This is a genomic window from Flavobacterium gelidilacus DSM 15343, assembly GCF_000422685.1.
Taxonomy (GTDB): Bacteria; Bacteroidota; Bacteroidia; order Flavobacteriales; family Flavobacteriaceae; genus Flavobacterium; species Flavobacterium gelidilacus.
The window spans coordinates 115,344-173,014 of sequence record NZ_AUGN01000009.1 but is presented as its reverse complement, the minus strand read 5'-3'; the positions used below and the strand labels follow the sequence as shown (position 1 = coordinate 173,014).

At 28.9% G+C, this 57,671-nt stretch carries 61 protein-coding genes and 1 tRNA gene (1 of these 62 only partly in view); 28 read left to right on the top strand and 34 right to left on the bottom strand.

The genetic code is table 11. The features are described 5' to 3' along the window. From G507_RS0105610 to G507_RS0105585, 6 genes are all read right to left on the bottom strand, one after another. Nucleotides 1-1,338, bottom strand: partial view of a BamA/TamA family outer membrane protein gene (locus G507_RS0105610; protein WP_026716574.1) — the 5' portion only. The gene continues 498 nt to the left of window position 1, outside the view; only the first 1,338 of its 1,836 coding nucleotides appear in the window; it begins with the start codon at nucleotides 1,336-1,338; its stop codon lies beyond the left edge, outside the window. 43 nt (nucleotides 1,339-1,381) lie between these two features. After that, nucleotides 1,382-1,918, bottom strand: coding sequence for a mechanosensitive ion channel family protein (locus tag G507_RS0105605; protein WP_026716573.1), 537 nt, complete (start codon nucleotides 1,916-1,918; stop codon nucleotides 1,382-1,384). Next, complete coding sequence (locus G507_RS0105600; protein WP_026716572.1) at nucleotides 1,911-2,492, bottom strand: Maf family nucleotide pyrophosphatase; 582 nt, start codon at nucleotides 2,490-2,492, stop codon at nucleotides 1,911-1,913. The genes G507_RS0105605 and G507_RS0105600 overlap by 8 nt, the downstream gene beginning before the upstream one ends. Then, nucleotides 2,485-3,417 carry a geranylgeranylglycerol-phosphate geranylgeranyltransferase gene (locus G507_RS0105595; protein WP_026716571.1) on the bottom strand — a complete coding sequence of 311 codons (933 nt, stop codon included), beginning with the start codon at nucleotides 3,415-3,417 and terminating at the stop codon, nucleotides 2,485-2,487. Before G507_RS0105595 ends, G507_RS0105600 begins: the two co-directional genes overlap by 8 nt. A gap of 209 nt (nucleotides 3,418-3,626) precedes the next feature. Then, nucleotides 3,627-4,154, bottom strand: coding sequence for a KdsC family phosphatase (locus G507_RS0105590; protein WP_026716570.1), 528 nt, complete (start codon nucleotides 4,152-4,154; stop codon nucleotides 3,627-3,629). Then, entirely contained in the window at nucleotides 4,138-4,896 is a 759-nt protein-coding gene (locus G507_RS0105585) for a Rossmann-like and DUF2520 domain-containing protein (RefSeq protein WP_026716569.1), read from the bottom strand. The genes G507_RS0105590 and G507_RS0105585 overlap by 17 nt, the downstream gene beginning before the upstream one ends. A gap of 122 nt (nucleotides 4,897-5,018) precedes the next feature. On the opposite strand from G507_RS0105585, the gene G507_RS0105580 reads away from it, so the two are divergent. Together G507_RS0105580 and G507_RS0105575 are read left to right on the top strand one after the other, a co-directional pair. Then, nucleotides 5,019-7,247: a DUF7619 domain-containing protein gene (locus G507_RS0105580; protein ID WP_026716568.1), complete on the top strand. Its 2,229-nt coding sequence runs from the start codon at nucleotides 5,019-5,021 to the stop codon at nucleotides 7,245-7,247. 87 nt (nucleotides 7,248-7,334) lie between these two features. Beyond that, nucleotides 7,335-7,850: an NUDIX hydrolase gene (locus G507_RS0105575; RefSeq protein WP_026716567.1), complete on the top strand. Its 516-nt coding sequence runs from the start codon at nucleotides 7,335-7,337 to the stop codon at nucleotides 7,848-7,850. Between the two features lie 35 nt (nucleotides 7,851-7,885). On the opposite strand, the gene lpxD is transcribed toward G507_RS0105575, so the two are convergent. Both lpxD and G507_RS0105565 read right to left on the bottom strand, forming a co-directional pair. Beyond that, entirely contained in the window at nucleotides 7,886-8,875 is a 990-nt protein-coding gene (gene lpxD, locus G507_RS0105570; protein WP_026716566.1) for a UDP-3-O-(3-hydroxymyristoyl)glucosamine N-acyltransferase, read from the bottom strand. A 280-nt stretch (nucleotides 8,876-9,155) separates the two neighbouring features. After that, nucleotides 9,156-9,229 (bottom strand) — tRNA-Arg (locus tag G507_RS0105565). A gap of 112 nt (nucleotides 9,230-9,341) precedes the next feature. Between G507_RS0105565 and G507_RS0105560 the strand changes: the two genes are divergently transcribed. Beyond that, the gene (locus G507_RS0105560) at nucleotides 9,342-9,854 is read left to right on the top strand and encodes an adenine phosphoribosyltransferase (protein WP_026716565.1); all 513 of its coding nucleotides are present in this window, start codon (nucleotides 9,342-9,344) and stop codon (nucleotides 9,852-9,854) included. Nucleotides 9,855-10,076: 222 nt separating this feature from the next. On the opposite strand, the gene G507_RS0105555 is transcribed toward G507_RS0105560, so the two are convergent. The 4 genes from G507_RS0105555 to G507_RS0105540 all read right to left on the bottom strand — a co-directional run bounded on the left by G507_RS0105555 (nucleotide 10,077) and on the right by G507_RS0105540 (nucleotide 14,222). Then, a complete protein-coding gene (locus tag G507_RS0105555; RefSeq protein WP_026716564.1) occupies nucleotides 10,077-10,214 on the bottom strand; it encodes a hypothetical protein in 138 nt (45 codons plus the stop codon). Nucleotides 10,215-10,306: 92 nt separating this feature from the next. Continuing rightward, nucleotides 10,307-12,553, bottom strand: a complete 2,247-nt coding sequence (locus G507_RS17285; RefSeq protein WP_051191500.1) for a M56 family metallopeptidase — start codon at nucleotides 12,551-12,553, stop codon at nucleotides 10,307-10,309. A gap of 4 nt (nucleotides 12,554-12,557) precedes the next feature. Then, nucleotides 12,558-12,914, bottom strand: coding sequence for a BlaI/MecI/CopY family transcriptional regulator (locus tag G507_RS0105545; protein ID WP_026716563.1), 357 nt, complete (start codon nucleotides 12,912-12,914; stop codon nucleotides 12,558-12,560). A gap of 69 nt (nucleotides 12,915-12,983) precedes the next feature. Next, nucleotides 12,984-14,222: an MDR family MFS transporter gene (locus tag G507_RS0105540; protein WP_026716562.1), complete on the bottom strand. Its 1,239-nt coding sequence runs from the start codon at nucleotides 14,220-14,222 to the stop codon at nucleotides 12,984-12,986. Between the two features lie 80 nt (nucleotides 14,223-14,302). On the opposite strand from G507_RS0105540, the gene G507_RS0105535 reads away from it, so the two are divergent. The 3 genes from G507_RS0105535 (at nucleotide 14,303) to G507_RS0105525 (ending at nucleotide 16,363) form a co-directional block, all read left to right on the top strand. After that, nucleotides 14,303-14,899, top strand: coding sequence for a DUF1684 domain-containing protein (locus G507_RS0105535; RefSeq protein WP_026716561.1), 597 nt, complete (start codon nucleotides 14,303-14,305; stop codon nucleotides 14,897-14,899). Next, nucleotides 14,899-15,549 carry a TatD family hydrolase gene (locus tag G507_RS0105530; RefSeq protein ID WP_026716560.1) on the top strand — a complete coding sequence of 217 codons (651 nt, stop codon included), beginning with the start codon at nucleotides 14,899-14,901 and terminating at the stop codon, nucleotides 15,547-15,549. The genes G507_RS0105535 and G507_RS0105530 overlap by 1 nt, the downstream gene beginning before the upstream one ends. A 97-nt stretch (nucleotides 15,550-15,646) precedes the next feature. Next, nucleotides 15,647-16,363 carry a tRNA threonylcarbamoyladenosine dehydratase gene (locus G507_RS0105525; protein WP_026716559.1) on the top strand — a complete coding sequence of 239 codons (717 nt, stop codon included), beginning with the start codon at nucleotides 15,647-15,649 and terminating at the stop codon, nucleotides 16,361-16,363. A 6-nt stretch (nucleotides 16,364-16,369) separates the two neighbouring features. Here the strand turns inward: G507_RS0105525 and G507_RS0105520 are convergent, their stop codons facing one another. Continuing rightward, complete coding sequence (locus tag G507_RS0105520; protein ID WP_026716558.1) at nucleotides 16,370-16,864, bottom strand: hypothetical protein; 495 nt, start codon at nucleotides 16,862-16,864, stop codon at nucleotides 16,370-16,372. Between the two features lie 18 nt (nucleotides 16,865-16,882). Then, complete coding sequence (locus G507_RS0105515) at nucleotides 16,883-17,965, bottom strand: SRPBCC family protein (protein ID WP_157496497.1); 1,083 nt, start codon at nucleotides 17,963-17,965, stop codon at nucleotides 16,883-16,885. 315 nt (nucleotides 17,966-18,280) lie between these two features. Here G507_RS0105515 and G507_RS0105510 point away from each other — a divergent pair, with 315 nt between their 5' ends. Continuing rightward, complete coding sequence (locus tag G507_RS0105510) at nucleotides 18,281-18,664, top strand: pyrophosphohydrolase domain-containing protein (RefSeq protein WP_026716556.1); 384 nt, start codon at nucleotides 18,281-18,283, stop codon at nucleotides 18,662-18,664. A 112-nt stretch (nucleotides 18,665-18,776) separates the two neighbouring features. Here G507_RS0105510 and G507_RS0105505 read toward each other — a convergent pair whose 3' ends face one another. Beyond that, nucleotides 18,777-19,844, bottom strand: coding sequence for a branched-chain amino acid aminotransferase (locus G507_RS0105505; RefSeq protein ID WP_026716555.1), 1,068 nt, complete (start codon nucleotides 19,842-19,844; stop codon nucleotides 18,777-18,779). A 167-nt stretch (nucleotides 19,845-20,011) separates the two neighbouring features. Here G507_RS0105505 and G507_RS0105500 point away from each other — a divergent pair, with 167 nt between their 5' ends. From G507_RS0105500 to G507_RS0105485, 4 genes are all read left to right on the top strand, one after another. Continuing rightward, the gene (locus G507_RS0105500) at nucleotides 20,012-20,509 is read left to right on the top strand and encodes a DUF4920 domain-containing protein (RefSeq protein WP_026716554.1); all 498 of its coding nucleotides are present in this window, start codon (nucleotides 20,012-20,014) and stop codon (nucleotides 20,507-20,509) included. Next, nucleotides 20,509-20,958: a hypothetical protein gene (locus tag G507_RS0105495; protein WP_026716553.1), complete on the top strand. Its 450-nt coding sequence runs from the start codon at nucleotides 20,509-20,511 to the stop codon at nucleotides 20,956-20,958. The genes G507_RS0105500 and G507_RS0105495 overlap by 1 nt, the downstream gene beginning before the upstream one ends. Before the next feature lie 27 nt (nucleotides 20,959-20,985). Beyond that, nucleotides 20,986-21,648 (top strand): tRNA (5-methylaminomethyl-2-thiouridine)(34)-methyltransferase MnmC2, encoded by a 663-nt coding sequence (gene mnmC2, locus G507_RS0105490; RefSeq protein ID WP_026716552.1) that lies wholly within the window; start codon nucleotides 20,986-20,988, stop codon nucleotides 21,646-21,648. A gap of 157 nt (nucleotides 21,649-21,805) precedes the next feature. Further along, nucleotides 21,806-22,000, top strand: coding sequence for a hypothetical protein (locus G507_RS0105485; protein ID WP_026716551.1), 195 nt, complete (start codon nucleotides 21,806-21,808; stop codon nucleotides 21,998-22,000). A gap of 42 nt (nucleotides 22,001-22,042) precedes the next feature. Here the strand turns inward: G507_RS0105485 and G507_RS0105480 are convergent, their stop codons facing one another. Then, complete coding sequence (locus tag G507_RS0105480) at nucleotides 22,043-22,984, bottom strand: hydrogen peroxide-inducible genes activator (protein ID WP_026716550.1); 942 nt, start codon at nucleotides 22,982-22,984, stop codon at nucleotides 22,043-22,045. Between the two features lie 102 nt (nucleotides 22,985-23,086). On the opposite strand from G507_RS0105480, the gene G507_RS0105475 reads away from it, so the two are divergent. The 4 genes from G507_RS0105475 (at nucleotide 23,087) to can (ending at nucleotide 26,241) form a co-directional block, all read left to right on the top strand. Beyond that, on the top strand, nucleotides 23,087-23,566 hold the full coding sequence (locus G507_RS0105475) for a Dps family protein (protein ID WP_026716549.1): 480 nt from the start codon (nucleotides 23,087-23,089) through the stop codon (nucleotides 23,564-23,566). 101 nt (nucleotides 23,567-23,667) lie between these two features. Next, on the top strand, nucleotides 23,668-23,955 hold the full coding sequence (locus G507_RS0105470; RefSeq protein ID WP_026716548.1) for a hypothetical protein: 288 nt from the start codon (nucleotides 23,668-23,670) through the stop codon (nucleotides 23,953-23,955). A gap of 60 nt (nucleotides 23,956-24,015) precedes the next feature. Then, nucleotides 24,016-25,593: a SulP family inorganic anion transporter gene (locus tag G507_RS0105465; protein WP_026716547.1), complete on the top strand. Its 1,578-nt coding sequence runs from the start codon at nucleotides 24,016-24,018 to the stop codon at nucleotides 25,591-25,593. 12 nt (nucleotides 25,594-25,605) lie between these two features. Next, nucleotides 25,606-26,241 (top strand): carbonate dehydratase, encoded by a 636-nt coding sequence (gene can, locus G507_RS0105460; RefSeq protein ID WP_026716546.1) that lies wholly within the window; start codon nucleotides 25,606-25,608, stop codon nucleotides 26,239-26,241. Nucleotides 26,242-26,244: 3 nt separating this feature from the next. Here the strand turns inward: can and G507_RS0105455 are convergent, their stop codons facing one another. Further along, nucleotides 26,245-27,423, bottom strand: coding sequence for an LETM1-related biofilm-associated protein (locus tag G507_RS0105455; protein ID WP_026716545.1), 1,179 nt, complete (start codon nucleotides 27,421-27,423; stop codon nucleotides 26,245-26,247). 259 nt (nucleotides 27,424-27,682) lie between these two features. Here G507_RS0105455 and yaaA point away from each other — a divergent pair, with 259 nt between their 5' ends. Further along, a complete protein-coding gene (yaaA, locus tag G507_RS0105450) occupies nucleotides 27,683-28,441 on the top strand; it encodes a peroxide stress protein YaaA (protein ID WP_026716544.1) in 759 nt (252 codons plus the stop codon). A gap of 72 nt (nucleotides 28,442-28,513) precedes the next feature. On the opposite strand, the gene G507_RS0105445 is transcribed toward yaaA, so the two are convergent. The 16 genes from G507_RS0105445 to G507_RS0105370 all read right to left on the bottom strand — a co-directional run bounded on the left by G507_RS0105445 (nucleotide 28,514) and on the right by G507_RS0105370 (nucleotide 44,283). Next, nucleotides 28,514-28,987: an HAD domain-containing protein gene (locus G507_RS0105445; RefSeq protein ID WP_026716543.1), complete on the bottom strand. Its 474-nt coding sequence runs from the start codon at nucleotides 28,985-28,987 to the stop codon at nucleotides 28,514-28,516. Nucleotides 28,988-29,005: 18 nt separating this feature from the next. Continuing rightward, nucleotides 29,006-29,389: a hypothetical protein gene (locus tag G507_RS0105440; RefSeq protein ID WP_026716542.1), complete on the bottom strand. Its 384-nt coding sequence runs from the start codon at nucleotides 29,387-29,389 to the stop codon at nucleotides 29,006-29,008. Between the two features lie 94 nt (nucleotides 29,390-29,483). Beyond that, nucleotides 29,484-30,431 (bottom strand): tRNA dihydrouridine synthase, encoded by a 948-nt coding sequence (locus tag G507_RS0105435; protein WP_026716541.1) that lies wholly within the window; start codon nucleotides 30,429-30,431, stop codon nucleotides 29,484-29,486. Nucleotides 30,432-30,495: 64 nt separating this feature from the next. Further along, a complete protein-coding gene (locus G507_RS0105430) occupies nucleotides 30,496-31,125 on the bottom strand; it encodes a hypothetical protein (RefSeq protein WP_026716540.1) in 630 nt (209 codons plus the stop codon). Between the two features lie 49 nt (nucleotides 31,126-31,174). Then, complete coding sequence (locus tag G507_RS0105425) at nucleotides 31,175-31,699, bottom strand: CIA30 family protein (protein WP_245575596.1); 525 nt, start codon at nucleotides 31,697-31,699, stop codon at nucleotides 31,175-31,177. Nucleotides 31,700-31,794: 95 nt separating this feature from the next. After that, nucleotides 31,795-33,558 carry an APC family permease gene (locus G507_RS0105420; protein ID WP_026716538.1) on the bottom strand — a complete coding sequence of 588 codons (1,764 nt, stop codon included), beginning with the start codon at nucleotides 33,556-33,558 and terminating at the stop codon, nucleotides 31,795-31,797. A 132-nt stretch (nucleotides 33,559-33,690) separates the two neighbouring features. Continuing rightward, nucleotides 33,691-35,913: a redoxin family protein gene (locus tag G507_RS0105415; protein ID WP_026716537.1), complete on the bottom strand. Its 2,223-nt coding sequence runs from the start codon at nucleotides 35,911-35,913 to the stop codon at nucleotides 33,691-33,693. 1 nt (nucleotide 35,914) lies between these two features. Further along, complete coding sequence (locus G507_RS0105410) at nucleotides 35,915-36,820, bottom strand: ABC transporter ATP-binding protein (protein ID WP_026716536.1); 906 nt, start codon at nucleotides 36,818-36,820, stop codon at nucleotides 35,915-35,917. An 88-nt stretch (nucleotides 36,821-36,908) separates the two neighbouring features. After that, nucleotides 36,909-37,676 (bottom strand): tryptophan synthase subunit alpha, encoded by a 768-nt coding sequence (gene trpA, locus G507_RS0105405; protein ID WP_026716535.1) that lies wholly within the window; start codon nucleotides 37,674-37,676, stop codon nucleotides 36,909-36,911. A gap of 63 nt (nucleotides 37,677-37,739) precedes the next feature. Continuing rightward, on the bottom strand, nucleotides 37,740-38,927 hold the full coding sequence (gene trpB / locus G507_RS0105400) for a tryptophan synthase subunit beta (RefSeq protein WP_026716534.1): 1,188 nt from the start codon (nucleotides 38,925-38,927) through the stop codon (nucleotides 37,740-37,742). Continuing rightward, nucleotides 38,917-39,552, bottom strand: coding sequence for a phosphoribosylanthranilate isomerase (locus G507_RS0105395; RefSeq protein ID WP_026716533.1), 636 nt, complete (start codon nucleotides 39,550-39,552; stop codon nucleotides 38,917-38,919). The genes trpB and G507_RS0105395 overlap by 11 nt, the downstream gene beginning before the upstream one ends. Then, a complete protein-coding gene (gene trpC, locus G507_RS0105390; RefSeq protein WP_026716532.1) occupies nucleotides 39,549-40,337 on the bottom strand; it encodes an indole-3-glycerol phosphate synthase TrpC in 789 nt (262 codons plus the stop codon). Before trpC ends, G507_RS0105395 begins: the two co-directional genes overlap by 4 nt. 1 nt (nucleotide 40,338) lies before the next feature. Continuing rightward, the gene (gene trpD, locus G507_RS0105385; protein WP_026716531.1) at nucleotides 40,339-41,331 is read right to left on the bottom strand and encodes an anthranilate phosphoribosyltransferase; all 993 of its coding nucleotides are present in this window, start codon (nucleotides 41,329-41,331) and stop codon (nucleotides 40,339-40,341) included. A 77-nt stretch (nucleotides 41,332-41,408) separates the two neighbouring features. Then, nucleotides 41,409-41,975, bottom strand: coding sequence for an anthranilate synthase component II (locus G507_RS0105380; RefSeq protein ID WP_026716530.1), 567 nt, complete (start codon nucleotides 41,973-41,975; stop codon nucleotides 41,409-41,411). 80 nt (nucleotides 41,976-42,055) lie between these two features. Continuing rightward, on the bottom strand, nucleotides 42,056-43,456 hold the full coding sequence (locus tag G507_RS0105375) for an anthranilate synthase component I family protein (RefSeq protein WP_026716529.1): 1,401 nt from the start codon (nucleotides 43,454-43,456) through the stop codon (nucleotides 42,056-42,058). A 254-nt stretch (nucleotides 43,457-43,710) separates the two neighbouring features. Further along, nucleotides 43,711-44,283, bottom strand: a complete 573-nt coding sequence (locus tag G507_RS0105370) for a pentapeptide repeat-containing protein (RefSeq protein WP_026716528.1) — start codon at nucleotides 44,281-44,283, stop codon at nucleotides 43,711-43,713. 116 nt (nucleotides 44,284-44,399) lie between these two features. On the opposite strand from G507_RS0105370, the gene G507_RS0105365 reads away from it, so the two are divergent. The 7 genes from G507_RS0105365 to priA all read left to right on the top strand — a co-directional run bounded on the left by G507_RS0105365 (nucleotide 44,400) and on the right by priA (nucleotide 52,589). Further along, on the top strand, nucleotides 44,400-44,933 hold the full coding sequence (locus G507_RS0105365) for a TlpA disulfide reductase family protein (RefSeq protein ID WP_026716527.1): 534 nt from the start codon (nucleotides 44,400-44,402) through the stop codon (nucleotides 44,931-44,933). A 12-nt stretch (nucleotides 44,934-44,945) separates the two neighbouring features. Then, nucleotides 44,946-45,557 carry a thioredoxin family protein gene (locus tag G507_RS0105360; RefSeq protein ID WP_026716526.1) on the top strand — a complete coding sequence of 204 codons (612 nt, stop codon included), beginning with the start codon at nucleotides 44,946-44,948 and terminating at the stop codon, nucleotides 45,555-45,557. A gap of 100 nt (nucleotides 45,558-45,657) precedes the next feature. Beyond that, complete coding sequence (nadC, locus tag G507_RS0105355) at nucleotides 45,658-46,515, top strand: carboxylating nicotinate-nucleotide diphosphorylase (protein WP_026716525.1); 858 nt, start codon at nucleotides 45,658-45,660, stop codon at nucleotides 46,513-46,515. A gap of 4 nt (nucleotides 46,516-46,519) precedes the next feature. Then, the gene (locus G507_RS0105350) at nucleotides 46,520-47,449 is read left to right on the top strand and encodes a YihY/virulence factor BrkB family protein (protein WP_026716524.1); all 930 of its coding nucleotides are present in this window, start codon (nucleotides 46,520-46,522) and stop codon (nucleotides 47,447-47,449) included. 21 nt (nucleotides 47,450-47,470) lie between these two features. Next, a complete protein-coding gene (locus G507_RS0105345; protein WP_026716523.1) occupies nucleotides 47,471-48,031 on the top strand; it encodes a chalcone isomerase family protein in 561 nt (186 codons plus the stop codon). A 231-nt stretch (nucleotides 48,032-48,262) separates the two neighbouring features. Beyond that, complete coding sequence (locus G507_RS0105340; protein ID WP_026716522.1) at nucleotides 48,263-49,993, top strand: T9SS type A sorting domain-containing protein; 1,731 nt, start codon at nucleotides 48,263-48,265, stop codon at nucleotides 49,991-49,993. Nucleotides 49,994-50,138: 145 nt separating this feature from the next. After that, complete coding sequence (gene priA, locus G507_RS0105335) at nucleotides 50,139-52,589, top strand: replication restart helicase PriA (RefSeq protein ID WP_026716521.1); 2,451 nt, start codon at nucleotides 50,139-50,141, stop codon at nucleotides 52,587-52,589. Here priA and G507_RS0105330 read toward each other — a convergent pair. Next, nucleotides 52,586-53,284 (bottom strand): LytR/AlgR family response regulator transcription factor, encoded by a 699-nt coding sequence (locus tag G507_RS0105330; RefSeq protein ID WP_026716520.1) that lies wholly within the window; start codon nucleotides 53,282-53,284, stop codon nucleotides 52,586-52,588. The two genes, priA and G507_RS0105330, sit on opposite strands and share 4 nt — an antisense overlap. 176 nt (nucleotides 53,285-53,460) lie before the next feature. Between G507_RS0105330 and rpsF the strand changes: the two genes are divergently transcribed. From rpsF to ligA, 5 genes are all read left to right on the top strand, one after another. Continuing rightward, complete coding sequence (rpsF, locus tag G507_RS0105325; protein ID WP_026716519.1) at nucleotides 53,461-53,802, top strand: 30S ribosomal protein S6; 342 nt, start codon at nucleotides 53,461-53,463, stop codon at nucleotides 53,800-53,802. A 2-nt stretch (nucleotides 53,803-53,804) separates the two neighbouring features. Next, complete coding sequence (gene rpsR / locus G507_RS0105320) at nucleotides 53,805-54,101, top strand: 30S ribosomal protein S18 (RefSeq protein WP_026716518.1); 297 nt, start codon at nucleotides 53,805-53,807, stop codon at nucleotides 54,099-54,101. A 67-nt stretch (nucleotides 54,102-54,168) separates the two neighbouring features. After that, entirely contained in the window at nucleotides 54,169-54,612 is a 444-nt protein-coding gene (gene rplI, locus G507_RS0105315) for a 50S ribosomal protein L9 (protein WP_026716517.1), read from the top strand. Between the two features lie 78 nt (nucleotides 54,613-54,690). Next, nucleotides 54,691-55,164 carry a DUF6495 family protein gene (locus G507_RS0105310; protein ID WP_026716516.1) on the top strand — a complete coding sequence of 158 codons (474 nt, stop codon included), beginning with the start codon at nucleotides 54,691-54,693 and terminating at the stop codon, nucleotides 55,162-55,164. Between the two features lie 4 nt (nucleotides 55,165-55,168). Next, entirely contained in the window at nucleotides 55,169-57,169 is a 2,001-nt protein-coding gene (gene ligA, locus G507_RS0105305) for an NAD-dependent DNA ligase LigA (protein WP_026716515.1), read from the top strand. The last annotated feature ends 502 nt before the right edge of the window (nucleotides 57,170-57,671 follow it).

The window sequence follows — 57,671 nt, the reverse complement described above, 5'->3', positions numbered from 1 at the left end:
TTTTAGGGAAAGTGTAGTTTGTTCTGATGATCTTTTAGAGAAAGTGCCATATTCAATATTTGAGCTCAAATAACCCCAATTATAAAATTTTCCCAAGCTAAATCTTCCTCCATAATAGTAGCGATAGGCATCATTTTTACGTTGATAACCACCTGTTATTCCATAAACAATTCCTGTTGGTATATCTTCAATTACGCCATAATTAAAAACATATTTTTCTTGTTTAAATTGTCTAGATGCAATTCCGATACCTACCAAATATAATTGTTCGTTAGAATAGTAATTTTTATTATCGTATAAAGAAGAAGCTTTTTCTAAATAATTTGTTCTGTAAAAACGTGCTGATGTTATTAAATTTGTAGTTCTATCTCTTTCAGAATTTCCATTGAAAATTTGAAAAGATCTTCCTATCCAATAATCTTGACTATTATATTTAAAATTTTGTTTTTCACTCATAAAAGTAGTGTCAATTGGAATTTCAGTTCTAAATTGTTGACCAATTTTAATTCCACCAGCCCAATTGATATAAGCTGAGAGAAAAGGTCTTTCGATATTCACACTTTTGGTGTAATTTCTATTAAGATCTATATCATAATTTAATGTTGAACTTATATAGCTGTTTTTAAAATTTGGAACTATATAATCTACACTGTATGCGTTGTCATTACTAGTTAAACTTTTTTGGTATGAATTTTTTAATTGATGTCCAAATCCAAGAAAGTTATATTCGTTTAATTCAAAAGTAGATTTATTTGTCGAAGAAGAAAAATTAGGAACAGTACTCCAAGCATCTAAAACCTTAATATGAATATCAATAGAATCTGATTTTTCAGAAATTAAGTTGGCATCAATTTCAACTCTTCTAACATATTTCTGACTTCTTATAATACGTTTAGAGTCTTTTAGTAGTAAAGTGTCTAAAGGTTTATTTTTCTTAAAAAGCAATAAATTTTTAATCGTCCAATTACTAGTTTTATCATGGATAGAGTTTCCTGCTCGTTCTAAATAATTTTTTGGTTTTCTGGCGCTATCTGTTACAGAAAAGCCAAAAGGATCCATCACTTCGATAGTTATATTCCTCACAATTTTACCTTCAAAATTTGCGTAATTTTTTTCAAATTTCTTGACAATTAATGTAGAATCAATAGTTGTTTTTTTTGTGGGTTCAAATACAAGTTTGTGTAAAAATTTTGTAAAACGACCCTTTTCGGAATAGTTTTCAATGTCTTTGTACATTTTTACAGTATCTTTCTCTTTAGGAATTATTTGAGAATTTCCAGAAGCACAAAAGAGAAATACAAATAGAAATAACAATAAAACTCTATTATTATTATTCATTTTTCAAGGTTTTTTTAAAACTGAAAACAGAATTAATTTATTATTAATCTGTAAACTCTTTTACTTCAGAATGATTATCTAAAACTGAGATTCCTTTTTGCATTAGGATGTTATTTGGATAAGTAACAGTTTCCCCTTCTTGTGTTTTTAAAAGAATATAAAATGCTTTAATATCAATGATTTCTCCAGAAATCGGAAAATCTTTATCTAAAATTTTAATATGATCTCCAATTTTAAATGGAAAAGCAAAAAATATAATAATTCCTGCTGTAATATTACTTAATAGCGACCATTGTGCAAATGCAGCAACACCAACGACAGTAAAAATAGAAGAAATAAATAGAAAAAGTTGGTCTTTTTTTACACCCCAAATCACTACAATTGTAATAATAGCCAATAAGCCAATTAGAAAATTTACATATTTAATAACCAAATTTGTTCTGTGTTCTAAGGTTTCGTGAGATTTTGCATATTTTCTTATTCCTTTAGCAAAAAAATAGCGAAGTATAACAACAATAACTAAAACTATTAGTGTTGAAATTTCTTGATGTAAATATTCATTTTGAAATTGATTAAACATATTCTTTTAGTTTAGCATAAAGTTTATCAACGGGTAATCCGACTACGTTTGGATAAGAACCTTCGATTTTTGAAATTCCAATTAAACCAATCCATTCTTGAATTCCGTAGGCACCAGCTTTGTCAAAAGGTTTGTAATTTGTGATGTAATAATCGATTTCCTCTTTGCTCAAATTTACAAAAGTCACTTTAGTAATACTGTGAAAGACTTCTGATTTTAACGAAGTTTTAATACAAACTGATGTAATTACTTCATGTGTTTTTCCAGCCATTGAATTGATCATTTCAAACGCATCATCATAATCTTTTGGTTTACCTAAAGCTTTTTCTTCGTGCCAAACAATAGTGTCACTTGTAATTAAGATTTCGTTTTCAGCTAATTCATTTTCAAAGGCATTTGCTTTTAATTCAGCTAAAAAATCAGTGATTTCATGATGAATTAAGTAATCAGGATAAATTTCTTCGACTTCTTTTAATTGAATTGAGAAATCTAGGCCTAATTCTTTGCAATATTGCTGTCTTCTTGGTGAACCAGAAGCTAAAATTATTTTTTTATTTGGTAGAAAATTATCCAATGTTTGAAATGTGATTTAAGTTATAAGTAATTACGACAATCGATAAAATTCCAGTAATCATAATCACCTTTAAAACAGTGCTTACATGATTGAAATCCTTTTGCGTTTTTGCTTGCCAAATTTTTATAATAAAATACAACATTGGCGCAACTATGAAAGCCAAAGTGTAATATATGACATATTCTAAAGTAACAAAGTTGGCATTTAAATAATAGAGTAGTGCTATTAATGGAATAAAGCTTAATCCAAATACTACTTTCTGCGTTTTTTCTTTTCCTAAATAAATGGGTAAAGTATTCATTCCAGTTTTTAAATCACCTTCATAATCTTCTATATCTTTTACAACTTCTCTAATGAAAGTCAATAAAAAAGCAAAAATGGCATAATCGATAATAATTTGAAATAAAATTCCTAAAAACGGACGGTTTTCATTTGTAATTACTGGATATAAGTCAAAAACTCCAACCAATAAAATACTAAAAGCTACTAGAAAAGAAACCAAGAAATTTCCAGCTAACAAACTTTGTTTAAATTGCGTTGCATAAAGATAAAGAATAAAAGCAACTACAATAAAAATAGCGGCAAAACTTTCTTTAAAAATAATATTAGCTATAAAAAAGCCAATTAAAACGCCAACTATATTCAAAGCAATATAATAATTGTAAGCTCTTGTTTCAGAAATATGTTTACCTACAATTACTTTTTCAGGTTTTGAAATAGAATCTGTTTCTTGATCGACAATATTGTTGATGATGTAACCAGCAGCTGCAATACAAAGCGTTGCAATCATAAGAAGTATAAATTCAACATCGTTTAAAGCAAGCAGTAAACCTTCTTGTTGTTTCAGAAATCCAAAATGGAAAACCGCTTGAACAAGGGCTATAATTAGTAGGTTTTGGTAACGTATTAGTTTTAGGAACTTCATGTTTTGTTTGTTATTGGGAAGCACTTCGACAGGCTCAGTGTGACATTGGGTAATTAATTGTATTTAGAAATAATTTGCGAATTTGTGGTTAATTATTTGAAACACATAGAATCATAGAATTTTATTGTATGAAAAGTCGCTTTGCTCTGTATAGTTAACATAGTTGCTTTGCGAACTTTGCGCAAAACTTTGCGTCTTTGCGGTTAAATTTAATCAAACTTAGCATCAAAATGCTCCATCCATTTGCCTTGTACTTTCATGACTTGTTCGATTACGTCTCTTACGCAACCTTTTCCACCATTGATATGCGAAATGTATTTGCTTATGTTTTTTATTTCTGGAACAGCGTTTTGTGGACAGGTTGGTAATCCTACTAATTTCATGACATGAAAATCAGGAATATCATCACCCATGTACAAAACTTGCTCTGGATTGATGTTGTATAATTCGGTAAATTCTTTGAAAGTTTCTACTTTATTTGGAACCCCTAAATGAATATCCGTGATTCCTAAATTTCTTAATCTGATGCGAACACCTTCGTTGCTTCCACCAGAAATGATGCAAACCGTGTAGCCATTTTCAACAGCAGCTTTCATAGCATAACCATCGCGAATGTTCATTTCTCTTAACATTTCACCAGTTTGGGTTACATGAATTGTTCCATCAGTTAAAACGCCATCTACATCTAAAATAAATGTAGTGATGTCGTTCATTATTTCTTTATAGCTTTTTGACATTTTGTATAGATAAGGTTAGTTGTCTGTATAATTCTTTATAAGTTGGATTTGTTAAAGCTTCCAAATGTTTTTCGATTGTCGGTTCATCATTTCTAATGGCTGGACCAGTTTGTGCATCAACTGGAGCAAGCGTTTTTATCTTATTCGCTGTTTCTTCAATTAAAGGCTGCAAGATAGCAAAAGGAACGTTATTTTCTATGCAAAGTGCATCACCAATTTGATATAAATGATTCACGAAATTAGAAACAAAAACGGCTGAAATATGCAAACTTTTTCGTTGTTCACCAGTAATATTATAAACTGAATTCGATAAACTTTTAGCTAAATTTCCTACTGAATTATAATCTTCAATGTTTTCGGTTTCTAAACAAAACGGAACTTCTTGCATGTTTATTTCCTTGTTTTTTGAAAAGGTTTGCAAAGGATAAAAAACACCACGTTTATTTTTAGGATTTATTACGTTAAAATCCATTGTTCCAGAAGTATGAACAACTAATTTATTGGTAAACGGAATTTGATTAGAAACTTCTTCAATAGCTTTATCACTAACCGAAATTACATAAACATCAGCTTCTTTTAAAGTTGTAAATGAAGTTGTTATTTTGTTAGAATCCATTACATTTTCAAGCGATTTTTTAGAACGAGCATAAACTTGAACTAAATCAATAGCAGTATTGGCTTCCATAGCTTTTATAAGATGCGAAGCAACATTTCCTGAACCTAAAATAACGACTTTAATCATTTGGCTAAATTACTATTTTTTTGAAGAAATTAATAGTTAAGAATAAACTTATGTTTTATACTAAAAAAAAGGCGATTATTTACAAAAAAAGTTTACTTTTGAATATCTATAATTTATTAAATATGAAGAAATTATACTTTTTAGTTGTGTTTGTAGTGAGTTTTGCTGCGCAAGCACAGATTGTTAATATTCCTGATGCTAATTTTAAAGCAGCATTGTTAAGTGCTAGTTACATGGTAAACCCTCCAATTGCTTCATCTCAAATTCCAAATAGTAATTTTCAAGTTTCAAGTTATAATCCTATTGATATAAACAATAATGGTGAAATAGAACAAAGTGAAGCCTTATTAATTAAATACTTAAATGTTTCAGGTTATAATATTACAGATTTGACAGGTATTGAATATTTTGTAAATTTAATTGTGTTAAGTTGCTCTTATAATCAATTAACTAGTTTAGATGTTTCCCAAAATATTAATTTAATAAAACTACAGTGTACCAATAGCCCATTATCAACTCTAAATATTTCTCAAAATTTGGCATTATCTACATTATGGATTAGATACAATCAATTAACCAGTTTAGATGTTTCACAGAATATTAATTTAGAAGTTTTACTATGTACAAATAATCTATTAACTAGTTTAGATGTTAGTCAAAATCCTAATTTAATTCAATTGCAACTTTTTTTCAATCAGATAAGTAACTTAGATGTTTCTCAAAATCCTAATTTAGAAGGTCTATTAATTTATAATAATAGCTTATCAACTTTAGATTTATCCCAAAACTCATTTTTAAATTATTTAAACTGTAATTATAATCAAATAAACACACTTTATATTAAAAATAATAATGCTTATTGGCAGTATTTAAGCTTTTATAGTAATCCAAATCTGCAATATATTTGTGCTGATGATGAAGATATTAATTTAATTCAACAATCTATAATTTCTTATGGTTATAATAACTGCCATGTAAATACTTATTGTTCTTTTAATCCAAATGGAACTTTTTATACAATTGAAGGTAACTCTAAATTAGATTTTGATAATAATGGATGTGATTTAAATGATATTATTTATCCAAATTTAAATTTGTCAATTACTGATGGAACAAATTTTGGTACAATTTTTTCAAATATGTCAGGTAATTATTCAATTCCTATTGAAGATGGAAATCACACAATTACCCCTAATCTCGAAAACCCAACCTATTTCAATATAAGTCCAGCTAGTTTTGTAGCCAATTTTCCAACTCAAACAAGTCCATCAATTCAAGGTTTTTGTGTTACCGCTAATGGAGTTCATCATGATGTTGAGGTGACTTTTATTCCAACAAATCCTGCTCGTCCTGGTTTTGATGCTAATTATACTATTATTTATAAAAATAAAGGAACAGAAGTTGAGAACGGAACGATTGCATTAGATTTTAATGATGCAGTTTTGGATTTGGTTTCTGCAAATCCAACAACCAATAACCAACAACCATCAACTTTAACTTGGAATTATACTAATCTTCAACCTTTTGAAACCAGAACAATTGATGTGGTTTTTAATGTAAATAGTCCAACAGAAACTCCAGCAGTAAATAATGGTGATATTTTAAGTTATTCGGCAAGTATAACTCCCTTAACAACTGATGAATTTGTTTCAGATAATGTTTCCAATATAAGACAAATAGTTGTTGGTTCTTATGATCCAAACGACAAAACTTGTATTGAAGGCACAACAGTTGGTCCAGATATGATTGGTCAATATGTGCATTATGTAATTCGTTTTGAAAACACAGGAACGTATGCAGCAGAAAATGTTGTAGTAAAAGATATGATTGATTTAACTAAATTTGATGTTGCTACTTTAATTCCTTTGCATTCAAGTCATGATTTTGTTACAAGAATTAATGCTGACAAAGTAGAATTCATCTTTGAAGGAATCAATTTACCTTTTGATGACGCAACTAATGATGGTTATGTAGCTTTCAAAATTAAAACGAAATCTAATTTAGTTGTTGGTAATACATTTAGCAATAATGCAAATATCTATTTTGATTATAATTTTCCGATTACTACAAACACATTTACAACAACAATTGCAGCTTTAAAAGTCACAGATTTTGATTTTGGAACACATTTTACATTATATCCAAATCCTGTAAAAGATGTTTTGAATATTCAATCAAAAGATAGAACACCAATTAATTCAATTGAAATTTATAATACATTAGGACAGATTGTTTTAGCTGTACCAAATACAATTTCAACAGTTGATGTTTCAACTTTACAATCAGGAAATTATTTTATAAAAGTCAATACTGATTTGGGAGTTTCTAATACTAAGTTTATAAAAGAATAGACATAAGATAATAGATGAAAGACCGCTTCGCTGCAAGATGAAAGATAATCGAAAGTCTAATAATCAAACAATCTAATAATCCAAAACATGCGTAAATCCTTCATAAAGTATTGTCCCAATTGCAAATCAGAAGATTTTTCTTTTGAAAATGATTTTAAGTTTCATTGTAATTCGTGCGATTTTGTTTTGTATCATAACATTGCAGCTGCTGTAGCGGTAATTATAAAGCATGAGGACAAAATACTCTTCACAGTAAGAAACGTTGATCCAGACAAAGGAAAATGGGATTTACCTGGTGGTTTTATCGATCCAAATGAAAATGCAGAAGAAGCAGCTTGTCGCGAATTAAAAGAAGAATTAGGAATTGATTTACTTCCTAAAGATTTAAAATACATCACGACATCACCAAATAACTATTTGTATAGAAATGTACCTTATCGAACTATGGATATTTTTTATGAATATGAAGTAAATTCCAATCAAATTAGCATCACAGCTGAAGATGAAATTAACGAGTTGATTTGGGTAACAAAAGAAAAAATCCAATTAGATAAAATTGGATTTGTTTCTATTCGAAAAGTTATTGTAGAGAATTACAAGTAATAAAATAACTCATAATTTACATTCATAATTAATAATTAACTCGTTGCCATGCGTTTTAAAATTGCCCATTGTTTCAACGCAGTTCTAGCTTCAACAGCAGGATAACCTAACATGGTTACTTTTGCAGGAACATCACCTGTTACACCAGAGCCAGCACCAATTATGGCACCATCACCAACTGTAATATGATCTTTTAGCGAAGCACTTCCTCCAACTATTACACCATTTCCTAAAGTCACGGAACCAGCTAAACCGCTATTTCCAGCCATAATACAGAATTTACCCATTTTTGAGTTGTGTCCAATTTGTACCAAATTATCAATTTTACAACCATCACCAATTACTGTTGAACTAAATTTTCCTCTATCCACACATGAATTAGCTCCAATTTCAACATAATTTCCGATTACAACATTTCCAATTTGAGGAATTTTTGCTAAACCTCTTTCCGGACAAGGTCTAAAGCCAAATCCATCAGCACCAATAGTTGCATTTGGATGAAAAATACAATGACTTCCTATTTGAGATCGCTCTCTAATAACTGTTCCAGACCAAATTGTAGTATTATTTCCGATAGTACAATCATCTAAAATTGTCACATTTGGGTATAAAATTACATTTTCACCAATTACAGTATTTGGACCAACATAACAGTTCGCACCAATTTTTGTTCCTTTACCAATTGTAGCCGAAGCATCAATAGTAGCGGTTGGATGAATTTCTTGATGAAATTGTGGTGGAGCAGGAGCAAATAATTCCAAAACCTGCGACATTGCTAAATCAGCATTCTTAACTTTAATAAACGCTTTGTTTTCTCCAGGTTCAATAGAAATGTCTTCATTAACAACCGCTACAGAAGCGTTAGAAGTTAGCCATAGTTTTTCATATTTTTTATGACCAATGAAAGTAATTTCGTTTTCTTTGGCAACATCAATTTGTTCTGGTGCTGTAAGCGTTAAATTTGAATTTCCAACGATTGTTCCTTTAAGTACATCATTAATTTCTGCTAAGGAGATATTTTTCATTAAAATTTGAATTGGTTAGTTAGTTTTTCAAAAGTAATGAAATAATTATAGAATAATTGGATTTTGATTTTTTACGAATGGATTTTGCTGCGCAATTTCCAGAAAAGCTCCGGTTTGAAAAAAAGAAATAGCTTAAAAATAATTTATAAGATTGACAATTAGTTTTTACGAATAGATTTTGCTTCGCAATATCCATCAAAGCTCCGCTTTGAAAGTAGTATATAAAAGAAAAATCGCTCAAGTGAACTTGGCGATTTTTCTTTTATATACTACTTATTCGTGACCTCGACTGGATTCAAACCAGTAACCTTCTCAGCCGTAATGAGATGCGCTATTCAGTTGCGCCACGAGGCCATTTTGCAAGTTTGATTAAATACATAAATGTGTTTTTTCAACTTGTTTGCGGGTGCAAATATAGATATAAATGACTAAATTGCAAGTTGAAATGATAAAAAAAAACACATAAATGAATATTGAAAGCTATATACGTGACATTCAGGATTTTCCAAAGCCTGGAATTGGATTTAAAGACATCACACCATTATTACTAAATACTGAAGCTACTCAAGCTTGTTTAGATTTGTTAGTCAGTTCGTTAGCAGGGAAAAAGATTGATAAAGTAGTTGGAGTGGAAAGTCGTGGTTTCTTTTTTGGAATGCTTTTAGCGCAAAGATTAGGTGTTGGATTTATTCCAGTTCGTAAGCCAAAAAAATTGCCTTTTGATACAATTTCGGCTTCTTATGAGTTAGAATATGGTTCAGATATTTTAGAAATGCACACTGATGCAATCACGAAAGGAGAAAATGTTTTAATTCACGATGATGTTTTAGCAACTGGTGGAACGGCAAAAGCGGTTTGTGAATTGGTAGAACAATTAGGTGGAAATATTGTGCAATGTAATTTCTTAATGGAAATAGCTTTCTTAAATGGAAGAGAAAAAATATCCGATTATGAAATTTTTGCTGCTTTAACTTATTAGATAATTAAGGTTTTGAAGTTTTAAAATTGTTTCACAAAGTTTATTTTATTCTCTATGTTTTCTATGAAAAGCGAAGCATCTTTTACAGTAAAATAATTTATGTTTCTATGTGTTAAAAAAAAATTAACGCAAAGATTTAAAGTTTTTCGCAAAGATTAAAAAAAAGTAAATTAACAACGTAAATTATCCGAAAATCCAATAGCTGAAAATCCGAACATCCTACTAAAGGCTTTTTATCGTAATAAAATAACGATAAGCCAATAATGCTTTTTGCCATTTTTTAGCTTTGGTAATATCTAAACCACTTTTTGTAAGGCTTGGTAATAGTAGCTTATTGAGTTTAGCTAGTAATTTGTACATTTTAATTTTTTGGCAAATATAGCTAAAATAAAACCACAAATAAATCCTTTTTTGTTAAGTATTTGTGGTTTAGTAATTAAGGTTTTTTAAATTTATTTTTTTGTTTTCTCCTCGATTTCCTTCTTTCTTATTTCTAATTGTTTTTTCTTTTCTTCGATTAGTTTGCGTCGTTCTTCTATAAGTTCTTCTCTTTTTTTGCGATGTTCTTCTAACTCTTCTTTACTTAATTTTGAATTTTGTTGCGCTTTTAATTCTATTTCTTTTTTGATTTTCTCTTGCAACTCGCTTTCAATATCATTCCAGTTTCCTCCTGAAATAGTTTTCCTGTTTTCTTTTTGTATTTCTAATTTTGCCTTTTCAATTTCTATGGTTTTATTTATTTTATTCACATTAATAGATTGAATTTCATTTTTGTCCAATTTATCTAATTCTTCTTTTGTGACTTCTTCTCCGTTTATGTAAATTTTTGTTTCATCTTCAATTCCTTTAGAATTTTTAGTATAAATTCTGATTTCATTTTTTTTGTTAGATTTATTCACATCCATGGAAGCAATTTCTTTTGGATCTAACTTATCCATTTCTTTTTTTGAAACTTTCTTATCATCTACGTAAATGATGGTTTTGTCTTCATTTTTAAAAGTAGATTTTCCTTCAAAAACTAAAACACCATCTTTTGCTTTTTGACCATATTTTTTAATTCCTTCTTCTTTGCCTAATTCACTAATTGCTCCATCAACTTCAACTGTTGTTCCTTTTGGTATTTCACTTTGTAAGTATTCTTTTCCGTTGATGATGTATAGCTTATTTCTTTCTGAGTTTGGTTTTCCTGTACCAGTATTTATTTTTATTACTCCATTTTTACCTTTTTCACCATAATTATAATTGGATATTAATGGAGAATTCGATAAAATTTCAATTATTTCACTAATTTGCTCTCCTTTAATATTTTTAGCATCTTTAATTGAAATTTCTTTATCATTAAACAAATAAAGTGCTTTTTCATTATTGCTAATAATTTCATTTTTCATCTGAAATCTCATTTCATTTGTATCATAAATATCAAAAGTTGTAGTTACAAATTCATAATCTCTTTTAACTTTTATTTCAGTACCAAATTGATTTGAAAGTTTTTCATCAATAATGTAGCCTTTTAAGTCTGGTTCATTTGTAAATCCAATTTTACCATTTTCAGTGCTAAAATATATTGGTTTAATTGGATTTTTACCATTAATATCTTTAACACCTTTATTGCCTTTATTGTCATTGAAAGAAATTTTAATTGCTATAATTTCTTTATTTTTATTTCGTTTTACATTCGAAATTTTATAATGAATTCCTTGTTCTTTTAATTCTTTGGAATCGGATTGTAATTCAGCATCAGTTGCATTCTTGTCAATATAAAAACCTACTGCAACTGCAACAGCGTCTGTTACTTTATTCTCTGTATTTTTTGAATTTTCTTTAACTTGAGCCACAGTTTCTACTTGAAAAAGCAAGATAAATGCACTTAAAACAGGAAGAATTAAAGCATACTTCCACGATTTTCTTTGATTGGATTGGTTTGTGTTTAACATAACGATTCGTTTTTTGATTAATGATTGATAAAATTGATTGGTAATACTTAATTGGTGTTGATTAGTCACCACTTTTAATAAAGTTTTTTGATAATTTATTCGGTTTTGAGCTATAGATGATGCTTTGTCGTCAGCGATATATTCTAGGTTTTGAAGCATTTCTTTTCTATAAAACCACATAATTGGATTAATCCAAAATAAAGCACAAAATAATTTTCCTAAAAGCACATCAATAGAATGTTTTTCTTTAACGTGAATGTTTTCGTGCGAAATAATATGTTGCAATTCTTCTTCATCAAACATGTTACTATTAAAGACTATATATTTAAAGAATGAAAAAGGATTAGTGTTTTGATTGGTGTCAATAAGAATAGTTTGGTCTGATTTTGTACGTTTTCCAAATTTAATTATTCTAAAAAATGAAAATAATTCAATTATCATTTTAGCTAAAAATACAAACGCAATTATTCCATAAGCATAAATCATAAACGTATTCCAATCAAACGGAGTTTCTTCAATTTGATTCACAATTACATAAGGAATACTTTCAAGAGAAGCTGTTTCATATACAACTGGACTTGGTTCAATCCAAACCGTTTTAGTAAAGGTGATTAAAGGCAAAAGCACAGAAGCCAACAATCCTAAAATCAAAAACCATCTGTTCTTATTGAAGAATGTTTCTTTTCGCAATAAAAAATAATAAGCTAAAAAGAAGGTTACTAGTAAACCATTTGCTTTTAAAAAATAGATAAAAATTGCTTCCATAAGCTTATTTTTTTTCGATTAGTTCTAAAATTTCACGAAGTTCTTTTGCCGAAATTTTTTGTTCTTCAGCAAAAAACGAAACCATATTTTTATAGGAATTATTGAAATAATTTTCAATAGCCGTATTCATAAATTCTTTGCGATAAGCTTCCATCGAAATAATTGGAAAATACTGATGCGTGTTTCCATAAGCAGTGTAGGAAACATATCCTTTTTCTTCTAAATTTCTAATAATTGTAGATAAAGTATTGTAGTGAGGTTTGTCTTCTACAATTTCGGCTAATACATCTTTTACGAAAGCCTTTTTAAGGTTCCATAAAATGTGCATTATTTCCTCTTCTTTATTGGTAAGTTTTTGCATAACTAAAAATTTGTTACACAAACATATAACTATATTTTTAGTTTTACAACTATTTTTATAGTTAAGTAACTATTTTTTAAGTTTTACTTTTAATTCTTTTTCCTCTTTTACCATTTTTAAAGCATAATAACCCAGTAAAACTCCAACAAGACCAAGGCTTCCCATAAAAAACCAATTGGTTTGGTAACTAAATTTTTCTATTATTTGCATTCCGGTTTTGGCACTTAAAATGTGAGCAAAACTAAAACTCATAGAAAAAATTGCCATATATCTTCCTTCATGGCCTTTGGGAGCACGACTCATGGCAAATGAATTGGCAAAAGGAAAAGCAAACATTTCTCCAAATGTCATAAATATCATCATCACAATTAATATTCCAGACCAAAAGTTAACCATCATTAAAAACAAACTTATAGCCATTGCTAAACAGCCATAAACAACAATTTTTAATCTGTTGATGTTATTTTTTTCAATATAATTGACTAATGGCATTTCTAAAAAGAAAACTAAAACACCATTTAATGTAAGGAGTAAACCAGTTTGTAATTCGGTTAAATTAAATTGCTCTTTATGATAAATTGGAATAGTAGTGAATAATTGAAAGAATAAAATTCCTGTAATTAAACACATTCCAAGAAATACCCAAAAAATATGATCTTTAAAAACGGATGCTCTCAAAACTTCTCCAGGATGTTCTTTGTCTTGATAAGGTGATCTTGCTTTTTCTTTTACTAATAAAGCAAAAACAATGATGGCTAGTATACAAGTTGCGCCATCAACCCAAAACAAGCCTTTATAACCAACATACATTATGATTAAACCACCTAAAGCTGGTCCGGCAGCAAACCCTAGATTAATGGCTAATCTGACTAAGGTTAATGATCTGGTCCTGTTTTCTGGTTTTGAGTATGCACCTAGTGAAACAAACATAGCTGGTCTAAACATATCAGCAACGGTCATTATTAGAAACATTGCGATTAATAAACCAACATAACTTGTGACAAACTGCAAACCAAAAAACATTAATCCACTAGTAAATAAACTGAATATCATTATTTTATAAAATCCTATTTTGTCTGATAATTTTCCTCCAAGCCAAGAACCTAACATTGAACCAGCTCCAAAACTTACCAAAACCCATCCAATTTGATTTAAAGTAAAATGTAAATCTTCTTTTAAGTATAATGATAAAAAAGGGAGCACCATTGTTCCTGCACGATTTATGAAGGTAACAAAGGTTAAAATCCAAATTTCTCTTGTAAATCCTCTGAAGTTATCGATATATTTATTGAATGCTTTTTGTATCATATCTTTTGAAAGCACAAAAATACAAAAGACTAAAAGAAATGAATGTAATTTAAAATATATATTTTTGTAAAAAAATTGAAATGAAAAACCTTAGCTATATTTTCCTGTTATTAACTTTAAATCTTTTTGCTCAAGAAGAAAAAGTGCAAACAAGTAAAGAATATCAAGAAGCATTGAATGTTTCATTTGGCGATTCGCTTCATAGTCCATTAACCCAAGAAGACAGATTACATTTTGAAGGATTAGATTTTTTTCCAATAGATGAAAAGTATGTTGTTAAAGCCAAATTTATTAAGCTAAAAAAACAAAAACCTTTTGAAATGCCAACAACAACTGCAAGAAAACCAAAGTATATAAAATATGGTGAATTGCATTTTACGATTGATTCAAAAGAATTAGTTCTAACGGTTTACAGAAATATTGATTTATCGAAGAGAAAAGGTTTTAAAGATTATTTATTCTTACCGTTTTTAGACGAAACAAACGGAATTGAAACCTATGGAGGTGGAAGATTTTTAGATATTAAAGTTCCAAAATCTAAAGAAATAATTATAGATTTTAATAAAGCTTACAATCCATATTGTGCTTATAATCATGAGTATTCTTGTCCAATTGTTCCTTTAGAAAATGAATTAGCTGTCGCGATTAATGCTGGAGTTAAAAAGTTTCACGACTAATGGAATTCATCAATTTACATACACATTCTTACACCAAAGACGATGCTATTTTAGAAGTCGTAAATCAATATCCTTGGGAGTTTGATGAAGCAATTCCTAACTATTCTATTGGAATTCATCCTTGGTATATTGATGAAAACAGATTAAAATCAGACTTAAATATCATTGAAGAAAAGTTAAGACTTAATGAATGTTTAGCTTTAGGTGAATGTGGTTTAGATAAAAGAATCGAAATTCCATTTCAAAAGCAAACAGAAGTTTTTCAACAACAAATAGAATTAGTTCAAAACACATCAAAACCAATAATATTACATTGTGTAGCTTCTTTTCAGGAAGTAATTTCGATTAAAAAAGAAATGAATATTAAAAACCCAATGATTATTCACGGTTTTTCTAAAAACAAACAAGTAGCTAAATCGCTTTTAGATAATGGATTTTATTTGTCATTTGGAAAATATTTACTTCGTAATCCTGAATTGTCTGAAGTATTTGAATATGTTACCAATGACAGATTTTTTCTAGAAACAGACACAATTGAAGATACAATTATTGATGTTTATCAAAAAGCATCAAACATAAAAAATATAAAATTAGAAGATTTAAAAGAAGTTGTGAAAGTAAATTTCAATCAAGTTTTTAAATACGAATAGAATTAGTTGAAAAGAATCTGAAATACTGAAATGAATTCAGCACAAGCAAGTTCAGATTAAACCTTATAACCCAATAAACTTATAACCAAACAGAAAAATGGCACAATGGCAAGAAAGAGCGGAATTACTCTTTAAAGAAGAAGGAATAAACAAGTTAAGAAACGCAAATTTATTAGTAGTTGGACTTGGTGGTGTAGGAAGTTTTGCAGCCGAATTTTTAGTTCGTGCTGGAATAGGAAAAATGACTATCGTTGATGGAGATACAGTTGATATTACGAACATAAACAGACAATTACCTGCTTTACATTCAACCATTGGGAAAACTAAAGTTGATATTGTAGCTAATAGGTTATTAGATATAAACCCTGAATTAGAATTAACAAAAGTTGAAGAATTTCTTTCACCAGAAAGAGCAACAGAAATTGTAACCACTGAATATGATTATGTTTTAGACTGTATTGATAGTGTAACGCCAAAACTGAATTTAATTATTTCGGCCAAACGAAAAAAAGTAAAAGTAATCAGTTGTATGGGTGCAGGTGGAAAGTATGATTCAAGTAAGGTTTTTGTTAAAGATATTAGTAAAACGAAAGATTGTCCTTTAGCTAAAAATATTAGAAAAAGGTTGAAAAAAGTAAAGATAAATAAAGGTGTAAAAGCAGTTTTTTCTACAGAAATTCCAGAACCTACAAGTTTAAAAAAGACTGATGGAGCAAATTATAAAAAATCGTTTTATGGAACTAATAGTTGGATGCCAGCCCAATTTGGATTACAAGCGGCTGAAACTGTTGTTAGGCATTTGTTGAAGGATTAGATTACATTAATTGAAATTATCAATTATTTTCACTGTGTGTAATGCTTGTAAATTTTTTCTAATTTCTAAAGCTTCAGATCTATTATTAGCTATGTAGATTGTAATAGGTCTGTTGTCTTCATCGAAGAAGTTTATTTTTACTTTCTTACCTGACAAAGTTGCTTCAGCTGGATTAAATCCACGGCCTCCAATCTTTTGTTTTACAGTTGTTTCAAATAAAGAAATGTAACTTACTTTTGGAAAATAGTTATAATTAAAGCCAAAATGAAATCCATAAATTGAATTTAGAAACATATAACTTCTCGATTTAAAATTGATTTTAAACCCTTGAGTTGAAATTAAAAATAAACCAATAAAACAAAGTAAAATCCATATAAATATTAATTCTGGACCAAGTTTAATATTAATAAAACACAGCCCAATAATTCCTGAAATTAACATTATATTTCCAGTAATTGTTTTTAACAATGAAACTTTTTCAATATAAATATAGGTATTCAACTATTGTAAGTTTAAATATTATTCCGTTAGAGTAGGAGCCGTTTCAGTAATTGGTTCATTAACAGAATTTGTAAAAACAGGCTTTATTTTTGGAGCAGCAGCGACTTTTATAGGAATATATATATCAGTTATCCATTTTGAAGGCTCTTTTTCATTTGGTGATGAAACTTTATAGGCTTCAACATAACTACCATTTAAATCTATAGATAATTTATTTCTTTCTATATATTTAAATCCTTCTTCCCATGCTTTTCTTATGTGTGAGTGATCTCCTGTAAGGGTGACTTTTACGGCTCTATATTCGAACAATTCTCCTCCAAGAACATCACTACCTTCTGAAGTGATAATTTCTTCTTTTACGGGCAAACAAATTGAAAATTTTGTATTGTTGTTAGTTGTGTTCCAATGATCAAATAAAACAAAAGGAGCTTCAGTATAATTTATTGAATTTTCTTTTGCAAACTTAATTAGTTCAGGAATTTTAATTCTAGAAATTGAACTAAAATTTTTAATGGAGCTACTATCAATTTGCTTGATAAAAAGAGTACCTTCTTTAGTAACTAAACCAAATATTTTTATGTTAAATTTATTTAATTGACTTGTCAAGTACTTATCAATATTTTTTAAACTCTTTTGAATATCGTCTCCTAAATAATTTTGGGCACCACCTTGAAGGACAGAAAAGACTTTTTGTTTTAGTGTCATTGTTCCTTTCATTTCACAAGTAAGTAATGTTCCTTCTTTTGTAGATGTAAATTTCCAAACTAAATTATGAGTAAGATTATCTTGCGTTAATTTTTGAGCAATAGAATCAGAATCATATAGTTTTAATGTTTCATATATTATAGATTCATTTCCATTAGAAATTGTATAAATTTTTGAGTCTTCAGAAAATAATTCTTTGGAAGAAGTTGAATCAATATTGGAATTCCATAAATTCCAGTTGTTGAAATCTTTTACATAATTAAAAACAACATCTTTAGAGGCGCTAATTTCTTTACTTTTTGTAATTGTGTATTCTCCCGGTTGAGTTGCAATAAATACAAAACCCGCAATACCACAAAGAAGTAGAAGTAAAAATATATACTTCAGTATTTTCATTAAAAAAAAGCTTTTTTCATTAATATTTATCAAATATATTAATTATTTTTCAAATAATATTTTAAAATAAATAAAATTGCAACGAAAGATAAAAATCCGACTAAAACCCATTTACTACTGCCTTTGTAGTACAATTTATGTAGCTTAAAATCCTTTTTATATACATAAATCATTGCTATAGTGAAGGTTATAACAAAAAATATTGCAAAATAGAGCTGGTTTGTTGAAAACATAGTGATAATTTTAAGGCAAAAATAACACTTTGAAGCCATAAAAAATATAATTTGCAACAACAAAAATAAAAAATAATCTATAATGAAAAGACAATTAGAAGCGGTAGCTGAATTTCATACTTCTTTTGGATTAGAAGTTTCTAATGAAATGAAAGCAGATTTAGGAATTAGCAAAAATGAATTGCGTTTTAACTTGATGAAAGAAGAAAACGAAGAATATTTAGAAGCTGTTCAAAATAACGATTTGACTGAAATTGCTGATGCATTAGGAGATATGCTATATATTTTATGTGGAACTATTTTAGAACATGGTTTGCAACATAAAATAGAAGCTGTTTTTGAGGAAATTCAACGCAGTAACATGAGTAAGTTAGATCATGACGGTAGACCAATTTATAGAGAAGACGGAAAAGTAATGAAAGGACCAAATTACTTTAAACCTAATTTTGAAACTATTCTTAAATAGTTATAAGTTCTCAGAAATCAGAAGGCAGAAAAAAAGCGATTTTCAAATGAAAATCGCTTTTTTTTAGATTCTAAATTCAACTTTCTGTAAACTAAAATTTGTAAATTGAATACTAAATTTTAACAGTCCAACCAAAAACATCTTCTTCAAGTTTGTTTTGGATATTTGTTAATTTTTGTTTGATTTTTAAAGCCATTGGTTTTTCTAGTTTTGGTAATTCATAATATTCATCTTTATATGAAAAACCAACAATTGGATTTATTACAGCAGCAGTTCCTGCACCAAAAATTTCTTTTAGTGAGCCATTTTTAGCAGCTTCAACTAATTCGTCAACTAATACAGTGCGAACTTCTAGAGCTATATTTTCTTTATTTACTAAATCAATTACACTTTTTCGAGTAATACCATCTAAAATTCTTTCACTTGTTGGAGCAGTAAATAATGTATCATTAATTCTAAAGAATACATTCATTGTTCCAGCTTCTTCTAATTTTGTATGTGTAGCATCATCCGTCCAAATAATTTGTTGATACCCTTTTTCGTTAGCTAATTTTGTTGGATAAAATTGAGCTGAATAATTTCCAGCTGCTTTTGCAGCACCAATTCCACCATTTGCAGCTCTACTAAAATGTTCAGCAATAATAACTTTAACTTCACCAGAATAATATGATTTTGCTGGTGAAAGAATAATCATAAATCTATATTCTTGCGATGGAGCTGCGATTACACCAGTTCCTGTTGCTATCATAAATGGTCTTAGGTATAATGAGTTTCCTAATCCTTTTTGTACCCAATCTTTTTCTAAACGAATCAGTTCTTTTAAACCTTCCATAAATACAAATTCAGGAACTTCTGGCATTGCCATTCTGACTGCACTTTTATTAAAACGTTCAAAATTTTGATCTGGTCTAAACAACCAAATGTCATCATTTACATCTTTGTAAGCTTTCATACCTTCAAAAATAGCTTGACCGTAGTGAAAAACTTTTGCTGATGGATCCATTAAAAATGGTGCGTATGGTTTAATTACAGGCTTTTCCCATTGCCCATCTTTATAATCACAAACTAACATATGATCGGTAAATACATTTCCAAAAGCTAAATTTTGAAAATCTACCGAATCAATTTTTGAAGTTGGTGCTTTTATAATTTCAATATCATTAAGAGTATTTGTAGTCATTTTGAATAATTTAATAGTATAACGAAATCGTTTTAATTTTTTGCAAATTTAAGAATTTGAATGAGTTTTAATTCAGTTTTAGCAAAAATATATGAAAAATATTTTTAACAATAATACTTCTTTTAAACAAAAGTGACTATTTTTGTTCAAATCTAAAAGTAATAATAATGAAAAAAATAGTTTTGGCATCAGCCTTTTTAGTAGCATTAGTTAGTTGTAAAAAAGAAAATGAAGCAGAAGTTGCAGCTACAGAACCACAAGTTGAATATGCAGTATTTGGGGATTCAATTAACACAGATGGAGTTTTAACTTATCAAGAAATGACTTCAAAATTTGGAGATTTAAACCCGGGTGATACAGTAGATTTAAAATTTAGTTCAACAATTAAAAATGTATGCCAAGAGAAAGGTTGTTGGATGAATGTAGCTTTAGATAATGACAAAGAAACGTTCGTAAAATTTAAAGACTATGCTTATTTTGTGCCTATGAATGCAGAAAACAAAGAAGTTGTAGTTAGTGGAAAAGCTTATGTTAGTGAAGTAAGTGTTTCTGATTTAAAACATTATGCTGAAGATGCAGGTAAATCTCAAGCTTCAATCGATAGTATTAAAGAGCCAAAGAAAAAATATTTATTCATGGCAGATGGTGTTTTAATTAAGAAATAATGAAAGGTTTACTTTATATCTTTTTAATAGTATTTTTATTTTCATGTAAAGACGAAGATAAAATAGCTGCTGAATCAGAAACTAAAAAAGTTGACGATGGCTTTGAAATGTATGAAATGTCAGAAATGGCCGCTTTGATGGAACAAATGTATGTGGATAACCAGCGTTTGAAAGAAAAAATCATCAAAGGCGATACAATTGGTGAGTTTCCTCAACATTTCTTAAAGATTCATGAATCTGTGATGACTAACAAGCAAGTTAGAGATACTTTTTTCAAGAAACAGGCCAAAATATTTATTGATTCACAAGAATTAATCTATAAAGATCCAAAGAACGCTAAAGAACACTTTAATAATGGAGTTGATGCTTGTATTGCTTGTCATCAACAAAAATGTAGTGGACCAATTCCTAGGATTAAAAAACTATACATAGGAGAAATTCCAAAATAAAAAATAATAATTTCAAAGATTTAAAATTTGAAAAAAGAAATTATCCTAACAAAAGACGGTTCTACTTCAATATTTTTACCCGAATTGAATGAAACTTATCATTCGAAATTTGGAGCGATACAAGAAGCAAAACATGTTTTTATAAAAAGCGGACTTTCATTACTAAATGATAAGTCCGTTTCTATTTTAGAAATCGGTTTTGGAACAGGTTTAAATACATTTATTACTTTTTTAGAAGCAATAAATACTAATCAAAACATAAATTATGTTGGAGTAGAAGCTTATCCTGTTGAAATAGATATTATTGAAAATCTAAATTATGTTTCTGAATTAGAAGCTTTAGCGCATCAATCTATTTTTAATAAAATGCATCAATCTGAATGGGAAGTGGAAAATAAGATAACATCCAATTTTAATTTGACAAAAAGAAAGCAAAAGTTTGAAGATATTTCTGATTCTGAGAAGTATAATCTTATCTATTTTGATGCTTTCGGATTTGATGTTCAACCAGAATTATGGTCAGAAGAAATTTTTCAAAAAATGTATGATGCTCTATTATCAGAAGGAATTTTGGTAACATATGCTTGTAGAACTTCCATAAAAAAAGCTATGTTAAATGCAGGTTTTAGTGTAGAAAAATTACCTGGAGCACCAGGGAAAAGAGAGATGTTGCGAGCAATTAAGAATTAAAGTATTTAATTTTTTTATAATTACCTAAAAATCAGTTATTTATATAATTTAAGATAATTATAACAATAATTTCACATACGCAAACGTTATAGTAATGGTTTATTGAGTAAATTTACCACATGTTCAAGAAAAGTATTAACGCTTAATTTTTTGTATTATGCCCACAAGAATGTTTACGTATACGAAGTCAATTTTAGAGCGAGTAAGTTTTGACCCAATATTATTTTGTAAAGAATTTGAAAAAGCTTTAAAAGTGCTTTTACCTTATGAAATAGAAGAATTAATGAGTTGGGTTATGCAATTCACAAAAGAAAAGCCAGAGTTGAGACAATGTTTAATTTTAATGGAATAATTTATATAAATAAAAAAGGTACGTTTTCACGTACCTTTTTTATTAGGCTTGCTTTTTTGGACTGATTATTTCAACGTCACTAAAGGCTATTGCGCCTCTAACGACCCCAGAAATAACACTTCTCAAAGCATCTATAATATGTATTTTTAATTCATTTTTCGGATAAATTAAACTAACTTCTCTTGCAGGTTTCGGGTCTTTAAAATGTCTTAATTTACTTTTCTTATTTTCATTCAAATCTAATGTGTGTAGGTAAGGCAAAAGTGTTGTACCTAAACCTTCATCAGCTAATTTTATTAAAGTTTCAAAACTCCCACTTTCAATTTGAAAATGATTTTCATTTAAATATTTATTGTTTTTGCAGAGATTCAAAATTCCATCTCTAAAGCAATGCCCATCTTGTAGTAAAAGAATATTTTCTACATCTAAATCACTAATTTCTATTTCTTTTTTAGCTGAAATTGAATTTCCTTCAGGAATATAGGCTACAAAAGGTTCATAATATAAGACAATTTCTTTTAAATTTTCTTCTTCCAAAGGAGTTGCAGCAATAGCACAATCTAAATGGCCGTTTTTTAAACGTTTTATAATTTCTTCTGTAGTTTGCTCTTCTATAATTAAATTTACTTTTGGATGTTTTTTAATAAAATTACTCAAAAACATAGGTAATAGAGTAGGCATTACTGTCGGAATAATTCCAACTCTAAACTCACCACCAATATAACCTTTTTGTTGTTCTACAATATCAGTAATTCTTCCGGCTTCATTGACAATATTTTTTGCTTGATTAACAATTTTTTCACCAATTTCTGTTAATTGAATTGGTTTTTTACTTCTATCAAAAATCTGAACCTTTAATTCTTCTTCTAATTTTTGAATTTGCATACTTAGTGTGGGTTGAGTAACAAAACATTTTTCTGCAGCATTGGTAAAGTTCTTGTGCTCTGCAACAGCTAACACATAAACTAATTGAGTAATTGTCATTGTATAGTTATTTTCGATAAAAATATAAAAACTATCGATATTACTTATACTTAATAGTGTTAAATTTTTAGTAAATTTAGTGATAATTTAAAAGTAAGAAACATGAAAGTAAATAGTTTAGGATTACCAGTTAAAGAAGTAGATGAATTAGCAAATGAGTTGAATACATTATTATCTAATTTTCAAATTTATTATCAAAACTTAAGAGGATTGCATTGGAATATTCGTGGAAAAAGATTTTTTGATTTACATGTTAAGTTTGAAGAGTTATATAATGATTCACAATTAAAAATTGATTTGATTGCTGAGAGGGTTTTAACTTTGGGAGGAACACCATTGCATACTTTTTCGGATTATATAGAAAACAGTAAATTAAAAGTTGGAAAAAATATTTCAAAGGATACAGAAGCTGTGCTTTTAGTTTCAGATTCATTAGTTGAATTGCTGAAAATTGAAAGGGTTATTTTAGAAAAATCAGGAAATATTAATGATGAAGGGACAAATTCTATGATGAGTGATTTTATAGTAGAACAAGAAAAAACAATTTGGATGTTAAAAGCTTGGATGGAAGAAGAAATGTAATTTGCTAGTAAAAAAAAGCCACTTTAAAAGTGGCTTTTTTTTGTGTTTAATTTAGGGTTTACACATTTTTATAAACCATAAATATATTTTATATTTGCCATATGCAATTTTTATCAAAAATAGTATTGTTAATTTTTATTTTGTTTCTAGCTACACCAACTATTGTGTCTGCTATAGACGAAAGTGTTGATACTTCTTACTTTTTTAACTTAGGTGAAGAAGAAAATCATGGTGCCTTTAGCGAAATAAAATCAATACCTACTATTTATTCGATTCCATTAGTAATAGACTTTGAAGGGTTGCAAAAAGTGCAGTATTCTATTTTAAACGATAGAAAAGTAAACTCTATTAAACCTACTATTTTTATTGAGCCTCCTGAATTAGTTTAGATTTTTCTAAAACTTCATAAACATGAAGTATAAAATTTAATTTAATTCAAAAATTCATATATGTTTAAACATTTAAGAAACGATATTCCAGCGAGTATTGTAGTTTTTTTCGTGGCTCTTCCACTTTGTTTAGGAATTGCTTTAGCTAGTGATGCACCTCCTTTATCGGGACTAATAGCTGGAATTATTGGTGGTATTGTTGTTGGTCTTATTAGTAAATCAAAAATTGGAGTTAGTGGACCAGCAGCAGGTTTAGCTGCAATTGTTGCCAGTGCAATTACTTCGTTAGGTAGTTTCGAATTGTTTTTATCTGCTGTAGTTTTATCAGGAATTATTCAATTGCTTTTTGGTGTTCTTAAAATGGGAGTAATCGGTTATTACTTTCCAAATAGTGTCATTAAAGGAATGCTAACAGGAATTGGAATAATTATTATTCTAAAACAAATACCTCACTTTTTTGGTTATGATACAGAAGCAGAAGGAGCAGATAGTTTCGTTGAAAATTCTGGTGAAAATACATTTTCTGCCATTGCTCATATTATTGATAATATCACATTAGGAGCATTGATTATTGGTGTAATAGGACTTGTTATTATTCTTTTTTGGGATAACATTTTATCAAAAAAGCATGGATTTTTTAAAATTATTCAAGGTTCATTAATTGCTGTTTTAGTTGGTACTATTTTACAAATTATTTTTAGTTCAATTACAGATTTAGCTATTAAGGGAAAACATCTTGTAGAAGTTCCTGTGCCAAATAGTATTAGTGATTTTGGTGAATTTTTAAGTTTTCCAGATTTTAGTCAAATTTTTTCTATTGAAATTTTAACAATTGCTTTTACTCTAGCATTAGTAGCTAGTTTAGAAACCTTATTAAGTGTTGAAGCAACCGATAAATTAGATCCAGAAAAAAATATTACACCTACAAATAGAGAATTATTTGCGCAAGGATTTGGAAACATCGCTTCAGGTTTAATTGGAGGTTTACCTGTAACACAAGTAATTGTTAGAAGTTCTGCCAATGTTCAGTCAAATGCAAAAACAAAAATGTCTGCAATTTTGCATGGTATTTTGTTATTAGTATCTGTTTTGGCAATTCCTACGATATTAAATCATATTCCAAAGTCAGTTCTAGCAGCAATTTTAATTGTAGTTGGATTTAAATTAGCGAAACCATCTTTATTTAAGAAAATGTTTTCTTTGGGTTGGACACAATTTTTACCTTTTATAGTAACCGTTGTTATTATCGTTTTTACGAATTTATTATATGGAATCTTTACAGGTTTAGCCATCGGATTTGCAGTTGTTTTGATAAAAAATTATCAAAATTCCGTATTTTTACATAAGAAAGAAACAGAGAATTCAAATGTAGTTGAAATGACTTTCGCTGAAGAAATTTCCTTTTTAAATAAAGCTGCCATTCAGAAAGAACTATTCAGTTTACCTGAAAATTCAAGATTAGAATTAGATATAAGAAAAACAACTTATTTGGATTATGACATTGTAGAAATATTAGAAGACTTTGTTATTCAGGCTAAAAATAAAAACATATTTGTACATTTAAAGTCAGAAAGAGGTACAGTTGATAATCCAACAAGCTTTATTGAGTTTTTCAAATTAAAAAAAGAATCAAATTAAAAGTATATCATCATGAGTGAGTTTTATAAAAAAATAATAGAGAACAATAAAAAATGGGTTGAAGAAAAAACAAAAGTAAGCCCAGAGTTTTTTAACAATTTAGCAGAAGGACAACAACCACCCTTATTATGGATTGGATGTTCAGATAGTCGTGTTCCGGCAAATGAAATTATTGGAGCAGAACCAGGTGAAGTTTTTGTACACAGAAATATTGCAAATATGGTAGTTCATACAGATATGAACATGTTAAGTGTTTTAGATTATGCTGTAAATGCTCTAAAAGTACAACATGTAATTGTATGTGGTCATTATGGTTGTGGTGGTGTTAAAGCTGCAATGGGTAATGATTCTATAGGTGTAATAGACAATTGGATTAGACATATAAAAGACGTTTATCGTTTTCATCATCAAGAGTTAGATGCGATTATAGATGAAAAAGAGCGCTTTAATAAGTTTGTAGAAATAAATGTAAAAGAACAAGTTTTTGATTTAGCTAAGACATCAATTGTACAATCAGCTTGGAAAAACGGACAGAAATTAAGTATTCACGGTTGGGTGTATGGTTTAAATTCAGGTTATATAACTGATTTAGGGGTAAATTTTAGTTGTGACAAAGATTTAGATACTGTCTATAAGTTAAAATTTTAAAGATTACTCTTCTAAATTTTCATTAAAAGCAGAAGGCAATAATTGAGGAATATATTTTATCAAAATAGGTAAAAGTAAACCTCCACCAGGAAGTAAAAAGATAGTTAACGAAGGTATTGTTTTACAAATATCTAATAACTGTTTTTTTACTTTCTTTTTTTCTTCTTTATCTAAATCGGTTGTTGCAGATTTAGCTAAAAGTCTCACTAATTCTTTACTTTCCTTTAATTCTTTAGTTAAACGTTTTCCGTTTCGGGTAATTAATTTAGTAACTGTTTTATTTGACTGTTCATAAAAATGCTTAACTGGATTCGAATAATTAAAATACGGAATTTCATTTCGATATTGTTTGATGTAAGTATCAATATTATTTAAACTAATAACATATTCATTTTCTTCAATATGCAATTCAGAACAAAACTTATGTAAATAATCTTTTTCTATAATACTTAATTCATCATCACTCCACATAGCCATAGTCGCTAAATCCAATAAATAGAGTTTTTCGATAATAGAATCGAATTTTTCAAATTGTTCTAAATCAGCAACTTCTACTTGTTTTCTATAGAATTTAGTATAACGTACTGAATTTTCAAATAGCTTAACCAAAAGGTTGTCGTATTGTGATGGATTTTCCTTTACAGATAATGCATTTGAAACCAAAACAATAGTACTTTCTTCTAACTTTTTTAAATAATTTAAAGGATTATCAAAGGTTTCTAAATATTTTTGGAAAGCCAAAATATCCATAAACAACAAAGCATTTGTAATAATATGCGAAAAGTTTTTAGCAAAAACATTCTCATTAGTTTGAATTCTAGTAGCAATACATTCTTCTAAATTTGGTTTTGATTTAGAAAACAAAGAATTTCCTTTTTGGTATAAAAACGTATAAAATTCAATTGCTTTTTCATTAAAAACTTTTTCATCTTCCGTTTTTGTAACCAACTTAAAAACAGAAAAAAGTGAATTTAATAAAGCAATTTTAGTAATTTCATCACTAGAAAGTAACTTTGTATCGAGTTGTTTGATTAAATTAACCCGAATTACGTAACCATAAATAAAACCAGAAGTTCTTACATCATGATAAAAAGCCAACAAATCGTTATTATACTCTTTATAATTCGATTTGTTTTCTGAGAAAAACTTCTTTATCCAACCGTTTGCTGATGGGTTAATCATGATGTTTTGTAAAATGCAAATGTACTATTATTTCACAGAGATACATAAAGAATATTGCAAAGAGATACTCAAAGAAAATAAACTTTGTGCAACTCTGTAAAAACTTTGCGAAACTCTGTGTAACAAAATCCAATAAATTTCTCTTATACCTAAATCGCTACAAACCATTTTATCGTATATGATTTTATAAAACTAATTAGTAAATTTGAAAAACTAAAGTTTAACCATTAAAAGATTTCCGATTTTTCGGAAAATATATATGAAAATCGTTATATCACCAGCCAAATCCTTAAATTTTGAAAGTGAATTGCCAACAAAAAAGCATACTGAACCTGAATTTTTAAAGGAATCCAAGACCATTCAAAAAACATTAAAAAAGCAAAAGCCAAAACAGCTAATGGATTTAATGTCTATTTCTGAAAAGTTAGCCGATTTGAATTGGGATCGAAACCAAGTTTGGGAAACGCCTTTTACACCAGAAAATGCTCGACCAGCTATTTTTGCTTTCGATGGTGATGTTTACACAGGTTTGGATGCCTATACAATTCCAGCTGAGAAAATGGATGATTTGCAAGATAAACTGCGAATTCTTTCAGGTTTGTACGGTTTGTTGAAGCCTTTGGACTTGATGCAAGCCTATCGTTTAGAAATGGGAACTTCGATAAAAATTGGAACCAAAAAGAATTTATACGAATTCTGGAAAAAAACGATTACTAAAACCTTAAATGAAGAACTAAAAGACGACGAATTATTCCTGAATTTAGCGAGTAACGAATATTTTAGTGCAGTGGACACAAAAACCTTAAAAGCAACTGTAATAACTCCAGAATTTAAAGATTACAAAGACGGAAAACTAAAAATGATTAGTTTCTTTGCCAAAAAAGCAAGGGGTTTAATGGTGCGTTACATCATAGATAAAAATGCAGAAACCATCGAAGATTTAAAAGGATTCAATTACGAAGGTTACGCTTTTGATGCAAATTTGAGTAAAGGAAATATTTTGGTTTTTACTAGGTAGGTTTTTTTGGTAGTATTATAGAATATGTTCTATAAAAATATATCCCTTTAGTATAATTCTAAAGAGATATTTTTATTTCACTAATTTGTATTCTAAATTATTAATAATATCCAAAGCTTCTTCTGCCAAATAATCTGTTAAACCAACTGAACCACTAGTTTGGATTAATTTATTTTTTAAATAATCAGGTAATCCATTTAAAGATTTGTCATCATCAATAATGATAAATTCTTCGTTAATTCTTTTTGGATTAAACCAATTTAAAAGTTCTTCTTTTCTATTTAAGTGATTAACATTTTTAGGAAGTCTCGTAATTTTATTAACTTTTATATTTCTTCTATTAAAAATTTTATTCCATTCTTTTAAAGTGTACTTATATTTATGAGAAGTAGTCAAAACAATATCTGCACTTGATGTAGAAATGATTCTATCAAGCGATTTAACTGCATTTAAACTAAATTCTGGAAAACCATCTTCTAAAATTTCTGGTTTTCTCCAAGAATTTGCAGGAACCATAACACCATCTATGTCTAAATATAATAACATATTGCAAAAATACTAAATTTATTTTGTTATTTCAATTACTTGTTCTAAAGAAATGTTGTTATAGAGTGCATCTAATTCATTCAAACGTAGTATTTTATCTTCTGTGTCCCATTCTTCTTCAACAAATTCAACAATAGACCAATCATATTGATTTGTAGCACTTGTTTTTGAAGATTTAGTTTCTTGTAGTTTCATTTTAGACAATAATGAACTTATATATCTGTGGTGACCGTCAATAATTAATGTATCACAAACTTTTATGTCATCAAACTTAATTCCATTGTTCATTTTTTTGTAAATTCTTTTAATAATTGGAAGGCATAGTTTATTATGACTTGAAAATAATATATAATCAGATTCTTGAATTGCTTTTAAAATTATTTCTTTATTTATTTTTTCCATTTTTATTATCTCTTGAATTATTTACAAAAATCATTTCTTATCATAATTTTCAAATATAACAAAAATAACTAAACCCTAATAAAAACCTCACAAACTACTTCTCACTATTAAAAATCTCTTTCACAGCTTCTTGGTAAGCTCTTGGACTTTGGGCTTTTTTAATCTTTTTAAAAGTCTTTTGAGGGTTGGAAAACGAAGTAGAAAAGTACTCCCAAAAACCTAACATTTTCATTTTAATGGGTGTTGGTCCAGAAAGAGCTGCATCGTATTCTTGGTAAATCGTATCGTGGAATTCGTTAAAAATTTTCCATCTATCTTTTGGGTAATCTGTAGTGTTGTTTTTAATCATGCTTGGCAAAAAAGGATCAGCAATTAAACCACGACCAATCATAAAATGATCAATACTTGGAAAAAGCTCTTGCATTTCTTTAAACTTGGCTACAGAAGTAATATCACCATTATAATACAATTTGTGTTTGGTGTTTTCGGTGCAACGTTGAAAAGCTTCTAAATTGACACCACCTTTATACAATTGTTTGCCAATTCTAGCATGAATAGCAATATTTTTCAAAGGATATTTATCCAAAATCGGAAAAACATCTAAAATTTCTTCTGGATTTTCGTAACCCATTCGCATTTTCATAGAAACAATTACATCAGTTTCATTATGGACGCGATTTAGAATATGGTCAATTTTCATCGGTTCACAAATTAAACCAGAACCCATTCCTTTTTTGGTTACCATTGGATAAGGACAACCTAAATTCCAATTCAGTTCTTTGTAACCCAATTCTTGAATGTATTTTACGACAAACAAAAACTCATCCGCGTCATTAGTCATCACTTGTGGAATCAATTCTAAAGTATCGTTATGTTCCAATTGCAAATCACGTTGATACGAATTTTTAATAACTAATTTTCCGTCTAAACGAATATATGGAGCATAAAAAGTAGCAATGCCGCCAAAATATTTGTGAAAAGCATTTCTAAATCGGAAATCGGTAAAACCTTGTAAAGGTGATGAAAGTAGGGTAGGACTCATGTTCTAAATTGAATGGCAAAGATAGGGTAAATGTCAATGACAATTTCAAGTTCAAAAATCAATTTTAATCTTCTAAAATTTCTTCTTCATCAACACAATAATCGTTATAAAAATAGACGATATCTACTAAATGAATTTCTCTTAATTCATGATTATTAATCTTTTTGATTAAACCAGGACAATCCATAAAATACTCTAATGCTTTCTTTTTCCAACTTCCTAAAACATAGCAGTTGATACAAGTTGGAAATTCATCTGTGGTTCGTTTTACATAATGATTTTCTTCACTAACTTTCTTTGTTATGCCACCACTTCCATAATAGGGTAATATTCCACGACCTGAATTTGAACCAGTTGAATATGTATAAATAGTTTCTAAATATAAAGACACTTTATCTTTGATTAAAACTTCAAGAAGCTTTGGTTTTTTATCATGCTTACTTAATTTTACATATTCGAATGTTTTTTTAATATTGAATCCATAAAATTCAACTTTGGAAACACTTTCAGAATCCCAAGTATCAGGTTTGTCATCCAAAGAAATTCTGAATTTTATTTTTTCATTTTTAATCATTGCAAATCCTTGAATAGAATCACCATCTTTAAAAAAGATTGTTGCTTCTTGGTCTTGTGAAAAACTAAAGAAGGAAGCAAGTAGAATTAAAAGAAAAAAGCTTTTTCGAATTGTAAACATTTAGGATAATTTATTTATCAAAAATAGCCAAATAAATTAGAAGTCTAAGTTATTCCAACTCAATTTTATCTAAAATTAATTGGAACGATTCGTTTTTTTTGTTTCCAATTAAGAAGACAATTTCTTCAAAAGAATCACTTTCAAAATTGGGTAAACTTAGTTTTCGACCTCTAAAAGAAGGATATAAATCACTTAATTTGATTGATACAGTTTCCCATTCACCAGAAGTTTTAAAAGTTGTGATGTATGAATAATAAGCACTCGATTTGTCTTTAATTCTGAATTGGTATTCTTTGCCATCACCTTTTAATCGAATTAGTACTTTGCTGTCTTTTGTTGCCTTAATTTTGTCAAATTGATGACGAACAGACGAAAAGCCACCATTGTTTTCTAGGGAAACTGTGCCTTTAAAAACGCCATTTCCATCTTCATTTATAGAAAATTTCCCTTGAGATTCTCCACCCATTACACCATCATCAATTATTTTCCAATCATTTTTAGAGGAATCTTTATTGAAATCGTAAATCATTGTTGTGTTCATAAATGTTATTAGTAGTAGTATAAATAAATTCATCTTTGTTTATTTTTGTATCATAAAGATAGAACAATAAAGCCTGTTAATCGATTACTTTAACAGGCTTTTATATAACGTTTATTTATTTTGGATTGCTAAATAATCAATCGAACACCACCTAATTCTTCAACTTTGAACGGAAATTTTTCTGTAGGCGAGCCAATAAACATGAAGTTGACAGGAATATTCCATTTTTCGGAAAGTTCTTGAATTAATTTGGGAGTAAATACACCTTCTAAAATCACTAATTCTATATCTATTTCTGGATATTCTCTGTCTAAAAAGTCAATTTCTTGAGCTAAATTTGGTGGTCCAGTTTTTCCTTTTTCTAAAACGGTAACGATTTTTATTTTTTTAGTATGTTCATTTCTTTCAATGTACTGCATTACTTTGTTTAAAGTTGCAATGTTATCTCCTTTTGTAAAAAACACAAACTCTTGTTGATTTATTTTATGTAGAATGCTTTTTATCTTTCTATCTGTTACCACAGAAAATTTACGAATTGGATCAAAAAAAGCATCCAATATTTTTAAAACAGCTTTTAGTAAAATGGTACGATTTAGCATTACAGCAATAAACAAAATAGTTGGTACAAAATAATACGAAAATACCTGAAGATTACTTGGTAAACCTGGTTTAGGAGTCATTGTTATATTACCAATTAAAGCAATAACTACGGCTATAATAGCAATAATTACAGCAATCCAAGAAGCTTTTTCTGGTCTAGGAAGGCTATTTCTTTTAATTTTTAACAGAATGTTTCCAATACCAAATAAGGCCATTACAGATAAAAAGGAAATAGTATAAACACCAGCTAATAAACGCACATCACCATTTGTGATTAATAAAACAGAAACAGAAAGCAATAAAAACATGATTACGATTCTATATGAACTTCCTTTTTTGTTTTTCTTCAGAAAAAAAGGGGGTAAAATTCTATCTAATGTCATACGTTCTAATAATCCTGTAACCCCAACAAAGCTAGTTAAAACGGCACCGCTTAGGACTAAAAAGGCATCAATTGCAATTAAAGAAGCAATCCATTTGCCACCTACTTCTTCTCCCATTTGAATTAATAACGTGTTTTGATAAGCATCACTTTGTAGTAAAGGAATAGCAAAAATAGCCAAAGCAAAAACAGCCATTAACGGATTTATAATGCTTACAATAGACCACATATTTCTCAAAGTTTTTGGAAAAACACCTTTTTCTTGTTCTTCGACAAAGTTGGCTGAACTTTCAAAACCAGAAACCCCTAACATAGAAGCTGCAAAACCTAGAAAAATAGCATTTGAAATACTTCCACTGCTTAATGGAAAATGCCAGTTTTCAAATAACGTAGTAATTCCGTTTTGAAATAAGTAAAAAATAATAAATCCACTTAAAATAGCTAATGACGTTAAATGAAAAATAAAGATTCCAATTGCCACTTTAGCTGATTCTGTAATTCCAATTATAGCTAATAAAGCAAATAGACATAAAAGCACGATTGTAACTGGAATAATAGGCAAAATAGGAACTAAATGATGTAAATAATGGATTCCTTCATTAGCTGAAATTACAGCTGTTGCCATATAAGATAATAATGTCAAAGTAGCTGCTAAAGATGCTGTTCCTTTACTAGTAGTATTTAAAAGTGCATTGTATGCACCACCATTTAGAGGAAGAGCACCGACAACTTCACCATAAATTTTTCGGAATAGAAATAACACGAAAGAAACTATTAGTAAGGTTATCCAAGCATATTGTCCGGCAAAACCAATAGCTAAAGCTGAAACATATAATACTGAAGAACTAATATCATTACCACAAATAGCGGTTGACGCTAATTGACCTAATTTTTTATGGGTTGTACTCATTTATTTTTTTCGTTTTTTCATTGCTTCTCAAATTTACTAATTTTTAAATCAATAAGCGAAAAGTTATGAATATTTAGAATCATAAAAAATAAAACCCCAAAAAATATTTTATTGAATTTGTGATGTTATTAATTAATTTAAATCGCTAAGATTTAATGCTTTTCTCAAAATCATTTCAAAAGAGGCTTCACTAGGTCTTGGCATTGATGCATTATAAATTTTTCCTTTATCATCTATTAAAATGAACCTGGGAATACTATTAACATTATAATCTTTTGAAAAAGCAACTGCATTTTCCAAATGAAATTGTTGCACTGACTTTGATTTGTTTTTAGCATCTAAATACCATGCTTTTTCATCTTTATCACTACTTATTGCTACAAAAACAATATTTTCTTTTTTATATTTTATAGCCATTTTTTCAAAATAAGGAGATTCGTATTTACATGGTCCACACCAAGTTGCCCAAACATCAATAGCTATAAATTTTCCTTTGAACTTAGAAAGATTTAAAAGTGTTCCATTTAAATCTTTTAAAGCTATTTCTCTTGCTTCATTGCCTTTTCCTAATCTTTCAAGCGTTTTAAAATTATTTTCTAAATTGTTTTTTAATTTTACATCAGTAATAGTATTAGCATATGAAGTTATGATGTTTTTGCGTTCATCACTACTTGTAGCATCTTCTAGATTTGTTTTTAAATACGAGTAGAGTAATCGGTTTTTAAATTTACTTTCTTTTAATTTAGATATGTTTTCAATTTCTTTAATTTTTAAATCAATGTCTCTAGTATCATTTTTGCTTATTTCATAAATCAAATAAGTTAAATACAAATCCTGAGAAATTAATGTTTCGTCATCTAATTTTATTTTATTCTTGATTTCTTGAATATTTAAAGGAATTTCTGTTTTAATGGAAGGAAACATACTTTTTCTTTTATCTAAATATTCGTTTAAATAATTCAAATATTCTAGGCTAACAAGCTTTTTTTCAAGTTCAATAAAATCTGATTTTGGAATGTAATTATCACGGGTTTTAAATTTATCTGTACTATTGTATACTTTTTCCCAAGCATTATATAATTCTTTAAAAAATAATTTTGGTTCATCAATTAATTGATTTTGGTCTAAATAATAACTAATTATATTCCAATTGGAATTATTGCCTTTTTTATATTGACTTTCAGCTAATCTGGTTCCATAAAACTTAGTTTCTAATTTATTGCCTAAGTGTTTAATTTTAGTAAAAATACTATCCTTGCTGGACATTATAATATTTACAGCGAATGAGTTATCAATTACAATTTGATACTCATCTAGAGGTAATTTAGATTTTATAGATACTTTAAACTGATTATTGTCAATTGGAATAGCGCAAATTGTATCGCCAATTTTTGGATGAATTAAAAAGGCCTGCTTAAAGAATGAATTACTTTCAATTATTCCTGATAAAGTGGTTGAATCGGTTTCTTTATATTGATTTGGTTTTAAGATATATGAACTCAATAAAAGTGTAAATAGAATTACAAAAAGACTTATAACTACTTTTTTATAAGGGATAATAAATGCTTTTAAGAAGCTTTTGTTTTTATACCATTTAAAACCAATATACATTGTAAATAAGCCTAAAATAACACTCATTATTTCGGTGTATAAAAAATAATTTCCTATATCGCTTCCTTCTTTGTATTCTGATATTTTGTTTACTATTTCTATCGGTGACCAATCTGGAATTAAATTTAAATTTGATAAAATTGTATTAGAAATTAATAAAAAGAAACCAATGAGTAATGACCAAATAAAACTTGGAATTAAAACCGATAATAAATACTGTAAAGAAGTTAAAAAGACACTAGCTACAAAAACTCTGGCTAATAGATTTATTAAGGAATAAAATTCAATTTGAAAACTAACATATTCAGGTATTTCAATAAACAGAGAAAGTAACATAGCTAATAAAACACTTGAAATAAAGAAATTAAAAATTACGATAAAATTAGCAATAAAGAGTACAATTAATTTAGAAAAATAAATTGAAAATTTTTGTAAGGGTTGCGTTTCCATTAAATTCCATCCACCATTTTTATGATCCAATTGTGCAATCTTACTTGCATTTATTATGATTATTAATGGAAGAAAGAAAACAGCTAAAGGATTAATTACTTCATAAACAAAATTAGTTATGAAGTTAAAATCTGCTCCATATTCTGTCTTTTTATCTGAAAAAATATTGAATAAAAAATAGACAATTGGCATAAAAACACCAATTATAAATGATGAAGTATAAATTCCTGTTCCTTTCTTCTTTAGTGTTTCTCCTTTAAAGGCAATATTTAGGTTTGAGATATTTTTTTTCATGTTAGTCTTCAGTTAAATTCATAAACCATTGTTCCAAACCTTCAATAATTTTTAACTCATATAATAAAACGCCATCATTGATAATGCTATTTACAAATGCTGGAATTTCAGAAGTATTATTTAATTCAATTGAGATTTTATTTAATTCTTCTAAAACTACATTTTTATATTTTTCTTCAAGTTTTGGTAACCAATTTTCAGCATTGTCAATCGTAATTTGGATTTTGCAATTATCAAATTTTTTAGATAATTCATCAATTGTTCCTTCAAATTTCAATATACCCTTAGAAATTATTCCAACATGAGTACACATTTTTTCAATTTCACTCAATAAATGACTGGATACAAAAATAGTAACTCCTCTTTCTTTGTTAATCTTTACAAGAAGTTTTCTGACATCAACAATTCCGTTTGGATCAAGACCGTTAACAGGTTCGTCTAAAAATAACAATTCAGGATCGCTTAAAAGAGCCATAGCAATTGCTAAACGTTGTTTCATTCCTAAAGAATATTGTTTAGCCTTTTGTTTTTTTGCATAACTTAAATCAACTAATTCTAATACTTCATCTATTTTAGATAAATCAATTTTTCTTAAAATAGCAATGTATTTTAAGTTGTCATATCCAGACAAATGAAGGTATAAAGCTGGACTTTCAACGAGTGATCCTACCTTTTCAAAAACATAAGGTAATTGTTCATTAATCGAACTTCCAAATAATGAAATTGAATTTGTATCATCAGGAATTATTCCAGTTAACAAACGCATAGTAGTAGATTTTCCTGCTCCATTTGGACCTAAAAAGCCATAGATACTTCCTTTAGGAACATTTATAGATAAATTTTCAAGATTTTTTTTATGTTTTGAATACTGAAAATCTAAATTTGAAGTTTGAATAATATATTCCATTAATATTAAAAATTAGAAGTAAGTAAATGTAAGAAAAAATCCCAAATACAAAAATTGAATTTGGGATTTAAATATAATTTAATTTTAATTAATCAAATTTGAGCGAATTAATAAATTTTTCAATAGTATTCATTGGATTATTGCTTAAAAACTTAATAAAAGCACTTCCAATAATAGCTCCTTTTTGATGTTTTGTAGCTTGTGAAAAAGTTTCATGATCTTTAATTCCGAATCCGACTATTTGAGGATTTTTTAGATTTAAATCTGAAATGCGTTTAAAATAATCCATTTGTTCATTTCCAAAACCAGATTGACTTCCTGTAACGGCTGCAGAACTTACCATATAAATGAAACTATCAGAAACAGCATCAATTTGAGTAATACGTTCGTTTGAAGTTTGTGGAGTAACTAAAAACACATTTTTTAAGCCATATTTTTCAAACAGTGATTTGTATTCAGTTTCATAAACGTACAAAGGTAAATCGGGAATAATTAATCCGTCAATTCCAACTTCTGCACATTTTTGACAAAATTTCTCCATTCCAAATTGCATCATCGGATTAAAATAACCCATGATTACTAAGGGAATTTTTACTGTTTTACGAATGTCTTTCAGTTGTTCAAATAGCAGCGAAGTTGTCATTCCATTTTCAATTGCTTGAGTCGAACTTTCCTGAATAGTTGGTCCGTCAGCCAAAGGATCCGAAAAGGGCAAACCGATTTCAATCATATCGACACCATTTTTTTCCAATTCTTGAATTATAGAAACGGTGTCAATAAGTTTTGGATAACCTGCCGTGAAATAGATGGAAAGCAATTTATTATCTTGTTGTAAAGTTTTATTTATTCTATTCATTTTATATTTTTTTAAACGCTGCAAACTTTTTGAAAAGCCTTTGCGGTTTTGATGGTTAAATTTTTAAAATCCGAAATAATCAATATAAGTGTTCAAATCTTTATCACCTCTTCCTGATAAATTGATTACGACAATATCGGTTGGTTTAAATTGTTTTTTATCCAAAACCGAAAAAGCATGAGCCGTTTCAATTGCCGGAATAATGCCTTCCATTTTCGAAATTTCTAAACCAGACTGCATAGCTTCTTTATCAGTAATTGCGATAAATTCAGCACGATTTGAATCATGTAAATGCGCGTGTAATGGTCCAACTCCAGGATAATCTAAACCAGCAGAAATAGAATAAGGTTCGGTTATTTGACCGTCTTCGGTTTGCATTAATAGGGTTTTACTTCCATGAATAATTCCGATTTTTCCCAAAACAGAAGTTGCTGCACTTTCCCCAGAATCTACTCCATGACCAGCAGCTTCCACAGCAATTAATTTTACCGATTCATCTTCTAAAAATTCGTAGAAAGCTCCAGCTGCATTACTTCCACCACCAACACAAGCAATTACGTAATCTGGGTTTTCTCTGCCTTCTTGTTCTAATAATTGGGTTTTAATCTCTTTAGAAATCACGCTTTGAAATCGTGCCACCATATCTGGATATGGATGAGGTCCAACTACAGAACCAATAATATAAAACGTATCTACTGGATTATTTATCCAATCGCGAATAGCTTCATTGGTTGCGTCTTTTAAGGTTTTTGAACCTGAAGTTGCTGGTCTAACTTCAGCTCCTAACATTTTCATACGAGCTACATTTGGAGCTTGACGTTTGATATCGACTTCACCCATGTAAACAATACATTCTAAACCCATTAAAGCACAAACCGTAGCGGTTGCAACACCATGTTGACCTGCTCCAGTTTCAGCAATGATTCTAGTTTTACCCAAACGTTTTGCCATCAAAATTTGTCCGATAGTGTTATTGACTTTATGCGCACCAGTGTGACACAAATCTTCTCGTTTTAGATAGATTTTTGTGTTGTATTTTTCGGATAATCGTTTGGCAAAATAAAGTGGAGTTGGCCTCCCAACATATTGTTGTAGCAACTGATCACATTCTTCTTGAAAAGAAGGTTCAGCCATAATTTTAAGGTAATTTTCTTTTAATTCTTCTACGTTTGGATATAGCATTTCAGGAATGAATGCACCTCCAAATTTGCCATAAAATCCGTTTTCGTCTACGTTATATTTAGTTTTCATAAAGCAATTTTTTAAATTTTTCTATTTCAATTTTATTTTTTAATCCGGGTTCTGTTTCAAAACGACTATTGATATCAATAGCATAACAATATTTTGATAAGTTAGAACTCAGAAATTCTTGTATTTTATTTGTTTCACTTAAACCAATTCCACCACTTAAAAAGAAAGGTTTTTCTAAATTGTAATTTTCTAAAACTTGCCAATCGAAAGTAGTTCCATTTCCTCCAGGTAATTTTCCTTTAGTGTCGAATAGAAAGCAATCAACAACATTTTCATAGGCTTTTAATCGACTGAAATCAAAATCATTATCTATTGAAAAAGCTTTAATGATTTCTATTTTTTCATTCTTTAAGTTGCCACAAAATTCAGCGGATTCTTTTCCGTGTAGTTGAATGACATCTAATTTAAAAGTTTCAATTTTATTTTGAATTTCTTTCAAAGTTTCATCCACAAAAACACCAACTTTTTTGATACTTGATTCTATTTTTGGAAGTTCTTTTAAATCAAACTTTCGACTTGATTCATCCCAAAAAATAAATCCTAAATAATCTGGTTTTAATGAGGCTATTTCCTGAATATTTTCAAGATATTTCATGCCGCAAATTTTTAGTTTTGTGTTTTTCATTTTAAAGAAACTTTTCTAATGAATTCACTTGCTGCTTCACCAGGATTATCGGTTTTCATAAAATGTTCTCCCATTAAAAAACCTTGATAACCATATTGTTGTAGTTCTTTAACAGCTTCAATAGAACTGATACCACTTTCTGAAACTTTCACAAAATCATCGGGAATTTGATTTGCCAGTTCTTTGCTATAATCCAAACTCACTTCAAAAGTTTTTAAGTTTCTGTTGTTAACACCAATCATGTCTAAACTTGGCATTATTGATTTTTCTAATTCTTCCTGATTGTGAACTTCCAACAAAACTTCTAAAGCTAAACTTTGAGCAAATTCAGATAGATGTTTTATTTCTTCACGAGTTAAAACAGCTGCAATTAATAAAATTACATCAGCTCCATTGGCTTTGGCTTCCACTATTTGATATTCATCAATCACAAATTCTTTTCGCAATAATGGAATATTTACAGCAGCTTTGGCTAATAATAGATCATCTAAACTTCCACCAAAATATTTTCCGTCAGTTAAGACAGAAATTCCACAAGCGCCAGCATTTTGATAGCCCAAAACTACATCTTCAACCGAATGATTATTATTGATTACTGATTTTGAAGGAGAACGACGTTTGTGTTCTGTAATGATTCCTGACAAACTATTTTTTAGCAATTTTGCCATTGAATTCGTTCTTCCATTAAATAAAACGGAAGCTTCTAATTGAGAAACCGGAATGATACTTTTCTTTAAAGTAACTTCTCGTTTTTTGTCGTTTATGATTTTATCTAGGATATTCATGTTACTTACTTATCGCGATTAATTGATTTAATTTTTCAAATGCTTTTCCAGAAATTAAACTCTCTTGAGCTTTTGCTAAAGCATTTTCATAATTTGATTTTTCTATAGTCTGAATTGCAACAGCTGCATTAGCACAAACCACATTATTTTGTTCCACAGAACCTTTTCCTGAAATTACGTTGTAGAAAATTTTAGCAGCTTCATCAATTGTATTTCCACCTTTAATACTTTCTAATTTTATCGCTGGAAAATTAAAGTCAATTGGTTTTAAAATTTGTTCTGAATGATTTGAAATTATCTTCACATCATCCGTTAAAGAAACTTCGTCAAAACCACTTAATCCATGTAAAATGCTGTAATTTGTTGTAGTGTTTTGGTATAAATAAGCATACATTCTAGCTAATTCTAAACTAAAAACACCAACCATTTGATTTTGAGGAAAAGACGGATTTACCATTGGTCCCAACATATTAAAAAACGTTTTGACACCTAGTTCTTTTCGAATTGGTCCTACATTTTTCATAGCTGGATGAAATAATGGTGCGTGTAAAATAGCAATGTTTGTTTCTTCGATTGATCTAGTTAAAAAATCAATGTCATTTGTGAATTTTACTCCCATTTTTTCCATCACATTACTTGAGCCAGAAATAGATGAAACTCCGTAATTCCCATGTTTTGCGACTTTAATTCCTGCTCCAGCAACAATGAATGAAGCTAAAGTTGAAATATTGAAAGTATCTTTTCCATCGCCACCAGTTCCGCATAAATCGATGGTGTTGTAAGCTGAAAAATCTACTGGAATACATAATTCTAACAAAGCTTCTCTAAAACCTGAAAGTTCTTCGATGGTAATGCTTCGCATCATGTAAACGGTTAAGAAAGCTGAAATTTGACTTTGATTGTAATTTCCGGATGATATGTTGACTAATACTTCTTTGGCTTCTGCTTTAGAAAGTATTTCGTGATTGATTAATCTATTTAATATGGTTTTCATTTTTTATGCTGAATTTAGTTCAGCATCTCGCGATGCTAAAATTTATTGACTGAACACTAATTACTGAACACTGAATACTAATTCTTAAGCCAATTTTCTAATATCTTTTTACCGTTTGGAGTCAAGACACTTTCTGGATGATATTGAACACCACGAACATCATACTTAGCATGTTTCATGGACATAATTTGTCCGTTTTCGTCCACACTAGTTACGATTAAATCTTCTGGAAGGTTTTCGTTGGAAACAACCCAAGAATGGTATCTTCCAACTTCCGTTTCTTTTGGTAGATCATTAAAAATAAAATCCTCTTCTGTTTGCGTGACTTTCGTAGCCACACCATGATAGACTTTCTCTAAATTCGTTAATGTTCCTCCAAAAACTTCACCAATGGCTTGTAAGCCTAGGCAAACTCCAAAAATGCTTTTGGTTGAAGCAAATTTCTTTATCACATCTTTCAGTAAACCAGCTTCATCTGGAATTCCTGGTCCAGGTGAAAGTAAAATTTTATCGAATTTTTCTAGTTCATCTAGTTCGAATTCATCGTTCCGAAATACGGTAACTTCGGCATTTAAATCTTCTAAATAATGGACTAAATTATATGTAAAACTATCGTAATTATCTATGACTACTATTTTCATAATTATTTTTTGTTTCATAATTGTTTTTTTTGTTTCATGTTTGAAGGCTCAACTAATCTGAAACCTGAAACTTGAAACTTTTTTTAAATCGTTTCAGCTAAATCTAAGGCTTTTTGCAAAGCACCTAATTTATTATAAACTTCTTGAGTTTCGTTTTCTTCTGATGAATCCGCTACAATTCCGGCTCCAGCTTGAAAGTGTAAAGTATGATTTTTACTTAAAAAGCTTCGAATCATAATTGCGTGATTAAAATTGCCTTCAAAATCCATGAAACCAATTGCACCACCATAAAAACTACGATTTGTTTTCTCAATAGATTCGATTAATTGCATGGCTTTGTGTTTTGGAGCACCAGATAAAGTTCCTGCAGGAAAAGTTTTGGCAACCAATTCCATAAAAGGATGATTGGGTTTTAATTTTCCTGTGACTTTAGAAACTAAATGTATCACGTGCGAGAAAAACTGAACTTCTTTATATTTTTCAACTTTCACTTCATTGCAACTTCTGCTTAAATCATTTCTGGCTAAATCGACCAACATTACGTGTTCGCTGTTTTCTTTTTTGTCTTCATTTAACTTTTTAGCTAAAATGGCATCATCTTCATCATTTCCTGTTCGTTTGAAAGTTCCAGCAATTGGATGAATTTCTGCATGATTATCTTTAATGACCAATTGTGCTTCAGGTGAAGACCCAAATATTTTAAAATTTCCATAATCGAAATAGAATAGGTAAGGAGAAGGATTGATGCTTCTTAAAGCACGATACACATTAAACTCATCACCTTTGAAATCCTGCGAAAAACGTCTAGATAAAACCAGTTGAAAAACATCACCACGTTGGCAATGCTTTTTGGCTAAAGTCACGTAATTTTTAAAATCAGAATCTGTTAAGTTTGACACTACTTCACCATTTTTTGTAAAGTTAAAAGAAGCAAAATTTCTCGATTGTAATAATTGATGAATTTCTTCAATGTTATTTTCATTTTCATACGAATGACAAAAAATATAAGCTTCATTTTTGAAATGGTTTATCGCAATTATATTTTGATAAACCGCATAATAAATTTCAGGAATCTTATTTTCTGTAGATTTTTGAGCAATTTTTATAGTTTCAAAATGTTGAATCGCATCATAAGCTATATAACCAAAAAGACCTTGATTGATGAATTTAAAATTATTTTCATCAGTAATGAATTGTTTTGAAAACTGTTCTATTTCATTCGCTACGTTAACATTTTTATCTATTGGAATGATTTCAGAAAATCCATCAGGAAAATTAGTTTCAATTTTTTGATCTTCAACTTTTATAGAAGCTATTGGATTAAAACAGATGTATGAAAAACTGTTTTCATTTCCATGATAATCTGAACTTTCTAGTAAAATGCTATTTGGAAATTTATCTCTAATCTTTAAGTAAACGCTAACAGGTGTAATCGTATCTGCTAGAATTTGTTTGTAATTTGTTTGTAATTTATATGTTTTCATTTCTGTTTTTTTTATTTTGATGAGATTCTGAACTCCTGAAATAAATTCAGAACGAGTAAATTCAGAATAAAAAAAAAGGCTTGTCGTGATTGACAAGCCTTTTATATGTATTAGTTTAAATTATACTATAGAGGATTCGCTCACGACGTTTGAAGTAAGTTGTTCCACCACCAAGTATTGTTTAAAAATGTGTTCATGTTTTTTATTTCTTATGCAAATATATATAAACTATTTTGTAAAAAACAAATTTTGTGTTAATCTCTTATTACTAAATCGTATTTTTCTAGCAAACCTTTTAAGCCATCTGTTGAAAACTGTGCTTTTTTAAGTTTATTGTTTTCTGGATCAATCACATAATTGTAACTAGTGTGAAAATCTGCTTTATTGGCAATAGTGTTACTAAAAACACTTCTTCTTAAATCGCATTTGTTAAAAATACTTTCGGTTAAATCAGTTTCCATAAAGTCAACGGCAACCATACTACAATTGTCAAAACGCATTTTTTTGAGTTTCAGCTTGTAAAATTGAGCATAATCTAAAATACAATCCTGAAAGTTAAAATGATATAAAACTTGATCTGTCATGGCAAAATTCACACTTGTAAAATTACATTTAATGAATAAAACATCACGAAGAGAAACATAATTGATTCTAGTGTTTTTGAAATTACAATCTGTAAACGTACAATCTACAAAAGTTTCATTTTGAAAAGTACAACTTGTAAAGTCACAATTTATAAATTGACAATCTTCAAATTCTTTGTATTTTATGTCAGCTTCTTCAAAAATTTTGCCTTCATATTTTTCTCCAACTATGTAATCACTCATTTTAATAATTTTGGTAAAAATAAGCATTTTGAAGCGAAGAAGTTGCAATAAAGTTATGTTAAAGTGACTACTATTAAGTATTGAATTGATTAATTTTGAAATTAAATAAGTAGTATATGAAGTTTTCGTTTTCAATTTTATCCTTAATGTTTTTTATGTTTTTTGGACTTACATCTGTAGCTCAAGAAAATGAAATTCCAAAGCCGTTGAAAATATATAAAAGTGCTAATTACGAAGTAAAATCGTTTGATTATGAAGGTTTAGAAGCTTACATGAACGTGAAAAATGACACCACTTATGTTTATAATTTTTGGGCAACTTGGTGTGCACCTTGTGTTAAAGAATTGCCTAGTTTTTTAAAATTACAAGAAGCTTACAAAGACAAACCTTTTAAATTGGTTTTAGTTAGTTTAGATTTTTCAAAATCTATTGAAAAGAGTTTGTTGCCTTTTTTAGAAAAGAAGAAAATGAATGTTGAAGTAATATTGTTAAACGATCCAGATGCCAATAGTTGGATTGAAAAAATAGATAAAGATTGGTCTGGAGCTATTCCAGCCACATTGATTGTTAATAAAAATCAGCGAAAGTTTTACGAACAATCGTTTGAATATGAAGCCTTAGAAAAAGAAGTTAAATCGTTTATAAATTAAAAAAAAAGAAAAATGAAAAAATTTAGAATTGCTCTATTAGGATTAGTTGGTGTATTTATTTTTGCCTTTACAACAAAAGACACTGCAGCAGGTTATGAAATAGGTGATGTTGCCACAGATTTCTCGTTAAAAAACATTGACAACAAAATGGTTTCTTTAAAAGATTATAAAGACGCTAAAGGTTTTGTCGTGATTTTTACAACGAATCATTGTCCTTATGCAAAAGCTTATGAAGAAAGAATCGTTGCTTTAGATAAAAAATACAAGAAATTAGGGTATCCTGTGATAGCTATTAATCCAAATAATCCTGAAAAAAATCAAGATGATAGTTTTGATAAAATGATTGTTAGAGCGAAAGAAAAAGGGTTTACGTTTCCTTATTTATTTGATGAAGGGCAAAAAATATATCCTCAATATGGTGCTACAAAAACACCACATGTTTATATTTTAGAGAAAACAGCTAAAGGCAACATTGTAAAATACATTGGAGCAATTGACGATAATTATGAAGATGAAAAAGCCGTTAAAGTAAAATATGTCGAAGATGCTGTAAATTCACTTTTAAAAGGAAAAGAAGTAGAAGTTAAAACTACTAAAGCTATTGGTTGTTCTATAAAAGCTTAATCCTAAAACATAATAAATTGATTTAAGAACCATGCTTTTTGCGTGGTTTTTATTTTAATAGTAAAACTTTTGCTTATTTTAGCATCATAAAATTTTTAGCATGATTTCAGAAGCACAATTTAATACAGAATTAGATATAATAATTTCAAATGCCATTCGCGAAGACGTTGGTGATGGGGATCATAGTTCCTTAGCTTGTATTCCAAAAGAAGCACAAGGAAAAGCTAAACTTTTGGTAAAAGATAACGGAATTATCGCTGGTGTCGAATTTGCCAAAATGATTTTCAATTACGTAGATTCTGACATGGAAGTAGAAACGTTTATCAATGATGGTGAAAAAGTAAAATACGGAGATATCGTTTTTCATGTTTCTGGAAGATCACAATCGATTTTAAAGGCAGAACGTTTGGTTTTAAATTCAATGCAAAGAATGAGTGCAATTGCAACAAAAACCAAAATGTTTGTAGATTTAATTGGTGATGCAAAAGCAAAAATATTAGATACTAGAAAAACAACTCCAGGCTTTCGAGCTACTGAAAAATGGGCTGTAAAAATTGGTGGTGGAGAAAATCATCGATTTGCTTTGTATGACATGATTATGTTAAAAGACAATCACATTGATTTTGCTGGAGGAATTTCTCAAGCGATTGAAAAAACAAAACAATATCTAAAAGACAATAATAAAGATTTAAAAATTATTGTGGAAGCAAGAGATATGAATGAAGTCGAACAAATTATAGAAGCTGGTGGAGTTTATAGAATATTATTAGATAACTTTGATTTCGAAACAACTAAAAAGGCTGTAGCTTTTATTGGTGATAAATGTCTAACAGAATCATCAGGAAATATCAACGAAAAAACCATTTGCGATTATGCTTTGTGTGGCGTTGATTATATATCTTCTGGCGCTTTAACACATTCAGTTTATAATTTAGATTTGAGCTTAAAGGCTTTATAAATTTATGTCAGAATTAATAGAACAAAAACTCGAAAAAATCCCTGTTGTAAGACAATTAGTTCGTTTTACCAAAGAGATAAAATTTAAGTCCTTAATAGAAGGAATGTCACTTTATGATATCCTTGAGTTATATATTTTAGGAATTTTTAAAGGGGCATTTTCATACAGAGCTAGTGCTATTGCATTTAGTTTTTTTATGGCTTTGTTTCCTTTTGCTTTATTTATTCTGAATTTGATTCCTTACATTCCTATAAAAGACTTTCAAGTAGATTTTATTAATTTTATAGCTCAAAATGTTCCTCCAAATACTTTTGAAGCTATTGATAAAATTATAATGGATATTTTAAACAACAGTTATCAAGGTTTATTATCAAGTGGTTTTATACTTTCTATTTTTTTAATGACTAATGGTGTAAATGCAATTTTAGGAGGATTTGAAATGAGTGAGCATATTACATTAACAAGGAGTTATTTTAAACAATATCTAATTTCATTAGCCTTATCATTGATACTTTCACTACTTTTATTAATAACCGTTGCTGCTATTATTGTTTTTGAAGTCTTTATTCAAAAAATTAAAATTCAAGATTATTTTTCAGATAATATTTCATTAATAGAATGGGGAAGATATGCATTTGTAATTTTAATGATTTTAATTACAACTTCAACCTTATATAAATATGGAACTAAAGAAACGGCTAAAATTAAATTCATTAGTTCAGGAGCTATATTTACTACAATTTTAATTATACTTTCTTCTTACGTATTTGGAATCTACGTAGAGAAGTTTGCTCGATATAATGAATTATATGGTTCAATTGGCACACTTCTTGTTCTTATGTTTTACATATGGATTAACTGTATGGTTCTTTTATTAGGATTCGAATTAAATGCAGCAATTAACAAATTGAAAAGAAAAAATTTATATATTTAACAAAAATTAAAACCAATAAACATGAAAAAGCAGATTTTAGCCTTATTATTAGTAGTTATCGCAACATTCTCAATGAATGCGCAAAAAACAGTTTCTGGAGTAAAAGTGGATGATAAACTTTCTTTAGAAGGTAAAGACTTAACTTTAAACGGTGCAGGAATTAGAGAGAAATTTTGGATGGATCTTTATGTTGGATCTTTATACACAACTAAAAAAACCACTAATGGTCAAGATGTTGTTGATAGTAAAGATGCAGCAGCAATTAAATTGAACATTGTTTCAGGAATGATCACTTCAGAAAAAATGATTTCTGCAATAAATGAAGGATTTGATAATTCAACCAACAAAAACACAGCATCTTTAAAAACTAAAATTGATAAATTTAAAGGATTCTTTAAAGATAAAATTGTAAAAGGAGATGTTTTTATCATTATGTATGATGGAACTGAAGTATCTGTTTACAAAAATGGAGCAAAAAAAGGTTCTATTGATGGATACGATTTCAAAAAAGCTTTATTCGGAATTTGGTTAGGTAAAAAACCAGCTGATGACGATTTAAAAGACGGAATGTTAGGAAAATAATTCCCAACACTTTAAATAATAAATAAACATCTTCAATTTGAAGGTGTTTTTTTTTTGGTAGAACTCCTCTGAATACTATTTAGAGCAAAGCGACTTTTCAAAGCAATAAATTCTATGATACTATGTGTTTTAAAAAATAACAAAAAGAACTTTTAATATGAAGTTGTTTTTTAGCATATCATTTTTGCCATAAAATTACTATATTGCCATATCATTTTGATTTTCAATTCTATGAAAAAACTACTACTCCTAACATTAATAATAAGTAATATAACCTACAGTCAAAGTTTTCAATGGGGGAAACGAGGCGGAGGTGACAATAGCATTTCTTTTAATGAAGATGCTGAACAAGCTTTCAAAGTTGTAACTGATGCTAATAATAATGTGTACACCATTTCAAGAGTCACTAATACAGGCTTAGATGTAGATGGTAATACTAGGCCTTATTACGATAGCCAATTAGAATATGATTATGTATTGAGTAGTTTTGCATGTGATGGTTCTTACAGATGGTCAAAAACAATTGGAGGGTTTGGTTTTGAAAGAATGTTTATGGATACAGATGGTCAAGGGAATATCTATGTGGGAGGCAAATTTGCTAATTGTGTAAATAATACATATTTATCTCAAATTGAAGGTGATGTTGTAATTTCACAAAACCCTCAAGACTGTCGAGTACTCTTTTTAGTAAAGTTTGATTCAGACGGGGTTATGAAATGGTTTAAAAGACCTCAAAGCACAGGTTTAACACCTTCACAAGGAATTAGTCAAAATGCTAACCTTGGACTTCAAGTAGATAACTTAGGAAATAGTTATTGGTTACTGGTTTTACCACAAGGGACTTATGAAAATGGTGCATTTGTAAATACGTTAACTGGTATTAATTTTTTTATTTTAAAGTATGATACTACTGGTACTTTTGTTAGTGCTACTCCTGTAGATTTTTCTGTTAGTGGCTCTTTTGCTCAAAACTTGCGTTTTTACCGTAATGCTCAAACAGGGCAATATTATTTAACAAGTTACAAAGCAAATTCAGGAACTACAAGTGCAACTTTAGGAACTTCAACAGTAGCAGGTTCTTTTTTTATTGCCAGTTTTGGTGTTAATGGTCAAAAGTTATGGCATCAAGAAGATGCTGCTGGAACAAATGGATATCTTTTTGAGTCTCACGACTTAATAACAGATAGTCTTAATAATATTTATTTTGCGGGTAAAATATTTGGAAATAATTCTGCCAATTTTATGGGTTTTACAACATCTTCAATAGGAAATATTCCCTTTATCATTAAATTAAATCCAACTGGGACTTCTATATTATGGTCAACTTATCCAAATGTACCAGGTACGTATCGTGCATGTGGTTTAACTGTTAATGGTAATGAGATAGGTTATGCAGGTATGTGCTTTGGTTCAAATGTAACTTGGGGTACCCAAACTATTTTTGGTTCAAACCCTAATGAAGGTGTAGAAGCTTTACTAGCACGTTTTAATGCTACAACTGGAGATTGCTTAAGTTTGGTTAAAATTCCTGGTAATGTTGGATATGATGATTATGGTACTGCTTTAGCTGTAGATTCTTCTGGCGATTATATTATTGGGGGTCGCATGGGTCAAGAATTATATATAAATAGCTCCACTACGCTAATAAATCAAGGTTCACAATCTGATTTCTTTATTGCAAAGTATGCAACTACTCCATGTTCTACAGCAAGTACAGAAGATTTTGAAAAAGAACAAGGTATAAATTATTACCCTAATCCTGTAAATAACGTATTAACTATCGATATAAAAGAAAATTTAAATTTTACTTTATACAACCTTCAAGGAAGAATCATAAAAAAAGGTAAATTATCTCAATCACAAAACACTATTGATTGTAGTGATTTAGTTTCTGGTTGTTATATGTTAGAGGTTATTGATAATAATGATAAAAAACAAGTGGTTAAGGTTTTAAAAAATTAGAAAAAACTTATATGACTTATTTGGTTCAAATAAATTTTTAAACATATAAGTCATATAAGTTTAAAAAGTTATGAAATCTACATTGTTAAAAAATAATCTACCAACTATTAACTGAACACTGAACACTTTTTTTTACATTTGCTAAATGCAGTTTTTCATAGAAGTCGTTTTACCATTAGCCGTTAATAAAACCTTTACTTATGAGGTTTCAGAAGCAGAATTTCATTACGTTTCCGTTGGAATGCGTGTTGCTGTGCCTTTTGGAAAAACAAAGGTTTATACTTCTTTAGTTATCGGAAAGAATAACAATCCACCACAATTATATACAGCCAAAGAAATTCATCAAATAATTGACGAAAAACCAATTGTTAATGAAATTCAGTTAGCGCATTGGAAATGGATTGCTTCTTATTATATGTGTTCGCTGGGAGAAGTTTTTAAATCTGCTTTGCCTTCAGGATATATGTTGGAAAGTGAAACGATTATCACATCCAAAAAAGACGCTGAAATTGATGAAAATGAATTAAAAGACGATGAATATCTTATTTTTGAAGCTTTAAAATTACAATCATCCATCACAGTTAATGATGTGGTTAAGATCTTAGGAAAGAAAACCGTTTTTCCTGTTTTAAATCGTTTGCTTGAAAAAGGAGCTTTACAACTGGAAGAAGAAATTTCAGAACAATACAAACCCAAACAAGTTCGCTACATAAAACTACAAGATGAATTTCTAAAACAAGAAAATTTAGCCGTTTTAGTTGAAGAGTTATCAAGAGCTAACAAGCAACGTGAATTGGTTTTATCTTATTTTCAGCTTCAAGCTAAAGAAAAGAAACCTATTTCTGTCAAACAATTAATAGAGTTTTCAGGAAGTTCTGCAGCAATAGTTAAAACCTTAATCGATAAAGACATCTTTATTGAATACTTCATCAATCAAGATCGAGTTATTTTTGAAAAAGACGATGATAGTCATTTCACGTTAAGTGAACCACAACAAAAAGCATTCAACCAAATTGAAGAGAGTTTTGTAGATAACGATATTACATTATTACACGGTGTAACTGCTTCTGGAAAAACCGAAATTTACATCAAACTTATAGAAGAACAAATCAATAAAGACAAACAAGTTCTGTTTTTGTTGCCAGAAATTGCTCTTACAACACAATTAGTCCAACGATTAGTCGCTTATTTTGGAAATCAGGTTGCTGTTTTTCATTCTAAATATTCAAATAACGAACGAATTGAAGTTTGGAACCAAGTTTTAGAAAATTCAGAAAAAGCTAAAGTCGTAATTGGTGTTCGAAGTGCTTTGTTTTTACCCTTTTCAAATTTGGGTTTAATCGTAGTTGATGAAGAACACGAACAAACTTATAAGCAAGAAGCACCAGCACCAAGATATCACGCAAGAGATTGTGCAGTGGTTTTAGCCAAACAACATGAAGCAAAAATTTTATTAGGAAGTGCAACACCAAGTTTGGAAACCTATTATAATGTTAAAACCAATAAATACAAATTAGTCGAATTAACAGAACGATACGGAAACGTAGTTTTACCTGAAATAAAGCTTATCGATTTAAAAGATAAATATTTCAGAAAAAGAATGAACGGTCATTTTTCAGATGAATTGATTGAAGGGATTACAAATGCTTTAGAATTAGGAGAACAAGTCATTTTATTTCAAAATAGAAGAGGTTTTTCACCTTATGTGGAATGTATTACTTGTGGTCACGTTCCTAATTGCCCAAGTTGCGATGTTAGTCTGACTTACTACAAACACAAAAACCAATTGCGTTGTCATTATTGTGGCTATTCAATTGCAAATCCAACGCATTGCCATGCTTGTCAATCTGTAGAACTTACTACAAAAGGTTTTGGAACCGAACAAATAGAGTTGGAGTTGAAGGCCATTTTTCCAGATAAAAATATTGGTCGAATGGATCAAGATACTACTCGTGGAAAATTTGGTTACGAAAAAATAATAGATTCTTTCAAAAATAGGGAAGTAGACATATTAGTTGGAACACAAATGTTAGCCAAAGGATTGCACTTTGATAATGTAACGTTAGTCGGAATTCTAAATGCAGACAATTTACTAAATCAACCAGATTTTAGAGCGTATGAAAGAGCTTTTCAAATGATGACACAAGTTGCCGGTCGTTCTGGTCGTTCAGAAAAGAAAGGTTTGGTTATGATTCAGACTTATAATGTGTTTCACAATACGATTCAACAAGTTTTGAGTAACGATTATACTTCGATGTTTAAGGAACAGATTTATGAACGTCAGAACTTTAAATATCCACCTTTTTATAAATTAATCAAACTGACATTAAAGCATAGAGATTACGACAAGTTAAAAGACGGCTCTATGTGGTTGTATAGAGTGTTGGCGCAAAATTTACCAATGCCAATTCTCGGTCCAGAAGAACCAGCAATAAGTCGAATTAGAAACCAATACATAAGAACAATATTAATTAAGATTCCAAAAGAGAAGAATTTGTCTTTAACCAAAAAAACTATTCATAAAGTAATGAATAGTTTTGAAGCGATAGCTTTTTATAGAGCTATAAAAGTTACTATAAATGTAGATAATTATTAAGAAGACTTTTTTAAAGCTTCAACTAAGTTGTCTTTTTTATTTCGACTTAATGGAATTTTAAAGGTGTCAATTTCAGCAAATTTACTGTTAAAAGTTTCTACCTTGTGTATGTTTATGATGTATGATTTGTGTACTCTAATGAATTTATCGGCTGGAAGATCTTTTTCAAAGGCTTTCATTGTTGAAAGAACCAAATGATTATCATCCTCAGTAATTACTTTTACATAATCACCAAAAGCTTCTATCCATCTAATTTTTGATGTAAATATTTTTAGTTTTTTTAAATTACTTTTAATAAAGATAAATTCTTCGTCCTCTTCATTAGTTTCTTTCTGAAGCGTAAATAAATTAAAAGCTTTAGAAACAGCTAAATTAAAGCGTTCTTTTGTTAAGGGTTTATGTAGGTAATCAGTGGCATTGTAATCAAAAGCTTTAAGCGCATACTCTGTTTTTACAGTAATAAAAATTATTTGAGGCTTAACTTTTAACCCATCTAAAAAATCAAAACCATTAATTACAGGCATTTCAATATCTAAAAATACTAAGTCAATATTTTTTGTTGATATGCAGTTTTTGGCATCAGTTGCATTAGAAAATTCGCCAACAAGATGTAAGAATTGATTATCGCTGATAAGTTTGGTTACAGTTATTCGCTGCAAAGCACTATCATCAACAACTATACAGTTTAATTTCATTTATCAAAGTCATGTGTTACTACGGTGTAAATATATTGTTAATCATTATAATACACAAATTTATTCAGAAAAATAAGGCTTATATTTAAACGCAATAAATTTTAAAGAATATTTGTTAGTTTAGTATAAAACACTTACTTTTGCACCCAATTTTATAACAAAATAAATTTAATAGTATGAATCATTATGAAACTGTTTTCATCTTGAATCCCGTTTTATCTGAACAACAGATAAAGGAAACAGTTAGCAAGTTTGAAGATTTTCTTACTTCTAAAGGATCAAAGATGGTAGCCAAAGAGGACTGGGGCTTAAAAAAATTAGCTTACGAAATCCAACACAAAAAAAGTGGTTTTTATCACTTATTTCAATTTGAAGCACCTGCAGATATTCTTGTAGGTTATGAAACAGAATTTAAACGTGACGAAAGAGTTATGCGTTTTTTAACTGTATCATTAGACAAACACGCAATTTCGTGGGCAGAAAGAAGAAGAGATAAATTAAAAGCTAAATCAAACTAATTATGGCATCTTTAGAGCAATCAGCAAAAGGTAAAAAAGAGGGAGATATTAGATATCTTACTCCTTTAAATATAGATACAAACAAACAAAAGAAATATTGTCGTTTTAAAAAATCGGGTATCAAGTATATCGATTATAAAGATGCAGATTTCTTATTGAAATTCGTTAACGAACAAGGTAAAATTTTACCACGTAGATTAACTGGAACTTCATTAAAGTACCAAAGAAAAGTATCTGTAGCAATTAAAAGAGGAAGACATATTGCAATTATGCCATATGTAGCCGATTTAATGAAATAATATTAATAATTAAGTTGTTGGTTTTCAATATAACGAAACCTAACTTCTATTTAAAAAGGACAACAACATGGAACTTATCTTAAAACAAGACGTTCAAAATTTAGGATTTAAAGACGATACAGTAACGGTAAAAAACGGTTACGGACGTAATTTTCTAATTCCTCAAGGATTTGCAATTTTAGCAACTCCTTCAGCTAAAAAAGTATTAGCTGAAAATTTAAAGCAAAAAGCCCACAAAGAGCAAAGATTAGTGGATGATGCAAACAAAATTGCAGAAGCATTAAATGCTTTAGAAATCAAAATTTCTGCAAAAGCAGGTGGAGAAAAATTATTTGGATCTATCACAAGTGCTAACATTGCAGAAGCTTTAGCAAGTAACGGACATTCAATTGATAGAAAATTCATTTCAAGTGGAATCGTTAAACGTACTGGTAAATATTCAGCTAATGTAAGATTACACAGAGATGTAATTGTGGAATTAGCTTATGAAGTTATTGCTGATAAAGCATAATTTTTATAAATATCTATTAAAAGCCTTCCATTTTGGAGGGCTTTTTTTTTATCTTTACATTTCTATTTACACCAATTAATGAAATACGCTAGACTTACAAAAGAACAATTAGAAGAGTTACATCCTGAATTTATAAATTTCCTTGCCACTCAATCTATTGATAAAAAAGAATGGGATGATATAAAAGTAAATAAACCTCAAGTTGCAATGCAAGAAATTGACGTTTTTTCAGATTTAATTTGGGAAAGAGCTTTAACTAATGTGAATTTTATTGATCATTTTTCAACGAATTATATCTTTTTATTTAAATGTGTCGACACAATAGTTTATTCGTTAATTATCAATACAACCAATAAAAAAGTTGATTTCCTTACCAAAGATGGTATTAATTGGTTAAGTGAGCATATGTTTTCGGATAGTGTAGAAATTCAAAAAGGAAAAAAAGATATTTCACAAGATAGAAATCAAGCGCTTTTTAAAATCATAAAAGAAGGAGGAATAATTAGTAAAGGTGAATTATATTCCAAATTAGAACATCTTATCAATAATTAGTTTTATGAACGTTTTAGAAACTATTACAAGGCTTCGTGTCGAATTAAATCAGCACAATTACAATTATTATACATTAGATAATCCAACGATTTCTGATTATGATTTTGATATAAAATTAAAAGAACTTCAAGAATTAGAAGCAAAACATCCTGAATTTTTTGATGAAAATTCTCCTACTTTAAGAGTTGGAGGAACAATAACCAAGAATTTTGAGACGGTTATGCATGAATATAGAATGTATTCTCTTGATAACTCGTATTCTAAAGAAGACTTACAGGATTGGGAAATACGTTGTAAAAAAATAGTTGGCGATGTCGCTATTCAATATACGTGCGAATTAAAATATGATGGTGCATCTATAAGCATTACTTATGAAAATGGCTTACTTAAACGAGCAGTTACTCGTGGTGATGGTTTTCAAGGTGATGATGTAACAAATAACATCAAAACCATAAAAGCTGTTCCGATTAAATTAAAAGGAGATTATCCTGAAAAATTTGATATTCGTGGGGAAATCGTTTTACCTTTTGCAGGATTCGAAAAGATGAATCAAGACTTAATTGAAATCGGAGAAACACCTTATTCAAATCCAAGAAATACTGCTTCTGGAAGTTTAAAATTACAAGACAGTGCTGAGGTTGCAAAACGTCCTTTAGATTGTTTGTTATATTCAATAATTGGAAATAATTTAGATTTAAACACACAAGATGAAGCTTTACAAAAGGCAAGGGATTGGGGTTTTAAAGTGCCAAATCAATCCAAATTAGCTAAAAACTTAGAAGAAGTTTTTCAATTCATTGATTATTGGGATGTTCACCGTCACGATTTACCATATGAAACTGATGGAGTAGTGGTGAAAGTAAATTTAATTCAATACCAAAATGAATTAGATTATACTGCAAAATCACCGCGTTGGGCCATGGCTTATAAATTCAAATCGGAACAAGTCAGTACAATTTTAAACTCAATTTCTTATCAAGTTGGACGAACTGGAGCAATAACACCAGTTGCAAATTTAGAACCTGTACAATTAGCTGGAACTATTGTTAAAAGAGCTTCGTTACACAATGCAGATCAAATTGAAAAATTGGATGTTCGTTTACATGATACAGTTTTTGTAGAAAAAGGAGGGGAAATTATCCCAAAAATTATTGCGGTTGATTTGACACAAAGAAAACCAAATTCAGAACCAACAAAATACATTACTAATTGTCCAGAATGTAATACAGAATTAGTCAGAATAGAAGGAGAAGCGAATCATTATTGTCCAAATTTTTATGGTTGTCCACCACAAATTATTGGAAGAATTCAGCATTATATTTCGCGCAAAGCAATGGATATTGAAGGTCTTGGTGGAGAAACAGTTGCGTTATTGTTCAATGCTGGTTTAGTTTCAAATTATGCTGATTTATATGAATTGCAAAAAGAACAAATTATTCCATTAGAACGAATGGCAGAAAAATCAGCCGAAAACTTGGTTAAAGGTGTTCAGGATTCAAAAAACGTACCTTTCGAAAGGGTTTTATATGCTTTAGGTATTAGATATGTTGGTGAAACAGTAGCCAAAAAATTAGCTAAACATTATAAAAATATTGATGCTATTGCTAAAGCAAGTTTAATGGATTTAGTTTTAGTTGATGAGATCGGTGAAAAAATAGCGCAAAGTGTTGTAATGTTCTTTGAAAATCAAGAAAATAGACTTATTATTGAAAGATTAAAAAATTATGGAGTTCAATTGGAAATTAATGCAGAAAATGATACAAGTGTTTCAGATAAATTAAAAGGAAAAATATTTGTTGTTTCAGGTGTTTTTGAGATTTACTCTAGAGATGATCTTAAAAAAGCTATTGAAGCTAATGGTGGAAAAGTAGGTAGTTCAATTTCTTCTAAAACGGATTATGTTATTGCTGGTGATAATATGGGACCTTCAAAACTAGAAAAAGCTAATAAATTAAATGTTTCAATTATAAATGAATTTCAATTTAATGATTTATTAAATGGATAATGCTCGGCTATTAAATTTATATTTCAGTTTGGTTATATTTCAATTTATTTCAATTTATTTTGAATTAAATCTTTTGCATATTGTTACAAATGTTTTAACGGCTCCTCTTGTTTTATTGATTTATCTTAGAATTACTAAATTTAATTTTAAGTGGTATTTAATAATAATATTAGTCTGTTTATATTTTACTGATCTATTTCATTTGTTAACTGAACCTGATATTGATAATATGTTTTGTGTTTTTTTAAATGCAATTGCTTATTCCACTTTAACTGCATCCATTTTTAAAACAATGGAATTTAAAAAATTAAGAGAGTTAGACTATATATTTTACATATCTTTTTTGGTTGTTTTTTTACTCTTTTTGTATGTTGTTTGGGTAGTAAATGATTTATTGATAGATCAAAACGTAAAATATTATCCACTGTTTTTTCTTTATTCTGTGCTAGTTTTTGTTATGAGTGTTTTATTAACAATTAAATACATTATTAAGCCAAATAGA

Coding starts and splice junctions, on each gene's coding strand:
- G507_RS0105425 (WP_245575596.1), bottom strand. CDS start 31,699: ATGAATTTATTTATACTACTACTAATAACATTTATGAACACAACAATG.
- G507_RS0105360 (WP_026716526.1), top strand. CDS start 44,946: ATGAAAAAATTTAGAATTGCTCTATTAGGATTAGTTGGTGTATTTATT.
- G507_RS17285 (WP_051191500.1), bottom strand. CDS start 12,553: ATGGAAGCAATTTTTATCTATTTTTTAAAAGCAAATGGTTTACTAGTA.
- G507_RS0105330 (WP_026716520.1), bottom strand. CDS start 53,284: ATGAAATTAAACTGTATAGTTGTTGATGATAGTGCTTTGCAGCGAATA.
- G507_RS0105395 (WP_026716533.1), bottom strand. CDS start 39,552: ATGAAAAACACAAAACTAAAAATTTGCGGCATGAAATATCTTGAAAAT.
- priA (WP_026716521.1), top strand. CDS start 50,139: ATGCAGTTTTTCATAGAAGTCGTTTTACCATTAGCCGTTAATAAAACC.
- G507_RS0105375 (WP_026716529.1), bottom strand. CDS start 43,456: ATGAAAACATATAAATTACAAACAAATTACAAACAAATTCTAGCAGAT.
- lpxD (WP_026716566.1), bottom strand. CDS start 8,875: ATGAAAAATATCTCCTTAGCAGAAATTAATGATGTACTTAAAGGAACA.
- G507_RS0105510 (WP_026716556.1), top strand. CDS start 18,281: ATGAAAAGACAATTAGAAGCGGTAGCTGAATTTCATACTTCTTTTGGA.
- G507_RS0105555 (WP_026716564.1), bottom strand. CDS start 10,214: ATGTACAAATTACTAGCTAAACTCAATAAGCTACTATTACCAAGCCTT.
- G507_RS0105540 (WP_026716562.1), bottom strand. CDS start 14,222: ATGATACAAAAAGCATTCAATAAATATATCGATAACTTCAGAGGATTT.
- rpsF (WP_026716519.1), top strand. CDS start 53,461: ATGAATCATTATGAAACTGTTTTCATCTTGAATCCCGTTTTATCTGAA.
- G507_RS0105590 (WP_026716570.1), bottom strand. CDS start 4,154: ATGTCAAAAAGCTATAAAGAAATAATGAACGACATCACTACATTTATT.
- G507_RS0105455 (WP_026716545.1), bottom strand. CDS start 27,423: ATGATTAACCCATCAGCAAACGGTTGGATAAAGAAGTTTTTCTCAGAA.
- can (WP_026716546.1), top strand. CDS start 25,606: ATGAGTGAGTTTTATAAAAAAATAATAGAGAACAATAAAAAATGGGTT.
- nadC (WP_026716525.1), top strand. CDS start 45,658: ATGATTTCAGAAGCACAATTTAATACAGAATTAGATATAATAATTTCA.
- trpA (WP_026716535.1), bottom strand. CDS start 37,676: ATGAATAGAATAAATAAAACTTTACAACAAGATAATAAATTGCTTTCC.
- G507_RS0105340 (WP_026716522.1), top strand. CDS start 48,263: ATGAAAAAACTACTACTCCTAACATTAATAATAAGTAATATAACCTAC.
- trpD (WP_026716531.1), bottom strand. CDS start 41,331: ATGAAAACCATATTAAATAGATTAATCAATCACGAAATACTTTCTAAA.
- yaaA (WP_026716544.1), top strand. CDS start 27,683: ATGAAAATCGTTATATCACCAGCCAAATCCTTAAATTTTGAAAGTGAA.
- ligA (WP_026716515.1), top strand. CDS start 55,169: ATGAACGTTTTAGAAACTATTACAAGGCTTCGTGTCGAATTAAATCAG.
- rpsR (WP_026716518.1), top strand. CDS start 53,805: ATGGCATCTTTAGAGCAATCAGCAAAAGGTAAAAAAGAGGGAGATATT.
- G507_RS0105370 (WP_026716528.1), bottom strand. CDS start 44,283: ATGAGTGATTACATAGTTGGAGAAAAATATGAAGGCAAAATTTTTGAA.
- G507_RS0105440 (WP_026716542.1), bottom strand. CDS start 29,389: ATGGAAAAAATAAATAAAGAAATAATTTTAAAAGCAATTCAAGAATCT.
- G507_RS0105560 (WP_026716565.1), top strand. CDS start 9,342: ATGAATATTGAAAGCTATATACGTGACATTCAGGATTTTCCAAAGCCT.
- G507_RS0105345 (WP_026716523.1), top strand. CDS start 47,471: ATGAAAAAGCAGATTTTAGCCTTATTATTAGTAGTTATCGCAACATTC.
- G507_RS0105525 (WP_026716559.1), top strand. CDS start 15,647: ATGGCACAATGGCAAGAAAGAGCGGAATTACTCTTTAAAGAAGAAGGA.
- G507_RS0105515 (WP_157496497.1), bottom strand. CDS start 17,965: ATGAAAATACTGAAGTATATATTTTTACTTCTACTTCTTTGTGGTATT.
- G507_RS0105410 (WP_026716536.1), bottom strand. CDS start 36,820: ATGGAATATATTATTCAAACTTCAAATTTAGATTTTCAGTATTCAAAA.
- G507_RS0105365 (WP_026716527.1), top strand. CDS start 44,400: ATGAAGTTTTCGTTTTCAATTTTATCCTTAATGTTTTTTATGTTTTTT.
- G507_RS0105470 (WP_026716548.1), top strand. CDS start 23,668: ATGCAATTTTTATCAAAAATAGTATTGTTAATTTTTATTTTGTTTCTA.
- G507_RS0105480 (WP_026716550.1), bottom strand. CDS start 22,984: ATGACAATTACTCAATTAGTTTATGTGTTAGCTGTTGCAGAGCACAAG.
- G507_RS0105435 (WP_026716541.1), bottom strand. CDS start 30,431: ATGAGTCCTACCCTACTTTCATCACCTTTACAAGGTTTTACCGATTTC.
- G507_RS0105595 (WP_026716571.1), bottom strand. CDS start 3,417: ATGAAGTTCCTAAAACTAATACGTTACCAAAACCTACTAATTATAGCC.
- G507_RS0105530 (WP_026716560.1), top strand. CDS start 14,899: ATGGAATTCATCAATTTACATACACATTCTTACACCAAAGACGATGCT.
- G507_RS0105495 (WP_026716553.1), top strand. CDS start 20,509: ATGAAAGGTTTACTTTATATCTTTTTAATAGTATTTTTATTTTCATGT.
- G507_RS0105415 (WP_026716537.1), bottom strand. CDS start 35,913: ATGAAAAAAAATATCTCAAACCTAAATATTGCCTTTAAAGGAGAAACA.
- rplI (WP_026716517.1), top strand. CDS start 54,169: ATGGAACTTATCTTAAAACAAGACGTTCAAAATTTAGGATTTAAAGAC.
- G507_RS0105585 (WP_026716569.1), bottom strand. CDS start 4,896: ATGATTAAAGTCGTTATTTTAGGTTCAGGAAATGTTGCTTCGCATCTT.
- G507_RS0105310 (WP_026716516.1), top strand. CDS start 54,691: ATGAAATACGCTAGACTTACAAAAGAACAATTAGAAGAGTTACATCCT.
- trpB (WP_026716534.1), bottom strand. CDS start 38,927: ATGAAAACTAAATATAACGTAGACGAAAACGGATTTTATGGCAAATTT.
- G507_RS0105485 (WP_026716551.1), top strand. CDS start 21,806: ATGCCCACAAGAATGTTTACGTATACGAAGTCAATTTTAGAGCGAGTA.
- G507_RS0105545 (WP_026716563.1), bottom strand. CDS start 12,914: ATGCAAAAACTTACCAATAAAGAAGAGGAAATAATGCACATTTTATGG.
- G507_RS0105605 (WP_026716573.1), bottom strand. CDS start 1,918: ATGTTTAATCAATTTCAAAATGAATATTTACATCAAGAAATTTCAACA.
- trpC (WP_026716532.1), bottom strand. CDS start 40,337: ATGAATATCCTAGATAAAATCATAAACGACAAAAAACGAGAAGTTACT.
- G507_RS0105445 (WP_026716543.1), bottom strand. CDS start 28,987: ATGTTATTATATTTAGACATAGATGGTGTTATGGTTCCTGCAAATTCT.
- G507_RS0105575 (WP_026716567.1), top strand. CDS start 7,335: ATGCGTAAATCCTTCATAAAGTATTGTCCCAATTGCAAATCAGAAGAT.
- G507_RS0105350 (WP_026716524.1), top strand. CDS start 46,520: ATGTCAGAATTAATAGAACAAAAACTCGAAAAAATCCCTGTTGTAAGA.
- G507_RS0105580 (WP_026716568.1), top strand. CDS start 5,019: ATGAAGAAATTATACTTTTTAGTTGTGTTTGTAGTGAGTTTTGCTGCG.
- G507_RS0105500 (WP_026716554.1), top strand. CDS start 20,012: ATGAAAAAAATAGTTTTGGCATCAGCCTTTTTAGTAGCATTAGTTAGT.
- G507_RS0105420 (WP_026716538.1), bottom strand. CDS start 33,558: ATGAGTACAACCCATAAAAAATTAGGTCAATTAGCGTCAACCGCTATT.
- G507_RS0105505 (WP_026716555.1), bottom strand. CDS start 19,844: ATGACTACAAATACTCTTAATGATATTGAAATTATAAAAGCACCAACT.
- G507_RS0105430 (WP_026716540.1), bottom strand. CDS start 31,125: ATGTTTACAATTCGAAAAAGCTTTTTTCTTTTAATTCTACTTGCTTCC.
- G507_RS0105465 (WP_026716547.1), top strand. CDS start 24,016: ATGTTTAAACATTTAAGAAACGATATTCCAGCGAGTATTGTAGTTTTT.
- G507_RS0105535 (WP_026716561.1), top strand. CDS start 14,303: ATGAAAAACCTTAGCTATATTTTCCTGTTATTAACTTTAAATCTTTTT.
- G507_RS0105475 (WP_026716549.1), top strand. CDS start 23,087: ATGAAAGTAAATAGTTTAGGATTACCAGTTAAAGAAGTAGATGAATTA.